Source organism: Isoptericola sp. NPDC058082, from assembly GCF_042885055.1.
Taxonomy (GTDB): Bacteria; Actinomycetota; Actinomycetes; order Actinomycetales; family Cellulomonadaceae; genus Isoptericola.
On the sequence record NZ_JBHVSQ010000010.1, the window covers coordinates 113,088 to 169,287 of the forward strand.

General features: G+C 75.4%; 53 protein-coding genes and 1 tRNA gene (1 of these 54 running past the window's edge). 36 read left to right on the forward strand and 18 right to left on the reverse strand.

Features of this window, described 5'->3' with window-relative positions; all coding sequences use genetic code 11:
* Positions 1-418 carry the 5' portion of a QsdR family transcriptional regulator gene (locus ACFVS0_RS14655; RefSeq protein WP_430551807.1) on the reverse strand. Its footprint begins 302 nt before the window's first position, so 418 of the gene's 720 nt are visible here — the first part of the coding sequence; its start codon is at positions 416-418; its stop codon lies off the left edge, out of view.
* 99 nt (positions 419-517) lie between these two features.
* Between ACFVS0_RS14655 and ACFVS0_RS14660 the strand changes: the two genes are divergently transcribed.
* Positions 518-1,762, forward strand: a complete 1,245-nt coding sequence (locus ACFVS0_RS14660; protein ID WP_430551808.1) for an acyl-CoA dehydrogenase family protein — start codon at positions 518-520, stop codon at positions 1,760-1,762.
* Between the two features lie 65 nt (positions 1,763-1,827).
* Positions 1,828-3,054 (forward strand): acetyl-CoA C-acetyltransferase, encoded by a 1,227-nt coding sequence (locus tag ACFVS0_RS14665; protein ID WP_430588362.1) that lies wholly within the window; start codon positions 1,828-1,830, stop codon positions 3,052-3,054.
* Between the two features lie 3 nt (positions 3,055-3,057).
* Here the strand turns inward: ACFVS0_RS14665 and ACFVS0_RS14670 are convergent, their stop codons facing one another.
* The 5 genes from ACFVS0_RS14670 to ACFVS0_RS14690 form a co-directional block, all read right to left on the reverse strand.
* Positions 3,058-3,543, reverse strand: coding sequence for a pyridoxamine 5'-phosphate oxidase family protein (locus ACFVS0_RS14670; protein ID WP_430563749.1), 486 nt, complete (start codon positions 3,541-3,543; stop codon positions 3,058-3,060).
* 218 nt (positions 3,544-3,761) lie between these two features.
* The gene (locus ACFVS0_RS14675) at positions 3,762-3,962 is read right to left on the reverse strand and encodes a hypothetical protein (protein WP_430588363.1); all 201 of its coding nucleotides are present in this window, start codon (positions 3,960-3,962) and stop codon (positions 3,762-3,764) included.
* A gap of 58 nt (positions 3,963-4,020) precedes the next feature.
* Positions 4,021-4,485, reverse strand: a complete 465-nt coding sequence (locus ACFVS0_RS14680) for a MaoC family dehydratase (RefSeq protein ID WP_430588364.1) — start codon at positions 4,483-4,485, stop codon at positions 4,021-4,023.
* Entirely contained in the window at positions 4,482-5,264 is a 783-nt protein-coding gene (fabG, locus tag ACFVS0_RS14685) for a 3-oxoacyl-ACP reductase FabG (RefSeq protein WP_430588365.1), read from the reverse strand. Before fabG ends, ACFVS0_RS14680 begins: the two co-directional genes overlap by 4 nt.
* A complete protein-coding gene (locus tag ACFVS0_RS14690; RefSeq protein WP_430586561.1) occupies positions 5,261-6,376 on the reverse strand; it encodes an alcohol dehydrogenase catalytic domain-containing protein in 1,116 nt (371 codons plus the stop codon). The genes fabG and ACFVS0_RS14690 overlap by 4 nt, the downstream gene beginning before the upstream one ends.
* A 280-nt stretch (positions 6,377-6,656) precedes the next feature.
* On the opposite strand from ACFVS0_RS14690, the gene ACFVS0_RS14695 reads away from it, so the two are divergent.
* The 4 genes from ACFVS0_RS14695 to ACFVS0_RS14710 are packed head-to-tail and all read left to right on the forward strand — an operon-like array spanning position 6,657 to position 13,665.
* The gene (locus ACFVS0_RS14695; protein WP_430588366.1) at positions 6,657-7,475 is read left to right on the forward strand and encodes a hypothetical protein; all 819 of its coding nucleotides are present in this window, start codon (positions 6,657-6,659) and stop codon (positions 7,473-7,475) included.
* Positions 7,475-9,205 (forward strand): DNA polymerase Y family protein, encoded by a 1,731-nt coding sequence (locus tag ACFVS0_RS14700; protein ID WP_430586559.1) that lies wholly within the window; start codon positions 7,475-7,477, stop codon positions 9,203-9,205. The genes ACFVS0_RS14695 and ACFVS0_RS14700 overlap by 1 nt, the downstream gene beginning before the upstream one ends.
* Positions 9,198-13,010, forward strand: coding sequence for an error-prone DNA polymerase (locus ACFVS0_RS14705; protein ID WP_430588367.1), 3,813 nt, complete (start codon positions 9,198-9,200; stop codon positions 13,008-13,010). The genes ACFVS0_RS14700 and ACFVS0_RS14705 overlap by 8 nt, the downstream gene beginning before the upstream one ends.
* Positions 13,011-13,059: 49 nt before the next feature.
* On the forward strand, positions 13,060-13,665 hold the full coding sequence (locus ACFVS0_RS14710) for a GNAT family N-acetyltransferase (protein WP_430551819.1): 606 nt from the start codon (positions 13,060-13,062) through the stop codon (positions 13,663-13,665).
* 25 nt (positions 13,666-13,690) lie between these two features.
* Here ACFVS0_RS14710 and ACFVS0_RS14715 read toward each other — a convergent pair whose 3' ends face one another.
* The 3 genes from ACFVS0_RS14715 to ACFVS0_RS14725 form a co-directional block, all read right to left on the reverse strand.
* The gene (locus ACFVS0_RS14715) at positions 13,691-14,152 is read right to left on the reverse strand and encodes an ArsR/SmtB family transcription factor (protein WP_430551820.1); all 462 of its coding nucleotides are present in this window, start codon (positions 14,150-14,152) and stop codon (positions 13,691-13,693) included.
* Complete coding sequence (locus tag ACFVS0_RS14720) at positions 14,152-14,799, reverse strand: SRPBCC family protein (RefSeq protein ID WP_430551821.1); 648 nt, start codon at positions 14,797-14,799, stop codon at positions 14,152-14,154. The genes ACFVS0_RS14715 and ACFVS0_RS14720 overlap by 1 nt, the downstream gene beginning before the upstream one ends.
* Before the next feature lie 72 nt (positions 14,800-14,871).
* A complete protein-coding gene (locus ACFVS0_RS14725) occupies positions 14,872-15,270 on the reverse strand; it encodes a hypothetical protein (RefSeq protein ID WP_430588368.1) in 399 nt (132 codons plus the stop codon).
* A 35-nt stretch (positions 15,271-15,305) separates the two neighbouring features.
* Here ACFVS0_RS14725 and ACFVS0_RS14730 point away from each other — a divergent pair, with 35 nt between their 5' ends.
* Positions 15,306-15,965 carry a hypothetical protein gene (locus ACFVS0_RS14730; RefSeq protein WP_430588369.1) on the forward strand — a complete coding sequence of 220 codons (660 nt, stop codon included), beginning with the start codon at positions 15,306-15,308 and terminating at the stop codon, positions 15,963-15,965.
* A 9-nt stretch (positions 15,966-15,974) separates the two neighbouring features.
* Here ACFVS0_RS14730 and ACFVS0_RS14735 read toward each other — a convergent pair whose 3' ends face one another.
* Entirely contained in the window at positions 15,975-16,892 is a 918-nt protein-coding gene (locus tag ACFVS0_RS14735; protein WP_430588370.1) for a serine protein kinase RIO, read from the reverse strand.
* Between the two features lie 218 nt (positions 16,893-17,110).
* Here ACFVS0_RS14735 and ACFVS0_RS14740 point away from each other — a divergent pair, with 218 nt between their 5' ends.
* Positions 17,111-18,073, forward strand: a complete 963-nt coding sequence (locus tag ACFVS0_RS14740; RefSeq protein ID WP_430588371.1) for an MBL fold metallo-hydrolase — start codon at positions 17,111-17,113, stop codon at positions 18,071-18,073.
* A 14-nt stretch (positions 18,074-18,087) separates the two neighbouring features.
* Here the strand turns inward: ACFVS0_RS14740 and ACFVS0_RS14745 are convergent, their stop codons facing one another.
* The gene (locus ACFVS0_RS14745; protein ID WP_430588372.1) at positions 18,088-18,972 is read right to left on the reverse strand and encodes a metal-dependent hydrolase; all 885 of its coding nucleotides are present in this window, start codon (positions 18,970-18,972) and stop codon (positions 18,088-18,090) included.
* Between the two features lie 160 nt (positions 18,973-19,132).
* Here ACFVS0_RS14745 and ACFVS0_RS14750 point away from each other — a divergent pair.
* Positions 19,133-19,217: transfer RNA gene (locus tag ACFVS0_RS14750), tRNA-Leu, on the forward strand.
* A 70-nt stretch (positions 19,218-19,287) separates the two neighbouring features.
* Here the strand turns inward: ACFVS0_RS14750 and ACFVS0_RS14755 are convergent.
* Positions 19,288-20,133, reverse strand: a complete 846-nt coding sequence (locus ACFVS0_RS14755) for a hypothetical protein (RefSeq protein ID WP_430588373.1) — start codon at positions 20,131-20,133, stop codon at positions 19,288-19,290.
* A 180-nt stretch (positions 20,134-20,313) separates the two neighbouring features.
* On the opposite strand from ACFVS0_RS14755, the gene ACFVS0_RS14760 reads away from it, so the two are divergent.
* The 6 genes from ACFVS0_RS14760 to ACFVS0_RS14785 all read left to right on the forward strand — a co-directional run bounded on the left by ACFVS0_RS14760 (position 20,314) and on the right by ACFVS0_RS14785 (position 27,362).
* Positions 20,314-21,498 (forward strand): AI-2E family transporter, encoded by a 1,185-nt coding sequence (locus ACFVS0_RS14760; RefSeq protein WP_430563737.1) that lies wholly within the window; start codon positions 20,314-20,316, stop codon positions 21,496-21,498.
* A 38-nt stretch (positions 21,499-21,536) separates the two neighbouring features.
* Positions 21,537-22,139, forward strand: a complete 603-nt coding sequence (locus ACFVS0_RS14765) for a GNAT family N-acetyltransferase (protein ID WP_430551829.1) — start codon at positions 21,537-21,539, stop codon at positions 22,137-22,139.
* A gap of 103 nt (positions 22,140-22,242) precedes the next feature.
* Positions 22,243-23,631 (forward strand): flavin-containing monooxygenase, encoded by a 1,389-nt coding sequence (locus ACFVS0_RS14770; RefSeq protein ID WP_430588374.1) that lies wholly within the window; start codon positions 22,243-22,245, stop codon positions 23,629-23,631.
* Positions 23,628-24,551, forward strand: a complete 924-nt coding sequence (locus tag ACFVS0_RS14775; RefSeq protein WP_430586549.1) for a bile acid:sodium symporter family protein — start codon at positions 23,628-23,630, stop codon at positions 24,549-24,551. The genes ACFVS0_RS14770 and ACFVS0_RS14775 overlap by 4 nt, the downstream gene beginning before the upstream one ends.
* A complete protein-coding gene (locus ACFVS0_RS14780; protein WP_430588375.1) occupies positions 24,548-25,525 on the forward strand; it encodes an NAD-dependent epimerase/dehydratase family protein in 978 nt (325 codons plus the stop codon). Before ACFVS0_RS14775 ends, ACFVS0_RS14780 begins: the two co-directional genes overlap by 4 nt.
* A 205-nt stretch (positions 25,526-25,730) precedes the next feature.
* On the forward strand, positions 25,731-27,362 hold the full coding sequence (locus ACFVS0_RS14785; protein WP_430588376.1) for an ABC-F family ATP-binding cassette domain-containing protein: 1,632 nt from the start codon (positions 25,731-25,733) through the stop codon (positions 27,360-27,362).
* A gap of 38 nt (positions 27,363-27,400) precedes the next feature.
* Here the strand turns inward: ACFVS0_RS14785 and ACFVS0_RS14790 are convergent, their stop codons facing one another.
* On the reverse strand, positions 27,401-28,699 hold the full coding sequence (locus tag ACFVS0_RS14790) for a lytic polysaccharide monooxygenase (RefSeq protein ID WP_430588377.1): 1,299 nt from the start codon (positions 28,697-28,699) through the stop codon (positions 27,401-27,403).
* 112 nt (positions 28,700-28,811) lie between these two features.
* Here ACFVS0_RS14790 and ACFVS0_RS14795 point away from each other — a divergent pair, with 112 nt between their 5' ends.
* A complete protein-coding gene (locus tag ACFVS0_RS14795; protein WP_430588378.1) occupies positions 28,812-30,179 on the forward strand; it encodes a M20/M25/M40 family metallo-hydrolase in 1,368 nt (455 codons plus the stop codon).
* A gap of 25 nt (positions 30,180-30,204) precedes the next feature.
* On the opposite strand, the gene ACFVS0_RS14800 is transcribed toward ACFVS0_RS14795, so the two are convergent.
* Together ACFVS0_RS14800 and ACFVS0_RS14805 are read right to left on the reverse strand one after the other, a co-directional pair.
* Positions 30,205-31,026, reverse strand: a complete 822-nt coding sequence (locus tag ACFVS0_RS14800; RefSeq protein WP_430588379.1) for a fructosamine kinase family protein — start codon at positions 31,024-31,026, stop codon at positions 30,205-30,207.
* Positions 31,027-31,047: 21 nt separating this feature from the next.
* Positions 31,048-31,299: a DUF5703 family protein gene (locus ACFVS0_RS14805; protein WP_430551837.1), complete on the reverse strand. Its 252-nt coding sequence runs from the start codon at positions 31,297-31,299 to the stop codon at positions 31,048-31,050.
* Between the two features lie 75 nt (positions 31,300-31,374).
* On the opposite strand from ACFVS0_RS14805, the gene ACFVS0_RS14810 reads away from it, so the two are divergent.
* Positions 31,375-31,734, forward strand: a complete 360-nt coding sequence (locus ACFVS0_RS14810; protein WP_430551838.1) for a primosomal protein — start codon at positions 31,375-31,377, stop codon at positions 31,732-31,734.
* On the opposite strand, the gene ACFVS0_RS14815 is transcribed toward ACFVS0_RS14810, so the two are convergent.
* Positions 31,716-32,681 carry an aldo/keto reductase gene (locus tag ACFVS0_RS14815; RefSeq protein ID WP_430551839.1) on the reverse strand — a complete coding sequence of 322 codons (966 nt, stop codon included), beginning with the start codon at positions 32,679-32,681 and terminating at the stop codon, positions 31,716-31,718. The two genes, ACFVS0_RS14810 and ACFVS0_RS14815, sit on opposite strands and share 19 nt — an antisense overlap.
* A gap of 51 nt (positions 32,682-32,732) precedes the next feature.
* Here ACFVS0_RS14815 and ACFVS0_RS14820 point away from each other — a divergent pair, with 51 nt between their 5' ends.
* Together ACFVS0_RS14820 and mshC are read left to right on the forward strand one after the other, a co-directional pair.
* The gene (locus tag ACFVS0_RS14820) at positions 32,733-33,605 is read left to right on the forward strand and encodes an undecaprenyl-diphosphate phosphatase (protein WP_430551840.1); all 873 of its coding nucleotides are present in this window, start codon (positions 32,733-32,735) and stop codon (positions 33,603-33,605) included.
* A gap of 93 nt (positions 33,606-33,698) precedes the next feature.
* The gene (gene mshC / locus ACFVS0_RS14825) at positions 33,699-34,982 is read left to right on the forward strand and encodes a cysteine--1-D-myo-inosityl 2-amino-2-deoxy-alpha-D-glucopyranoside ligase (RefSeq protein ID WP_430588380.1); all 1,284 of its coding nucleotides are present in this window, start codon (positions 33,699-33,701) and stop codon (positions 34,980-34,982) included.
* 28 nt (positions 34,983-35,010) lie between these two features.
* On the opposite strand, the gene ACFVS0_RS14830 is transcribed toward mshC, so the two are convergent.
* The gene (locus tag ACFVS0_RS14830; protein ID WP_430551842.1) at positions 35,011-35,907 is read right to left on the reverse strand and encodes a PAC2 family protein; all 897 of its coding nucleotides are present in this window, start codon (positions 35,905-35,907) and stop codon (positions 35,011-35,013) included.
* 105 nt (positions 35,908-36,012) lie between these two features.
* On the opposite strand from ACFVS0_RS14830, the gene ACFVS0_RS14835 reads away from it, so the two are divergent.
* Positions 36,013-36,726, forward strand: coding sequence for an HAD family hydrolase (locus tag ACFVS0_RS14835; protein WP_430588381.1), 714 nt, complete (start codon positions 36,013-36,015; stop codon positions 36,724-36,726).
* On the opposite strand, the gene ACFVS0_RS14840 is transcribed toward ACFVS0_RS14835, so the two are convergent.
* On the reverse strand, positions 36,716-37,597 hold the full coding sequence (locus ACFVS0_RS14840; protein WP_430588382.1) for a RecB family exonuclease: 882 nt from the start codon (positions 37,595-37,597) through the stop codon (positions 36,716-36,718). The two genes, ACFVS0_RS14835 and ACFVS0_RS14840, sit on opposite strands and share 11 nt — an antisense overlap.
* Before the next feature lie 65 nt (positions 37,598-37,662).
* Here ACFVS0_RS14840 and ACFVS0_RS14845 point away from each other — a divergent pair, with 65 nt between their 5' ends.
* From ACFVS0_RS14845 to ACFVS0_RS14920, 16 genes are all read left to right on the forward strand, one after another.
* Positions 37,663-38,784, forward strand: coding sequence for a site-2 protease family protein (locus tag ACFVS0_RS14845; RefSeq protein ID WP_430588383.1), 1,122 nt, complete (start codon positions 37,663-37,665; stop codon positions 38,782-38,784).
* A 109-nt stretch (positions 38,785-38,893) separates the two neighbouring features.
* Positions 38,894-39,853, forward strand: coding sequence for a tRNA (adenine-N1)-methyltransferase (locus ACFVS0_RS14850; protein ID WP_430551867.1), 960 nt, complete (start codon positions 38,894-38,896; stop codon positions 39,851-39,853).
* Positions 39,854-40,032: 179 nt separating this feature from the next.
* Positions 40,033-41,700 carry a proteasome ATPase gene (gene arc, locus ACFVS0_RS14855; protein WP_430551846.1) on the forward strand — a complete coding sequence of 556 codons (1,668 nt, stop codon included), beginning with the start codon at positions 40,033-40,035 and terminating at the stop codon, positions 41,698-41,700.
* 125 nt (positions 41,701-41,825) lie between these two features.
* Entirely contained in the window at positions 41,826-43,559 is a 1,734-nt protein-coding gene (dop, locus tag ACFVS0_RS14860; protein ID WP_430563759.1) for a depupylase/deamidase Dop, read from the forward strand.
* A gap of 228 nt (positions 43,560-43,787) precedes the next feature.
* Positions 43,788-43,985 carry a ubiquitin-like protein Pup gene (locus ACFVS0_RS14865; RefSeq protein ID WP_430551847.1) on the forward strand — a complete coding sequence of 66 codons (198 nt, stop codon included), beginning with the start codon at positions 43,788-43,790 and terminating at the stop codon, positions 43,983-43,985.
* A gap of 6 nt (positions 43,986-43,991) precedes the next feature.
* On the forward strand, positions 43,992-44,897 hold the full coding sequence (prcB, locus tag ACFVS0_RS14870) for a proteasome subunit beta (RefSeq protein ID WP_430588384.1): 906 nt from the start codon (positions 43,992-43,994) through the stop codon (positions 44,895-44,897).
* The gene (gene prcA, locus ACFVS0_RS14875) at positions 44,894-45,616 is read left to right on the forward strand and encodes a proteasome subunit alpha (RefSeq protein WP_430551849.1); all 723 of its coding nucleotides are present in this window, start codon (positions 44,894-44,896) and stop codon (positions 45,614-45,616) included. Before prcB ends, prcA begins: the two co-directional genes overlap by 4 nt.
* Before the next feature lie 71 nt (positions 45,617-45,687).
* Entirely contained in the window at positions 45,688-47,049 is a 1,362-nt protein-coding gene (gene pafA / locus ACFVS0_RS14880) for a Pup--protein ligase (protein ID WP_430551850.1), read from the forward strand.
* Between the two features lie 220 nt (positions 47,050-47,269).
* Positions 47,270-48,253, forward strand: a complete 984-nt coding sequence (locus tag ACFVS0_RS14885; protein ID WP_430588385.1) for an FKBP-type peptidyl-prolyl cis-trans isomerase — start codon at positions 47,270-47,272, stop codon at positions 48,251-48,253.
* 46 nt (positions 48,254-48,299) lie between these two features.
* Complete coding sequence (gene hisF / locus ACFVS0_RS14890) at positions 48,300-49,073, forward strand: imidazole glycerol phosphate synthase subunit HisF (RefSeq protein ID WP_430551852.1); 774 nt, start codon at positions 48,300-48,302, stop codon at positions 49,071-49,073.
* A gap of 106 nt (positions 49,074-49,179) precedes the next feature.
* Positions 49,180-51,036: an ABC transporter ATP-binding protein gene (locus tag ACFVS0_RS14895; protein ID WP_430588391.1), complete on the forward strand. Its 1,857-nt coding sequence runs from the start codon at positions 49,180-49,182 to the stop codon at positions 51,034-51,036.
* Positions 51,033-52,832 (forward strand): ABC transporter ATP-binding protein, encoded by a 1,800-nt coding sequence (locus ACFVS0_RS14900; protein ID WP_430588386.1) that lies wholly within the window; start codon positions 51,033-51,035, stop codon positions 52,830-52,832. The genes ACFVS0_RS14895 and ACFVS0_RS14900 overlap by 4 nt, the downstream gene beginning before the upstream one ends.
* Before the next feature lie 72 nt (positions 52,833-52,904).
* The gene (hisI, locus tag ACFVS0_RS14905) at positions 52,905-53,309 is read left to right on the forward strand and encodes a phosphoribosyl-AMP cyclohydrolase (RefSeq protein WP_430551870.1); all 405 of its coding nucleotides are present in this window, start codon (positions 52,905-52,907) and stop codon (positions 53,307-53,309) included.
* Positions 53,310-53,448: 139 nt separating this feature from the next.
* Positions 53,449-55,002: an anthranilate synthase component I gene (locus ACFVS0_RS14910; RefSeq protein ID WP_430563757.1), complete on the forward strand. Its 1,554-nt coding sequence runs from the start codon at positions 53,449-53,451 to the stop codon at positions 55,000-55,002.
* Positions 55,003-55,004: 2 nt separating this feature from the next.
* Positions 55,005-55,754 (forward strand): Trp biosynthesis-associated membrane protein, encoded by a 750-nt coding sequence (locus ACFVS0_RS14915; RefSeq protein ID WP_430588387.1) that lies wholly within the window; start codon positions 55,005-55,007, stop codon positions 55,752-55,754.
* A 41-nt stretch (positions 55,755-55,795) separates the two neighbouring features.
* Complete coding sequence (locus tag ACFVS0_RS14920; RefSeq protein ID WP_430551855.1) at positions 55,796-56,074, forward strand: HGxxPAAW family protein; 279 nt, start codon at positions 55,796-55,798, stop codon at positions 56,072-56,074.
* Positions 56,075-56,200: the final 126 nt, after the last annotated feature.

Below are 56,200 nucleotides of genomic sequence, written 5' to 3' on the forward strand. Positions count from 1 at the left end.
GGAAGTAGGGGGCGGCGATGAGGTCGCCCGCGAAGTGCGTGAGGAGATCGGCGACCCGCTCCGCCCCGCGCTCGGACGCCGTCGCGCGGTCGGCCTGGACCAGCGTCGGGACGGCGAGGGACCACAGCACCTCGGTGAGCAGCGCGTCGCGGTTGCCGACCCACCGGAACACGGACGTCCGGTCGACGCCGAGGCTCGTGGACAGGGGGCCCATGTCGAGGCGCCGGCCCGCGACGAACGTCTCGCGCGCGAGGTCGAACGCGCGCCGTGCGTCGGCGTGGGCGCCGGGCGCCAGGCGCAGGGACAGCGGCGTGGGCGCGGCCTCGAGGCCGACGGTCGCGATCGGCGCGCCGTCGTGCCCGTCGTCGTGCCCGTCGTCGTGAATGGCGGTCGGGGTGCTCGTGGCGCTGTCCGGCATGACCGCAGCCTAGTGTCGAGGCCCGGGGTTCGTGCAACATCTTGGAAAATGATGCACGGGGGTGCACACTGGTCGCGTTCGACGACGATCGGAGCAACGATGACGTTCACCTCCCCGGTCCCCACGACCGCCGGCACGACCACCGGCACCCCCACCGGCCCGACCACCGGCCCCGCGGTGCTCGACGCCGACTTCTACGGCTTCCAGGACCTGCTCACCCCCCGGGAGCAGGAGGCGGTCCTCGCCGTGCGCGAGTTCATGGAGCGCGAGGTGCGACCCCTCGCGGACGACTACTGGGAGCGCGCGGAGTGCCCCGTCCACCTCTTCAAGCCCTTCGCCGAGCTGGGCACGGTGGGGGCGGCGTGGCCCGAGTGCGCGCCGTTCGAGAGCTCGGCCGTGTTCCGCGGCTGGATCGGCATGGAGCTCGCCCGGGTGGACTCCTCGTTCTGCACCTTCATCGGCGTGTCCTCCGGGCTCGCGATGAGCGCGATCGGCCTCGGCGGCTCGCCCGAGCAGCGCGCGCAGTGGCTGCCCCCGATGGCGAGCGGCGACGTCATCGGCGCCTTCGGCCTCACCGAGCCGCTCTCCGGCTCCGACACGGCCAAGGGGCTGCGCACCACCGCCACCCGCCACGGCGACACCTGGACGCTGCACGGCGCCAAGCGCTGGATCGGCAACGCGACCTTCGCCGACGTCGTCGTGGTCTGGGCCAAGGACACCGCCGACGACCAGGTCAAGGGCTTCCTCGTCCGGAAGGGGACGCCGGGCTTCACCGCCACCAAGATCGAGCGCAAGCAGTCGCTGCGCATCGTGCAGAACGCGGACATCGTGCTCGACGGCGTGGAGGTCGCCGAGGCCGACCGGCTGCAGCGCATCGACCGCTTCCGCGACGTCGCGCAGGTGCTGCGCGTGACCCGCGACGGCGTGTCCTGGCAGGCGCTCGGCACCATGGTCGGCGCCTACGAGGCGGCCGTGGCCTACACGAGGCAGCGCGAGCAGTTCGGCCACCCGATCGCCAGCTACCAGCTGATCCAGGACAAGCTCGCCACGGCGTACGCGAACGTCACCGCGAGCTTCGCCATGTGCGTGCGCGTGGCCCAGCTGCAGGACGCCGGGACCCAGCGCGACGCGCACGCCGCGATGGCCAAGTCCTTCGTCACCACCCGCATGCGCGAGACCGTCGCGCTGTGCCGCGAGGCCTGCGGCGGCAACGGCATCACCCTCGACACCGGCGTGGCGCGGTACTTCGCCGACGCGGAGGCCGTGTACACGTTCGAGGGCACCCGGGACATGAACAACCTCATCGTCGGCCGCGAGATCACCGGCCACGCGGCGTTCGTCTGAGCGGCCCGCCCGCTCCCTCGCACCACCGAGCCGCACCGACCGCACCGACCCCAAGGAGACACGACATGACCGAGGCGTACATCGTCGCCACCGCGCGCTCGCCGATCGGCCGCGCGCACAAGGGCTCGCTCAAGGACGTCCGCGCCGACGACCTCGCCGCGCGGATGGTGGCCGCGGCCGTCGAGCAGGTGCCGGGGCTCGACCCGGCGCGCATCGACGACCTGCTGCTGGGCTGCGGGCTGCCCGGCGGCCGGCAGGGGATGAACATGGCCCGCGTCGTGGCCGTGCTGAACGGCTGGGACTCCGTGCCCGGCACCACCGTGACCCGCTACTGCTCCTCCAGCCTGCAGACCACGCGCATGGCGTTCCACGCCATCAGGGCGGGGGAGGGCGACGTCTTCGTGTCCGCCGGCGTCGAGTCCGTGAGCGGCATGGCCGTCGGGTCGAGCGACGAGATCCCCGGCGTCGACCTCACCAACCCCCGCTTCGCCGACGCGCTGGAGCGCACGGCGAAGCGCGCCGTCGGCGGCGCCGGGACCTGGACCGACCCGCGCGCCGACGGGGCCCTGCCGGACGCGTACGTCGCGATGGGGCAGACGGCGGAGAACGTCGCGGACCTGCGCGGCATCTCGCGCCGCGACCAGGACGAGTTCGCGGCGCGCAGCCAGCAGCGCGCCGAGGCGGCGAACGCCGACGGCTTCTGGGCGCGGGACATCACGCCCGTCACGCTCGACGACGGCACGGTGGTGTCCGCGGACGACGGCCCGCGCCCCGGCACGACGGTCGAGAGGCTCGCGACCCTCGACCCGGTGTTCCGCCCCGACGGCACGGTCACCGCGGGCAACGCGTGCCCGCTCAACGACGGCGCCGCGGCCGTCGTCGTGGTCTCCGGCCGCGTCGTCGACGAGCTCGGCCTGACGCCGCTGGCGCGCATCGTGTCGACCGGTGTCACGGGCCTGTCGCCCGAGATCATGGGCCTGGGGCCGGTCGGGGCGAGCCGCCAGGCGCTCGCCCGCGCGGGCCTCGGGATCGACGACATGGACCTCGTCGAGATCAACGAGGCGTTCGCCGCGCAGGTCATCGCGTCGGCCCTCGAGCTGGGCATCGAGGACGAGCGGCTCAACGTCCACGGCGGGGCCATCGCCGTCGGGCACCCGTTCGGCATGACCGGCGCCCGCATCACCTCGACGCTCATCAACGGGCTCGAGGTGTCGGGCGGCCGCTACGGGCTGGAGACCATGTGCGTCGGCGGCGGGCAGGGCATGGCGATGGTGCTGGAGCGGGTCGGGTAGCGCTCAGAGCCACTCGCCGTCGCGCATGAGGGTGCGGCCGGCCAGCTCGTCCACCTCGCGCCAGGCCTGGACGCGCCGCGGGAGCAGCACGAGGTAGACGTCGTGCTCGCCGCCCGGGCGCGGGTCCCAGTCCGCCTGCGCGGCGTAGCCCTCGGCGAGCTCCGGCGGCGCCTCCGCGACCCGGACCGAGCGCTCGAGGACGGCGTCGATCATGACGACGTCGCGCGTCGCCCCGAGCGAGAGGCGCACGGTGCCGGTGGCGAGCAGGTTGCGGCCCGTCCGCGACGTCGCCTCGAGCGCGAGGACGACCCGGTCGTCGACCCACGCCAGCGAGAGCGGGACCAGGTAGGGCACGGGCGTGCCGTCGGGGGACACCGAGGCGGTGGCGACCCACACGTCCCGCGCCGGGGTGCGGAGGATCGCCAGGGTGTCGGCCCGGCGCTGGTCGCGCGGGCGGGGACCGGGGGCGACCTGCGGGTTCGTCGTCATGGCAGCATCCTGCCCGACCGGTGCCCGTTCATGGCGTGGTGGACGTGCACGAGGATCAGTGACAGGCGCTCGTTCCCGTCCGTGCAGCGGGTGCAGCCGGTTGGCCGATCCATGCGTGCCCTCGGGCTGGCACACGGAGTCCAGGAGGCCGAGGTCGCGCACGAGCCGGGCGTTGCGGTCGACGACGGCGAGGGCGTCGGTCAGGGTGACGTACCTCGTCACGCGAGTCGTTCCAGAGCCTCGCCCCAGGAGTCCATGGCGTCGGTGATGTAGGCCTGGATGTTCTCGTCGCCCGCCTCGTCGAGAAGCCGTTCGAGCGCCTCGCCCTGGGTCATGTGCTGCGCCTCCGCGCGCGCCTCGAGTCGGTCGCGCACCGCGGTCGGCACCTTGATCGTCGTCATCTCCACCGGCGTGGTCATACCGTGAGGATGACCCCGCGCGTCCTGCCCGACCGCTCTGGCCGGGCAGGACAGGTGCTCACACCTCGGGGACGTACAGCGCCAGCGTCTGCGCGACGAGCGCCGGCTTGTCGACCCCCTCGATCTCGACGGTGACGGTCGAGGCCAGCCGCACGCCCTGGGCGACGGTCTCGGCGCCGGTGAGCTCCGTCGTCGCGCGGACGCGCGAGCCGACGGGCACGGGATGCAGGAAGCGCACCTTGTCCAGGCCGTAGTTCATCGCCATCGCGACGCCGCCCACCTCGACCAGCGACGACACCAGCCGGGGCAGCAGCGACAGGGTGAGGAACCCGTGCGCGATCGTCGTGCCGAACGGGCCGTCGGCGGCGCGCCACGGGTCGACGTGGATCCACTGGAGGTCCTCGGTGGCGTCCGCGAACGCGTCGATGCGCTCCTGCGCGATCGTGAACCACTCGCCCGTGGCCCGCTGCCCGACGGCGTCGGCCAGCGCGGCGGGGGAGGAGACCTGGATGGCCGCGGTCACGCCTTCGGCCCGCCGGCGACGTAGAGCACCTGGCCCGAGACGAACGACGCCTCCTCGGAGCAGAAGAACGCCACGGCGGCGGCGATGTCCTCCGGCCGGCCCACGCGGCCGACCGGCACGTCCTTGGCCGCCGCGGCGTGGAACTCCTCGGGCGTCATGCCGATGCGCTCGGCGGTCTCGGCGATCATGTCGGTGGCGATGACGCCGGGCGCCACGGCGTTGGCGGTGACGCCGAACTTGCCCAGCTCGATCGCGAGCGTCTTGGTGAACCCCTGCATGCCCGCCTTGGCGGCGGAGTAGTTCGCCTGGCCGCGGTTGCCGAGCGCGGACGTGCTGGACAGGTTGACGACGCGGCCCCAGCCCGCGGCGACCATGTGCGCCTGCACGGCCCGCGTCGCGACGAACGCGCCGCGCAGGTGCACGCGCAGCACGGCGTCCCAGTCGTCCTCGGACATCTTGAACAGCAGGTTGTCGCGCAGGATCCCGGCGTTGTTCACCAGGATCGTCGGCGCGCCGAGCTCGTCCGTCACGCGGGCGACGGCAGCCTCGACCGCCGGGGCGTCGGCCACGTCCACGCCGAGGCCGATCGCGCGCCCGCCGCCGGCGACGATGTCGGCGGCCGTCGCGGCGGCCTGCTCCTCCAGGAGGTCGAGGACGGCGACGGCGTGGCCGTCGGCGGCCAGGCGGCGGGCGGTCGCGGCCCCGATGCCGCGGGCGGCCCCGGTGACGACGGCGACGCGCGGGGTGGCGCGCGAGGTGGAGTCGGCGGTGGCGGTCATGCGGTGATCCTCTCGTCGAAGGTGATGAGCTGGCGCAGCTCGGCGCCGGCGGCGAGCCGGTCCAGGGCGGCCGGCAGGTCCTCGAGCCCGATGCGGGCCGAGACGAGTGATTCGAGCGGCAGGCGGCCCGCCCGCCAGAGGTCGACGTACCGCGGGACGTCGCGGCTCGGCACGGACGACCCGAGGTAGGAGCCCACGACCGTGCGGGCCTCGGCCGTCAGGGTCAGCGGCGCGACGGACGCGCGGGCGTCGGGGCCGGGCAGCCCGGCCGTCACGGTGGTGCCGCCGGGCGCGGTGAGCGCCAGCGCGGTCTCGAACGCGCGCGCCGACCCAGCGGCCTCGACGACGACGGGCGCCCGTGCGCCGTCGTCGAGAGCCATGGCAGGCGTGGCGGCCGCAGCGCCGAAGCCGCGCGCCAGCTCGAGCTTGGCGGGCACCGGGTCGACGCCGAGCACCTCGTGCCCCAGGGCGAGCGCGACGAGCAGCGCGGCCATCCCCACCCCGCCGAGCCCGACGACGGCCACGCGGTCGCCGGGAGCCGGGCGGCCGGCGTTGATCACGGCGCCGCCGCCGGTGAGGACCGCGCAGCCCAGCAGGGCGGCGACGTCGGCGGGCACGTCGTCGTCCACCGGGACCACGGAGGTGCGGTGCACGACGGTGTGGGTGGCGAAGGCGCTGACGCCCAGGTGGTGGTGGACGGGGGCGGAGCCGCGGCGCAGCCGCACCGCGCCGCCCACCAGGGTGCCGGCGGCGTTGGCGGCACTGCCGACCGTGCAGGGCAGCCGGCCGTCGGTGGCGCAGGCGGCGCAGCTCCCGCACCGCGGCAGGAACGTCAGGACGACGCGGCGGCCCGGGGCGACGTCCTCGACGCCCTCGCCGACCGCCTCCACGATCCCGGCGGCCTCGTGGCCGAGGAGCATGGGGACGGGGCGCTCGCGGCTGCCGTCCACGACGCTCAGGTCGGAGTGGCACAGCCCCGCGGCCTCGATGCGGACCAGGAGCTCGCCCGGCCCGGGCGGGTCGAGGTCGAGCGTGCTGGTGCGCAGCGCTCCGGAGGAGGCGTACGGCGGGGGTGCTCCGGTGCGGTCCAGCACGGCGCCCACGATCTGCACGGTCGACCTCCTCGTCGATGAGGGCCCCAGTCTGCTCCCGGGAGCCCGTCCACCCGACATACCGACTACGCGGTATGTCGGGAGCAGCGTACACGAGCGGGGAGTCCGTGCGGCCGACCTGCGCGGTTGACAGCGGCCGCCGCCGCGACGTCTACTGGCAGTGTTCGAACAGATGTTCGAACATGGTGATCGCGGTCGTGCCGTCGTCGGGCGGTCGTTGCTGGTCGTCGCTGGTCGTGGTCCGCCGGGCGTCGCCCGGCGCAGCTCGGGGGGAGGTCGCGTGACGGTCGTCGCCCCGCCGCGTACCGCGGCCCAGCCGCTGTCCGACCGCCCGGTCGACCGGGCCGCCGTCGCGCGGGCCGCGCTGCGGGCGGCGGAGCAGCGCACCTCTCCCCGCGCCGCCCCCCGCACCGGCGAGCGCCTCGGCGGCGGCCGCGCGACGGTGCCGGGCGGCCGCCTGCTGCCGGTGCACCCGGGGTTGTCGGCCCTCCTGCCCGACGGCGGGCTGGCCGCGGGCACGGTGCTCGCCGTCCGCGGCTCGACGACGCTCCTGCTCGCGCTGCTGGCGGAGGCGTCGCGGTCCGGGGCGTGGGTCGCGCTCGTCGGGGCGCCGGGCGTCGGGATGCTGGCCGCCGCGGACGCCGGGGTCGCGCTCGGGCGGACCGTGCTCGTCCCCGCCCCGGGCCCGGACGCGCCGGCGGCCCTCGCCGCGCTGCTCGACGGGATGGACGTGGTGGTCGTCGGCCCGGGCGCCGCCCTGCTCGACTCCGACCGGCGCCGCCTGGCAGCGCGCGCCCGGGAGCGGGGCGCGGTGCTGGTGGCGCAGGCGTCGTGGCCCGGCGCGCACGTCACCCTCGACGCGCGGGGCGGCACCTGGTCCGGCGTCGACCACGGGGCGGGCTGGCTGCGCCGCCGCACCCTGCGCGTGCGGCGCACCGGTCGCGGGGCCGCCGCCCGGCCCGTCGAGGTCGAGGTGGACGTGCCGCTGCGGGTGGAGCGCGTGGTCGGCGGCCCCGACGCGGTGGGCACGGCACCGGGCGCCGGCGTGCTCGCCGGTGCGCACGACCCCGCAGCGCCGGCTCGGCTGCGGGTGGCGTGATGGCGGGCGGGAAGGCCTCGTCCGGGGCGGCCCCGGCCGGGGCGACCTCGCGGACGGCCGTGCTGTGGGTCCCGGACTGGCCGGTGGTGGCGGCGCTGGCGGGCGCCGGCCTGGACGCGCACGTCCCCGCGGCGGTGCTCGGCGCCCGGTCGGGCGGCGGGGCGGGTGCGGGGCACACCGTCGTGGCCGTCTCCGCCGTCGCCCGCGCCCAGGGGGTGCGGCGCGGGATGCGGCGTCGGCAGGCGCAGGAGCGGTGCCCCGAGGTGGCGCTGCTGGCGGCCGACGACGCCCGCGACGCGCGGGAGTTCGAGCCGGTGGCGCTCGCGGCCGAGACGGTGGTGGCGGGCCTGGAGGTGGCCCGCCCGGGGCTGCTCCTGCTGCCGGCGGGCGGGGCGGCGCGCTACCACGGCTCCGAGCTCGCGCTGGCGCAGGCCCTGGTGGGCGCCGTCGCCGCGCGCACCGGGCACGAGAGCCAGGTGGGCGTCGCCGACGGGCTGCTCGCGGCGGTGCTCGCCGCCCGCGAGGACGCCGTCGTGCCCCCGGGAGGGTCCGCGGCGTTCCTCTCGGACCGCCCGGTGGGGGAGCTGGTGCACGCCGTCTGCGACCCGGCCGGGGTGGCCGCCGTCCGGGAGGCGGCCGGGCTGTGGTGGCGGCTCGGCCTGCGCACCCTCGGCGACCTGGCGGCCCTGCCCGCCGCGAGCGTGCAGGCGCGGTTCGGCGACCTCGGCGCCTGGGCGCAGCGGCTGGCCCGCGGCGACGACCTGCGCCCGCCGGCGCGACGTCGCATCGAGGAGGACCTGGCCGTCGCGGAGGAGCTCGACCCGCCCGCGCTGCGGGTCGACGTCGCGACCTTCGCCGCGCGCCGCCTGGCCACCGCGCTGCACGACCTGCTCGCCGTGCGCGGGCTGGCCTGCGGGCGGCTGCGGATCACCGCGCGCACGGCGGGCGTCGACCTCGGCGGGGACGACGTCGGCGGGGCCGTGGGCGGGGACGGCGAGGGCGCCGTGCTGGAGCGCGTGTGGCGCACGGACGACGCCGCGGCCGGCGGGATGAGCGCGGCGCGGATCACGGACCGCGTGCGGTGGCAGCTCGAGGGCTGGTTGACCGCGGCGTCCACCCGGCGCGGGGGTGAGGCCGACCCGATCGTCGCGCCGATCGCGCACCTGGCGCTGGCGGCGGAGGACGTCGTCCCGGCGACCACCCACCAGCCGGGCCTGTGGGGCGCGGACGCGGGCGAGGGGGAACGTGCCCGGCGGGCGCTCGGGCGGGTGCAGGGCCTGCTCGGCGGGCACGCCGTGCTCACGGTGGAGCTGCAGGGCGGCCGCGGGCCCCGCGACCGGGTGCGGCTCGTGCCCTTCGGCACGGAGGGGGGCGCGGGTCGCGACCCCGGGCTGCCCTGGCCGGGCGCCCTGCCCAGCCCCGCGCCCGCCGGGCTGCCGGACGACCCGGTGCCCGCTCGGGTGCTCGACGCCGCGGGGCACGACGTCGTCGTGGACGCCCGGCTCGCGATGAGCGGCGAGCCCGCCGCCGTCGCGTGCGGGGACACGGGCGGGAGCAGGGGGCCGGTCGCGGTGACGGGATGGGCGGGTCCCTGGCCGCTCGCCGAGCGCTGGTGGTCCGGGGGCGGGGGCGCGCGCCGCGTCTACCTGCAGGCGGTGCTCGACGACGGGCGGGCGCTGCTGCTGGCGCAGACCGGCGGCGTGTGGCAGGTGGAGGCGTTCTATGACTGAGGCGGAGGTGCAGCGGAGGGTGGGGGCCGAGGGACGAGGTGCGCGCCAGGAGCGGAACCGCAGTCTCGGTCATCAGAGGGCGACGACTGAGCGGACGACCGGCGGGTACGCCGAGCTGCACGCCCACTCGGCGTTCAGCTTCCTCGACGGCGCGTCCCACCCGGAGGAGCTGGCGGCCGAGGGCGCGCGCCTCGGGCTGGAGGCGCTGGCCCTGACCGACCACGACGGGCTGTACGGGGTGGTGCGCTTCGCGGAGGCCGCGCGGAAGGTGGGGCTGCCCACGGTCTTCGGGGCCGAGCTGCACCTGCCGGCTCCCGCGACCCCCGGCGCGGCGCCGGGCACCGCCGGGAGCCGGCCGGTGCTCGACCCGCCCACCGGCGTCCCCGACCCGCGCGCCACCCACCTGCTGGTGCTGGCGCGCGGCGACCAGGGCTACCGCAACCTGTCCCGCGCGATCGCGACCGCCCACCTGGAGGCGGGGGTCAAGGGCAAGGCCCGGTACGACCTCGAGGGCCTCGGGGCCGAGGCCAGCGGCGAGTGGCTCGTGCTCACCGGGTGCCGCAAGGGGGCCGTCCGACGCGCGCTCACCGCCCCCGCGGGCGGCGTCGACGCGGCGCGGCGCGAGCTCGACCTGCTGGTCGCCACGTTCGGCCGCGACAACGTGGCCGTCGAGCTGACCGCGACCGGGGACCCGCGGGACGCCGACCTGCACGACGCGCTCGTCGGCCTGGCCCACGACGCGCGCCTGCCGGTCGTCGCGACCGCGAACGCGCACTACGCCCGCCCGCGCGACGCCGACCTGGCGGGCGCGCTCGCCGCCGTGCGGGCGCGCTCCTCGCTGGACGGCCTGGACGGCTGGCTGCCCGGTGCCCCGGTCGCACACCTGCGCTCGGCCGCCGAGATGCGGGCGCTGCACCGGCGCCACCCGCGGGCCGTCTCCACGGCGGCGGGGCTCGCGGCGGAGTGCGCCTTCGACCTGCGCCTGGTGGCGCCGGACCTGCCCCCCTACCCGGTGCCGGACGGGCACGACGAGGCCAGCTGGCTGCGCGAGCTGGTGCGGCGGGGCGCCACCGACCGGTACGGGCCGCGCCCCGCCCCCGGCGTCCCCGGTGACGAGCGCGCCTGGGCGCAGATCGACCACGAGCTGCGCGTCATCGAGGAGCTGACCTTCCCCGGGTACTTCCTCGTCGTCTACGACCTCGTGGAGTTCTGCCGCCGGGAGGGCATCCTGTGCCAGGGGCGCGGGAGCGCCGCCAACTCGGCGGTCTGCTACGCGCTCGGCATCACCGCGGTCGACGCCGTGAAGCACGGCCTGCTGTTCGAGCGCTTCCTCGCGCCCGAGCGCGACGGCCCGCCGGACATCGACATCGACATCGAGTCCGGGCGCCGCGAGGAGGTCATCCAGCACGTCTACGCGACGTTCGGGCGCACGCACGCGGCGCAGGTCGCGAACGTCATCTCCTACCGGCCGCGATCGGCCGTGCGCGACGCGGCCCGCGCGCTCGGCTACGACGTCGGGCAGCAGGACGCCTGGAGCAAGTCCATCGAGCGCTGGGGGTCGCTGCGCGGGCCGGACCCGGCCAGCCCGGCGGCCGACGCCGCGGCCGGGGCCGCGCGGGCGGCGGCGGGCGCACCGGAGAACCGGACGGCGGCCAAGGACGCGCGCGTGGCCGCGCTGTGGGGGCCGGCGGAGACGCTCCCGGACGGACAGCTCGGACAGGGAGGACAGGGAGGACAGGGCGGGGGCCGCGCCGACCGCCCGCACGCGGGTCACCAGCCGGGGCGCGGCCGCCGCGACTGGTCGCCGACGCTCGGCCAGCTCGGCCACCGGCAGGGCCCCCGGCCCGACGGCGACGAGGGCCGCCGGCGGGTCGTGGACCCGCTCGCGACGGACGAGGGCGAGGTGCGCCGCGCCGACGACGCCCACGACGTCGTGCCCGCGCAGCGCCCCCCGTCGGCGCAGGAGGAGGGGCAGATCCCCGGCCCGGTGCTCGACCTGGCCGAGCGCATGCTGCGCCTGCCGCGCCACCTGGGCATCCACTCCGGCGGGATGGTCATGTGCGACCGCCCGGTGATCGAGGTCTGCCCCGTGGAGTGGGCGCGGATGGAGGGGCGCACGGTGCTGCAGTGGGACAAGGAGGACTGCGCGGACGCCGGGCTGGTGAAGTTCGACCTGCTGGGTCTGGGGATGCTCACCGCCATCCGGTACGCGTTCGACTCGATCGAGGCGCACACCGGCGAGCGGCTCACGCTGCACGGCCTGCCCGACGACGACCCGGCGGTCTACGACCTGCTGTGCGCCGCCGACACGGTCGGGGTGTTCCAGGTGGAGTCGCGCGCCCAGATGGCCACCCTGCCGCGCCTGCAGCCGCGGACGTTCTACGACATCGTCATCGAGGTCGCGCTCATCCGGCCCGGTCCCATCCAGGGCGGCTCCGTGCACCCGTACATCGAGCGGGCGCGGGGCAGGGAGAAGGTGACGTACCTGCACCCGCTGCTGGAGAGCTCCCTCGGCAAGACCAAGGGGGTGCCGCTGTTCCAGGAGCAGCTCATGCAGATGGCGATCGACGTGGCCGGCTTCACCCCTGCCGAGTCCGACCGGCTGCGCCGGGCGATGGGCTCCAAGCGGTCGGTCGAGCGGATGGAGGCCCTGCGCGGGCGCCTCATGGAGGGGATGCGGGCGAAGGGGGTGGACGACCCGGCCGTGCGCGAGGAGATCTACGACAAGCTCAAGGCGTTCGCCGACTTCGGGTTCCCCGAGTCGCACGCCTACTCGTTCGCCTACCTCGTGTACGCGAGCTCCTGGCTCAAGGTGCACCATCCCGCCGCGTTCTACGCCGGCCTCCTGGCCGCGCAGCCCATGGGGTTCTACTCGCCGCAGTCGCTGGCCGCCGACGCGCGCCGGCACGGGGTGCAGGTGCTGCGGCCGGACGTCAACGCCTCCCGCGCGCTGGCCTGCGTGGAGCGTTCGGCGGAAGGCGGGGACGACGGCTCCGCCCGCGAGAATGATTCGGTCGCTTCGCTCCCTCGGCTCTCGCGGGCGGAACCGCCGTCCCCGCCTTCCGAGCATGACGATTTCGGGCCGGCGCCCGACCCGGCGCTGGCCGTCCGGCTGGGGTTGTCGGCGGTGCGGAGCATCGGGGACGACCTGGCCGAGCAGATGGTCGCGGAGCGGGAGGAGCGGGGCCCGTTCCGCGACCTGCGCGACCTGGCCCGCCGGGTCGGGCTCAGCACCGCCCAGCTGGAGGCGCTCGCGACCGCCGGGGCCACGGAGGGCCTCGGCGCCGGACGTCGGGAGGCGCTGTGGGCGGCCGGGGCGCTCGGCCAGGAGGGGCCGGGCACGTTGCCGGGAGTGTCCGTGGGGGTCGACGCCCCGACGCTGCCGGGCATGACCCCGGTCGAGACGGACGTCGCCGACGCCTGGGCCACGGGCATCACGCCCGGCTCGACGTCGCCGCTGGAGCACGTGCGCGACGGGCTGGAGCGGGCGGGGGTGCTCACCGTCGCCGGGGTGTGCGCCACGGAGCCCGGCCGGCGGGTGGCGGTGGGCGGCGTCGTGACGCACCGGCAGCGCCCGGGCACGGCGGGCGGCGTGACGTTCCTGTCGCTCGAGGACGAGACGGGGCTGCTCAACGTCATCTGCACGGCGGGGCTGTGGCGCCGCTTCCGGACCGTGGCGCGCGGCGCCCCCGCGATGGTGGTCCGGGGCCGGGTGGAGAGTGCCGACGGGGCGGTCAACCTGCTCGCGGAGCACCTCGCGCCGCTGCGGCTGCCCGTGGCGACCCGGTCGCGGGACTTCCGGTGACCACACGCCCCGCGGGCGGCGGGCCGGTCCGGTGCCTAGCCTGGCGGGCATGATCTCCGGGCTCCGGGTCGCTCCGGCCGGGGCAGACCGGTTCGACGACGTGGTGACGATGCTCAACCCGCGCGGCCGGCCGCAGGCGTGCTGGTGCCTGCACTGGCGCCAGCCGCGCGGGCTGCCCGCCGACGGGCGTCGCGACCACCTGCGCGACCTGACCGGCCGGACCCCGGCACCCGGGCTCCTCGCGCTCCTCCCCGACCCGGGACGTGGCGACGAGACGGTCGTGGGATGGGTGGGCCTCGCGCCGGTGTCCGCGTCGTCGTCGCTCCAGCACAGCCGGGTGCTGCCTCGCGTCGACCCCGCCGAGTGGCCGACGACGTGGGCCGTGATGTGCTTCGTCGTCCGGCCCGGGTACCGCCGCCGCGGCGTCGCCCGAGCCCTCCTGGCCGCGTCCGTGGACTACGCCCGCGACCACGGGGCGCACGCCGTCCAGGGGTTCCCGGTGGAGCCCGAGCCGGGGCGCCGCGTCCCGGTCGGCGCGGCGTTCGTGGGCACGGTGGGCCTGTTCGAGTCCGTGGGCTTCGACCGGGTCGGCGACACGTCCGCGACGAGCGGCCGCCTGCCGCGGTGGGTCATGCGCCGGGAGCTGCTCCCTTGACCGACCGGGTCGTGGACGGCCCGGCTCAGCCCGTCCTGTCCGCGGCGTCCTCCTCGCGGGGGCTCGTGGCGCGGCGTCGGGCCCGCCGGCCGCGGGCGACCTCGGTCTCGAGGGCGTCGAGCGGCTGGGCGAACGGGTCGCCGAAGCGCGCCAGCCACAGGCGCACGACGTCGAGCCCGGCGTCGTCGACGGCGTAGAGACGGCGCGCGCCCTCGGCCCGGACGGTGACGAGACGCGCGTCCCGCAGCACCCGCAGGTGCTGCGAGACGGCCGGCTGCGAGATGCGGGTCTCCGCGCGCAGGGCGTCGACGAGCGCGCCCGCGGGTCGCTCGCCGCCGGCGAGCAGCTCGAGCAGGCGCCGCCGCACGGGGTCGCCCAGAGCCTCGAACGGACCCCGCGGCAGGGCTTCGACGGGGCCGCGCGGCGCGGGCCGTGCGACCCCCAGGGCCTCGGGGGCTGCCCCCGCCGACGCCGCGGCGCGCGGCATCAGGCCTCCGGCACCGTGGTGTAGAAGGCGACCGTGCGCTCGGCCGCCGCGCGGGCGGCGTCCGGGTCGTCCCCGTCGGCGATCGCGGCGTCGGCCCAGCCCGCGGCGGCGAGCCGGGAGAACGCGACGCCCTCGGGCGAGAGCGACCAGGCCTCCGCGGCCTTCGGGTCGATCGCGCCGGTCGGGTCCGCGACGTGCAGCCCCAGCCCGACGAGGCCGAGGTCCCAGCCGACGCCGGTGGCGCCCGGGCCGTACTGGTCCCAGAGCTCCTGGGGGACGACGGCCTCGTGCACGAGCTCGAGGACGGTGCTGTCGCCGTCGTCCGTCAGGGCGACGGTCAGCCACGAGACGGAGCCGCCGAACTCCCAGGTGACGGCGAAGCTCGCGGGGGCGTCGCAGCGCTCGACGATGCCTCCGGCATTCCCCTCGAGCTGGTAGCGCCCGCCGACGGTCAGGTCGCCGCTGACGGGCAGGAACCAGCGGGGGATGCGTGCGGCGGAGGTGACGGCGTCCCACAGGTCGTCACGGTCCGTGGCGTAGGCGCGGCGGGCGACGGCGATCTTCGTGGGCGTGCCGTCCCGCTCGCCGGTGCGGATCTCCCGCGCCACGAGCCCCGCGGTGGCGACCGGGTCGATGGTGATGGTCATGGCGACTCCTTGATATAAGCGGACGCTTATATATAACCACGTGCCGACGCCCGGGGGAAGAGGCGGACGGCGTCAGTCCAGGGGAGCGACGACGCAGATCTCGAAGGTCCCGCGTCCGCGCCGCAGGAGGTAGCGGCACCTCTCGTCGGCGATCTCGGCGGCGAGCTCGTCCCGGTACGACCAGCGGACCTCGATCCACAGCAGGGCCCAGCCGACCTCCTCGACGGCCACGAGCTCGGGCAGCGCCGCGACGGCCTCGCGTGCCCGCGGGGCGGCCGGGCGCTGCCTCCACAGGCCGAGCACGTCCTCGGGGGCCGTGAGGACGGTCGAGCCCTCCTGGTCGACGAGGAGGGCGGGCAGGTCGTAGCGGTCGGTGACCGCCTCGAGGTCCTCCGCGCCGAGGACCAGGCCCAGGTCCGCGAGGAAGGAGGCGAGCGCCTCGCCGTCGTACGAGCCCGTCGGATCCGCCATCCGATCACGGTAGCCCCGTGGCATGATCGGCGCCCATGAGCCGCCGTCACGCGCGAGCCCTGGCGCCCGCCGTCGTCGCCCTGCTGGCCGTGGGCCTGTCCGCGAGCGGGTGCGCCGACCCGGCCGGGGGTTCCGGGCCGTCGTCGTCCGGCGTCTGGGACGCCCCCGCGACCGGCGAGCAGGTCGCCGAGGCGGCCGAGCTCTGGGGTGCCGCCCCGCAGTACGTGCTGACGACGGCGGCTGACGGGTTCGAGGCGGTGCCGTCCGCCGCCGGGGTCTTCGGCGCCGACGGCTTCTCCGTCCAGTTCGGCGGCCGGGCCGGGCACACGTTCATGTTCTCGGCCGTCGAGGGAGCGATGACCGCGGACGACTGCGCGACCGTCGCGGTCATGGACGTCGGCGGGGGCGAGGTCGGCGGGCCCGTGACGTGCGTCGAGGAGGACGGGGCGCTCCGCAGGACGGCCGGGGACGCGGAGGAGTACGCCGTCGTGCGCGACGGCGTACTCGTGCGGGTCTCCGGGAGCTCCGCCGACCACGAGGCGCTGCGCGAGGCGGCCGGGAACGTCCACGTGCCGACGAGCGGCGAGCTCGCCGCGCTCGTCGAGGTCACGCCCGTGGATCCCGGCACCGTGGAGCGCGGCGACCTGCCGCCCTGCGACGGCGCTCCGGACAACTCCGTCGACGCGGGCGGCTGACGGGCGCCGTCACCAGGCCTGGGCGAAGACATCGGCGAACAGCACGTCCGGGTCCGCGTCGAGGCCGCGGGACGCGAACCACGTGCACACGTTCCGGCAGTCGCGGTGCAGCAGCTCCGCGCCGAACGGGTTCGCCACGAGGTCCACGACCTGGGGCAGGTCGATGATCACGAGGCGGCCGCCGTCGTCCGGCGTGCCGTCCTCGCCGGTGCCGTCGACCAGGATGTTGTACGGCGACAGGTCGCCGTGCGCCCACCCGAGCCGTGCGATGACGCCCATCCCGTGCCGCAGCTGTTCGAACCAGTCGGCGAGGAGCGACGGGTCGGGGCGGGTGCGGGCGAGGCGCGGCGCGGCCTCGACCGTGCCGTCCGCCGACTCGCGGCCGACGAACTCGAGCAGCAGCTCGGTGCCGTCGATCTGCACGGGGTAGGGCACGGGGGCGCCGGCGTCCCACAGGCGGGACAGGGCGAGGAACTCGGCGTCCGCCCACTGGGTCGCGGCGACGGCCTTGCCCCACGAGGACTTGCGGTCCTCGATGGCGCGCTGGTCGCGGGTGCGGCGCACGCGCCGCCCGTCGGTGTACTCGCCGTCCCGGTGGAACTGGCGGTGGTCGCGACCGCGGTACCGCTTGGCGGCCAGCAGGCTGCGACGGGTCGGGTCGTCGGGCACGGCGCGCTCGACGAGGAAGACGTCCGCCTCCTTGCCGGTCTTGAGCACGCCGAGCTCGGTGTCGAGCGCGGCGTCGGCGGTGACGACCCAGTCGGGACGGGGCTCGGGGCCGCGTTGGCCCTTGGTGACGGCGGTCCAGGTGGACCACCGCTGGTCGGGGCCGGGCTCCACGGGGAGCTCGACGCCGAGGTCTGCCTCGAAGGAACCGGGGGATGAGGCGGGGGAGAAGGGGAAGGTCGAGGGGGTGTGCTGGTGCACGCGAGACTCCTGCTCAGGTCGAGGAGCTCGGGCGCGGCCCCTCAGGATCGGGTGGTGTCCGCCCGCCGGAGAGCCTCCGGGAGGGCGCGCGAGACGACGTCGTCCATCGGTCTGCCCTCCTTCACGTGCGGGCCCGCGCCGATCGCGTGCCGCCTGCGGGGAGCATGGCAGGGGCCGCCCGCGGCGGTCCACGTCTTTTTCGTCCGTAGGGTGCGGGGATGGGGTTCGTACCGGTCGTGGAGGGTGTCCCGGGCGTCGAGGACGTCCTGGTCCGCACCGCCCGGCGGCTGCGCACCACGACCACCTTGGTGCTCGCTCCCGGGGGCGGCGCCGTCGACGACGGTCGCGCGGCGCTCCTGGTCGACCCGGCGTGGGAGGCCGACGAGCTCGTGGCGGTCGCCGACGAGACGAGCGCCCGGGGCGGCCGGCTCGTCGCCGGGTACTCGACGCACGCCCACCACGACCACCTCCTGTGGCACCCGCGTCTCGGCCCCGAGGTGCCGCGCTGGGCGACGGCGCCAGCGGCGCTGGTCGCTCGGCGGGAGCGTCCACGGCTGCTGACGGAGGCGCGCGCCGACGCCGGGAGGTACGGGGGAGCCGGGCACCCGGCCGAGGTGCTCGACCTCCTGGGGCGCGTCGCGCCCGTCCCGGCGGGCGAGCGTGGCGTCCCCGACCCGGACGGCGTCCTGCCGCCCACCGAGCTCGTGGTCCACGACGGCCATGCCCCCGGGCACGGCGCGCTCTGGCTGCCCCGCAGCCGCGTGCTGGTGGCGGGGGACGTGCTGAGCGACGTCGAGCTCCCGCTGCCGCTCGACGAGATCGCGGGCGGCGGCACTGTGGCGAGCACGGAGGCGAACACGGAGGCGGGCTCGGTGGCGGGCTCGGTGGCGGGCTCGGAGGTGAGCAGGGAGGCGAGCAGGGAGGCGAGCAGGGAGGGCAGCGCGGTGCGCGACGTCGAGCGCTACCTCGCCGGGCTGGACCGGCTCGCGCCGTACGCGGCCCGGTGCGCCGTCGTCGTACCGGGGCACGGGACGCCGACGGCGGACGCGGTGGCCCGCCTCGACGCCGACCTTCGCTACCTCGACGCGGTGCTGGCGGGCCACGCCGTCGACGACCCGCGACTGGTGCTGCCGGGGGCCGCGGAGGAGGACCGCAGGCTGCGTGCCGCGCTGGCGCGCTGACGCGGGCGTGCCGGTCAGCCGCCGAAGGTGCCGGCCCAGGCGGCCGTGACCTGCTCCCAGACCGGCTGGGTGTCGAAACCCATCTGTCCCAGGACGGCCCAGGCCACGCCGGCGACCGCGTAGAGGCTGACCGGCGTCATGACGAGCCACTCCCGCCACGACCCGGCGTCGCCGAGGATCGGCAGCGAGAGGTTGCCGCCGTCGCGCCACACGTCGTCGAAGGGCAGCACCCGGTAGCGCCGGACCCAGTAGGGGGAGCGGAACTTCAGCGGCCACAGGAGGGGGACGCCCGCGGTGGTGACGAGGTCGCCGAGCACGTGCACCGTGCAGCCGAGCGCGACGGCGAGCGGCATCCAGTTCCACTCCTCGGGAGCGAAGACGGCCACGCACGCGGCGAGGAGCAGCGACAGCGTCCAGGTCCACCAGCGCTTGCCGCCGGTGACCTTCCAGGCGCGCAGCGCGAACGCGATGAGCAGGACGGCCATGACGCCGGGGCCGACCAGGACCTCGCCGAACGTCTCCGTGCTGATCGAGACCATGCCCATCACCCACGCGATCGCGGTGAAGACGGCGACGCCGAGGATGGAGTGGGTGCCGTTGCGGTGCCCGCCGGACACGGTCGCGACGAGCTTGGTGACGCCCTCGGAGACAGGGGGGAGCGAGTGCGCGATGGTGCCGCTGTGGTGATCGGCGTCGGGCAGCAGCGCGGCGCCCGCGCAGACCAGCGCGCCGGTCATCACCCCGACCTCGGAGACCGGGTGCCAGCCGAACGCGAACGGCGCCGTCGACGTGACGGCGACCCAGGCGGCCGCTCCCGACGCGGCGTGGTGCCCACCCATCATGACCTGCGGCGCTCCCGTCCACGGCTGCCGGTTCGCCGCCGTCGTCCCGTTCCTCACCCTTGACCGGTTGGTCCGGGCCGGGCAGGACGCTACACGTCGGCACCGACGCGCGAGCCTGTGACCAGGGACGGGCATCGCGGTTTGCGAGAGGCCGCCCCCGCCGTGCTATGTTTTTCCCCGCACCGAGACGGCGCCGAGGCGCTGTCGAGGTCCACTCGTCCGGGTGGCGGAATGGCAGACGCGCTAGCTTGAGGTGCTAGTGCCCTTTATCGGGCGTGGGGGTTCAAGTCCCCCTCCGGACACTCGTTGAGACAGCGACGAACCAGCCCCCGGGGTCCACAACCCGGGGGCTTTTTCGTGCCCGGGCACCGCTCATCTCACCGTCCCGACCCGTGTGGTCCCGACCCGTGTGGCGTACGCCGCGAGAGCCGCACGGGTCTTGGTCTCCTGGGGCGCACCGAGGTCGACGCCCTGGCTCGCGAGGAACACCTTCGTCTCCGCCGCAGCCTGGAACGCCGCGGCCGGCGCCGCCTTGGCCGACAGCTCGAGGATGCGGTCGCCGTCGGGCAGGAACCACAGCTCGGCGGTCATGGGCCGGGGCAGCCCCGCGGGCGCGAACCGGGCCTTGAGCAGGGTGACGGGGCCCAGCACGCGCAGGTCGTCGAACCCGACGCCGACCGGGAGGCGCGGCTCGAGCAGCGAGAGCTGCGTCCGGTCGAGCAGGCCGGGCAGGCGACCGACGTCGTCCAGCAGGGCGCGGACGTCGTCGTCGGGGAGCCGGCGCGTGGACGAGCACGAGCAGGTGAACCCGGCCGGCGACGCGTCCACCTCGACCTTGAAGCCGTCGGCCCGCCGCGCGCGGCCGGGGACGTCCGCCGGCAGCATCGGCCGCACCTTCGCGGTGATGTCGCCGGCCTTGCGCTGCGTGCGCCGGGCGCGGACGACGAGCCCGGCGGCGGACAGGTCGAGCGCGGGCGTGTCGAGGAACGCGACCTGGCGGATCGTCGCGTCGAGCGCGTCGATCCCGAGCCGGTCCAGCACGCGGCGATGGTCCGCACCGGGCACGGTCAGCTTCAGCTCGACCGCGTCGACGTCGGGCAGGACGGCGAGGACGGCTGCGAGCGTCTCGGCGTCGTACGCGGGCACCGGCGCGGACGTCGGCGCCGACGGCGCCGACGGGTCGAGGATGCTGTGAGGCTGCGGGGACGTCCCGGTCATGGTGGGCTCCTCCTGTCGCCGGGCGACGTGCGTCCATGGTCCGGCGACGGCGGCGCTCGCGCACCGGGCCACCGGTCGGGCGGGAGAAATTCACCCGGGCGGGCGGCACGCGTCGTCCTCCCACGACGGGCGGGCGCCGTGCGGCAGACTGGGCGGACGATCGGCGAGAGGAGCGCACGGGTGGCGAAGCGCACGAGCGAGAACGTCCCGGCCTGGCTGCGGACGTCGGCCGGCTGGTCGTGGCGGCTCATCGCCCTGACCGCGGCGGTCGCGCTCGTGTTCTGGGCGACGGTGCAGGTGCAGCTCGTCTTCGTGGCGGTCTTCCTCGGGCTCGTGTTCGCGTCGGTGCTCAACCCCGTCGCGGACTTCTACGCCAAGGTCATGCCGCGCCCGCTGGCCACCGCGCTCGCGATCCTCAGCGCGTTCCTCGTGCTCGGCGGCCTCCTCACGTACGTCGTCGCCTCCGTGGCCGGGCAGTGGGAGAATCTCGCCGGCCAGTTCGACACCGGCGTGCAGCAGATCCTCCAGTACGTGGAGAGCGGGCCGTTCGGGCTGTCCGTGACCGGCGACCAGATCAACGAGTGGATCGACCAGGGCCGGCAGTGGGTCGCCGACAACGCCGACTCGCTGGTCAGCCAGGCGGCGCAGAGCGCGGGCTCGGTCTTCGAGGGCTTCGCCATCTTCGCCCTGTCGATCTTCTGCACGGTCTTCTTCGTCGCGTCGGGCGGCAAGATGTGGCGCTGGTTCCTGGGCCAGATCCCGGAGGAGCACCGCACCCGGTGGCAGGCCGCCGCGGGAGCCGGCTGGTACAGCTTCTCCGGCTACGCGCGCGGCACCGTGATCATCGCCTTCGTCGACGGCGTCCTGGCGTTCATCCTGCTGACGATTCTCGGGGTGCCGCTCGCGGCCCCCCTGGCCGTGCTGGTCTTCATCGGTGCGTTCATCCCGCTGATCGGCGCGCCGCTGGCGATGATCATCGCGGCCGTCGTCGCGCTCGCGGCCAACGGGTTCGTCACGGCGCTCATCGTCACGATCGGCATCGCGCTCATCGGGCAGCTCGAGGGGCACGTGCTGCAGCCGCTCATCATGGGCAAGCAGGTGGCCCTGCACCCGCTGGTCATCGGCCTCGGGGTCACCGCCGGCACCGTGCTGGCCGGGATCCTCGGCGCGATCATCGCGGTCCCGCTCATGGCGGTCGCGTGGACCGTGTTCTCGACGCTGCGGGGCGACCGGCCGCACCCCGAGCTCGACGAGCCGCCCGGGCCGGGCGACAGGCCGCTCGCCGTGGCCCCGATCCTCGCGCCGCCGGACGCCGCCGCGGCAGGCGGGGCCACCGAGGGATCCGAGGAGACCCCGGACAAATAGCGATGAAGCCGTCGGGCCCGGCGTGCCACGATGCCCCGATGGAGCCGTTCGTCCTCGCTACCGACCGCGTCCGCCTGTCCGTCCCGACCTCCGCCGACGTCGACCGCATCGCCGACATCTGCGCGGACCCCGCGATCGCGCGGTGGACCACGGTGCCGTCGCCGTACACGCGCGACGACGCGGTCGGGTTCGTCGACAGGTTCGTCGCCGACGGCTGGGCCGAGGAGAAGGACTTCACCTGGGCGGTCCGCGCGCCAGGGGCTTCGGACACCCCCGTGCTGGCGATGGTCGGGATCTCGCGGGAGGGCGCGCCGGGCGTGCAGCCCGCGGGCGAGCTGGGCTTCTGGTGCGCCCCGGACGCCAGGGGCCGGGGGCTGATCACCGATGCGGCACGGCTCGTGGTCGACTGGGCCGTCGACCCGGAGGGCCTCGGCCTCGGTGTCGTGCGCTGGCGCGCGAACGTGGGCAACTGGGCGTCACGTCGTGTCGCCTGGAAGCTCGGCTTCCGCTACGAGGGGCTGCTCCGTCGTTTCGGCGCGCAGCGGGGCGTGCTGCAGGATTCCTGGGTGGCGTCGTACGTCCCGGGCGACCCGCGCGAGCCGAACGAGCCGTGGCCCGCGGAGGCCTCGTCGGCCGCCTGACCGGTCGGCTTTGGGCGCGCTCGTCCCCGGACCGTATGCTCCCTGCGCGCAAGGGCGCGGATCGAGGCACGCACGGCGCGCGCCGGGAGCATGGAGGCTGGCGATGGGGCTGGAACGACGGGTCGCGGTGATCGGGGCGGGGCCGTCGGGCCTGGCCGCCGCACGGGCGCTGGACCGCGCCGGGCTCGCCTTCGACGGGTACGAGGCCCACACGGACGTCGGCGGGCTGTGGGACATCGACAACCCGCGCTCGACCGTCTACGAGTCCGCGCACCTCATCTCCTCGCGCACCACGACGCAGTTCGACGAGCTGCCGATGGACTCCGCGGCCGACTACCCGAGCCACCGCGAGCTGCTGCGCTACTTCCGCGCCTACGCGGACGAGTTCGGGCTGCGGGAGCGCTTCCGCTTCGGCACGCGCGTGACCGCGGTGGTGCCGGCCGACGGCGACGACACCGGCCGCAGCGGCTGGGTGGTGCGGTCCGAGCCCGCCGGCCCGGCGCCGGACCCGACGGCCGGAGCCGTCGAGCGCACGTACTCGCACGTCGTCGTCGCGAACGGCACGCTCGCCGAGCCGAACGTGCCGACCCTCCCCGGGGAGTTCGCCGGCGAGGTGCTGCACTCGAGCGCGTACAAGAGCGCGGACGTGCTCGAGGGCCGGCGGGTCCTCGTCGTCGGGGGCGGCAACTCCGGCTGCGACATCGCCGTGGACGCCGTCCACCGCGCCGCGTCGGTCGACCTGTCGGTGCGGCGTGGCTACTGGTTCGTGCCGCGCTACCTGCTGGGCCGACCGACCGACACGCTCAACCAGGGCCGGCCGCTGCCCGCCCGGATCAAGCAGGCCGTCGACTCCCGTCTCCTGCGACTCCTCAACGGGGACCCGCGCCGCTTCGGCTTCCCCGAGCCGGACCACAGGATCTACGAGTCGCACCCCGTGGTGAACTCCCTCGTGCTGCAGCACGCCGGGCAGGGCGACTTGCGCGTGCGGGCCGACGTCGACCGGTGCGAGGGCCGGACGGTGCACTTCGCCGACGGCAGCAGCGACGACTACGACCTCGTGCTGCTCGCCACCGGCTACCGGCTCGACTACCCGTTCCTGGACCCGCGCCACCTGGCCTGGTCCGGCCCCGGCTCGGGCACGGCGCCGCGGCTGTTCTGCAACATCGTGCCGCCGTCGGGCAACGGGCTGTTCGTCGTCGGGATGCTCGAGGCGTCCGGCATCGGTTGGCAGGGCCGCGCCGAGCAGGCCGAGCTGGTGGCGCGCTACCTCGCGGCCGAGGCGGCCGGCACCGGCGGCGACACCGCCGCCCGCGCGCGGGCCGTGCGCTTCCGACGGCGCCTGACCGAGCCGTGGCCGGACCTGACCGGCGGCTACCGCTACCTCGGGCTGGAGCGGATGAGCTACTACGTGAACAAGGACGCCTACCGGCGCACGGTGCGGCGGCTCGCGGCCGAGCTGGCCCCCGCGCCGTCCGGGGAGGGCACGGCGTGAACATCGACGACGTCGCCGTCCGCTTCGCGCCCGGGTCGATGGTCGCCCTCGACCTCGTGCTCGGCCTCATCATGCTCGGCATCGCGCTCGACACGTCGCCCGCGGACTTCCGGGCGCTGCGCCGCGCGCCGCGGGCGGCCGTGCTGGCGCTGGTCGCGCAGCTCGTCGCGCTCCCCGCCGTGACCTTCGGGCTCACGCTGCTGCTCGACGTGCAGGCGTCGGTCGCGCTCGGCATGATCCTCGTCGCGTGCTGCCCGCCCGGGAACGTGTCCCAGGTGCTGACGCACCGCTCGGGCGGCAACGTGGCGCTGTCGGTCTCGCTCACCGCCGTCGGGAACGCGATCTACATCGTCGCGATGCCGCTCAACCTCGCCCTGTGGGGGTCGCTGCACCCGACGGCGGGCGCGATCCTCACCGACGTGCGCCTGGACGCGGGACAGATGCTGCTCGAGATCCTCCTGGTCATCGGGGTGCCGTTCGCCGTCGGGATGCTCGTGCGCACGCGCTGGCCCGCGCTCGCCGCGCGGGTGCACCGCCCGGTGCGCTGGGTGAGCCTCGTGGCGCTCGTCGGCTTCATCGTCGCGGCGCTCGCGGGCAACTTCGCGGTCTTCGTCGCCTCCATCGGCGTGGTCCTGCTGGCCGTGTTCCTGCACGACGCCGCCGCCCTGGGCCTGGGGTACCTCGCCGGGAGGGCGGGCCGCCTCGGGGCGCGGGAGGTCAAGGCGGTCACGTTCGAGGTCGGCATCCGCAACGCGGGTCTCGGGCTCGGCCTCGTGTTCACGTTCTTCGGCGGGCTGGGCGGCATGGCCGTCGTCGCCGGCTGGTGGGGCGTCTGGGACATCGTGGCCGGGCTGGCGCTGGCGACCGTCTGGGCGCGCCGGACCCGGGCCCGCGCGGCCCGCACGGAGGTGGCGGCATGAGGCGCGTCCTGGTCACCGGCGGCGCCGGGTTCCTCGGGTCGCACGCGGTGGCGGCCCTCGCGGCGCACGACGACGTCGCGCACGTCGTCGCCGGCGACCTGCGCGAGGCCCGGGTGCCCGACGGCGCCGCGTGGGAGCGGCTCGACGTCACGGACCTCGCCTCGGTGGGCCGGGTGATCGACGCGCACGACGTCGACACGGTGGTGCACCTCGCGGCCGTCGTGAACCCGGGCACCCTCGACGCCGCGACCGAGCGGGCCGTCGACGTCGACGGCACCCGGAACGTCCTCGACGCCTGCGTGGCGGCCGGGGTCCACCGGGTGGTGATCTCGTCCTCGGGAGCGGCCTACGGCTACCACGCGGACAACCGGGTGCCGCTGACCGAGGCCGACCCGGTGCGCGGCAACGAGGAGTTCACGTACTCGCGCCACAAGCGCGAGGTCGAGGAGATGCTCGCGCGGTACCGCGCCGACCACCCGGGCCTGGGCCAGGTGGTGCTGCGCATCGGGACGATCCTCGGCCCCGGCGTCGACAACCAGATCACGGCCCTGTGGGAGACGCGCAGGCTGCTGCGGGTGCGCGGCGCGGAGAGCCCGTTCGTCTTCGCGTGGGTCGACGACGTCACCGGCGCGGTGGTCGCCGGCGCGACCGGGGCGACCACGGGCACGTTCAACGTGTGCGGCGACGGCGCGATGACCGTGGCCGACATCGCGGCGCGCCTCGGCCGGCCCACGCTGGACGTCCCGGCGTGGGCGCTCGCCGCCGCGCTGCGTGTCGGGCACGCCCTGCGCCTCACGGTGCACGGGCCGGAGCGCGTCGGGTTCCTGCGCTACCGGCCGGTGCTCGACAACTCCCGGCTCAAGGCCGAGCTGTACGAGCCTCGGCTGACGTCGCGCGAGGCGTTCGACACCTGGGTGCGCGGCCGGGGCACGCCGGAGCCGGAAACAGGTGGCCCCCGTGCGGAGGTCGGGTAGCATCGACGCCGTCCCCGCGGCCTCCGCCGCGTGTGAGAGGGGACGGCTCCAGGACGAGAGGCGCACCACAGCGATGACGGGCATCCGGACGACCGCCTAGCGCGTCGACCCCGAGGCTCCCCGCCGCCAGCACGCTCGAGTGCCGGCCGGAGGAGCGGCGTCGACGCACCCGCCGTCCGCCGTTCCCGCACCGCTGGAGTCCTCCGTGCCCGCTACCCATCCCTCCGTCGTCCTGCAGGACGTCACCTTCTCCTGGCCCGACGGGGCCACCCCGATCGCCGGCGTGTCCGGCGCCTTCTCCCGCGGCCGCACCGGCCTCGTCGGTCTCAACGGCGCGGGGAAGTCCACCCTGCTGCGCCTCGTCGCCGGGCGCCTGCGACCGACGTCCGGGTCGATCAACGTGTCCGGCGTCGCGGACTACCTGCCGCAGCGCCTCACCCTCGACACGGACGCCACGGTCGCGGACCTGCTCGGCGTGCGCGACGTCGTCGACGCGGTGCGCGCCATCACCGCCGGCGAGGTGCCCGAGGACCGCCTCGGCGCGCTCTTCGACGTCGTCGGCGACGGCTGGGACGTCGAGGAGCGCGCCCACGCCGAGCTCGCCGGCACGGGGCTGCCGTCCGGCGACGGCGTGCTCGACCGCCCGGTCGGCACCCTCTCGGGCGGCGAGGCGATGCTCGTCGCCGTCACCGGTGTGCGGCTGCGCGGCGCGGACGTCGCGCTCCTGGACGAGCCGACCAACAACCTCGACGGCGCCGCCCGCGAACGGCTGCACGAGATCGTGCGCACGTGGCGCGGCGCGCTCGTCGTCGTCTCGCACGACCGGGAGCTGCTCGAGCTGGTCGACGAGACCGCGGAGCTGCGCACCGGCTCCCTCACCACCTACGGCGGCACGTACGCGCAGTACGAGGAGCACCTGGCGGCGCAGCAGGAGGCGGCGCGGGCCGCCCTGCGCGACGCCGAGCAGGTCCTGCGCCGCGAGAAGCGGGAGCGGATCAAGGCCGAGGAGCGCATCGCCCACTCCGAGCGCCGGGGCCGCAAGGACGTCGTGGAGCGCCGCTACGTCAAGGCGGCGATCAACGACCGGCGCAACTCCGCGGAGAAGTCGCAGGCAGCCCGCCGCGGCCAGGCCGCCGGGAAGGAGTCCGACGCCCGGGCCGCGGTCGAGGCCGCGGAGCTCTCCGTGCGCGCCGACGACCGCATCGTCGTCGACCTGCCCGACCCGGACGTGCCCGCGGGCCGGCGCCTCGCCGTCCTGCGCGGCACGGACGGACGCGAGGTCGTGCTCGCCGGGCCGGAGCGCGTGGCGCTGACCGGCCCCAACGGCGTCGGCAAGACGACGCTGCTGGAGCGGCTCGTCGGGGTCGCGCCCGGGGGCACCGACGTCGGCACGGGGGCGGTCGCCGACGCGCTCACCGACCGGGTCGGCTACCTGCCGCAGCGGCTCGACGTGCTCGACGACGACCAGACGGTGCTCGACGCCGTGCGGACCGGCGCGCCGGACGTCGCGCCCGGGGAGCTGCGCAACCGGCTGGCGCGGTTCCTCGTGCGCGGCGACCAGGTGGGCCGCCCGGTCGCGACGCTGTCGGGCGGCGAGCGGTTCCGCGTCACCCTCGCGCGGCTGCTGCTGGCCGACCCGCCCGCCCAGCTGCTGGTCCTCGACGAGCCCACGAACAACCTCGACATCGCCAGCACGGACCAGCTGGTGCAGGCGCTCGCCGCGTACCGGGGCGCGCTGCTGGTGGTGAGCCACGACCGGGCGTTCCTCGACCGGCTCGACCTCGACGCCGAGCTGGTGCTGGCCGCGGACGGGACGCTCGCCGAGCGGCGGTCGTAGCCGCCCGGCGAGCGTCCGTCAGCCGTCCGTCCGGCCGGTCAGGAGCAGGGGAGGGCTCCGTTGTCTGGCGCCTGGCCGGCCCCGACGAAGCCGACCGTCACGCTCTGGCCCGCGCCGACGTGCGCGGTCCACGCCACCGGGGTGACGACGCCGCCCGCCAGCTCGCCGCCCCACATGTTCGTGGAGGTGATGCCGGCGGCGTCGACCTCCCACGTCGCCAGGTCGGCGTCGCCGGCGGTGACGACGATCTGGCCCTGGTAGCCGCCGGACCACGAGCTCGTCGTGGTGTAGGCCGCGGTGCACGCGCCGTCGGTCGTCCCGCCGTCGTCGGTCGTCGTGGTGAAGGAGGCCGTCGGCGTGGGGTCGGACACCGCCCCGGTGTTGTCGTTGCGGGCCCGCACCGTGACCTCGTAGGTCGAGCCGGGGTCCAGCCCGGTGAGGTCGACCATGGGTGACTCGTCGGTCGCCGCGAGGACCTCGCCGGTCGCGGCGTCGAGCACGTCGTACCCCGTCACGCAGCCGGTCCGGGAGACACCCCACATGAGGTGCGCCCGGGTGGCCCGCACGTCGTGGGCCATGACCTCGCCGGGGACTCCCGGGGCCTCGTCCGGGCAGGCGGGCGGGTCCACGGGCCCGGTGTCGTCGCCGATGCCGGTGACCTCCCCGTCGCCGCCGTCGAACTCCACGTCCGAGCAGCTGTAGAAGTTCTCGCTGCTGTCCGAGCGCACCCAGTGCGTGAAGACGACGTGGCTCCCGGTGCGGTCGGCGGGCAGGGTGACGTCCCAGTAGTAGTAGTTGTCGCCTCCCGGGCCGCCGGTGTCCGGCGGGTCCGTCACGGAGTCGACCAGCTCGAGGTCCGCCCACCCGAGCGGCTGGGTCGGGTCGAAGCCCTCCCTCGTCACGTAGACGTCGAACCGGCCCGGGTGCTCGGCCCAGTTGTTGTGCTGGAACTCGTACGTGGCGCCCGCGGTGAGGTGCGTCGTCGGCCAGTCGGTGCGCGGCGCGTTGAACGCGGAGAAGTCGTACGGTCCCCGGTCGCCGCCGGAGCAGATGGTGCCGTCGGGGATGTACCCCTCGGTGCGGCCGGCGCCGTTCGAGTCCAGGTTGCCGAACCAGTTGTAGTAGGCGTTCGGTCCGCTCTCGGCGAGCGCGTCGGCGCACGCGGGGTTGCTCGGGGCGAGCTGTCCGTTCGGGGTCTGGGCGTCCACCCAGCACAGGTACTGCCGGGAACCGGGGAACACCTCCGCCCCGTGGGCGGCGGCGGGCTGGCCGACGACGGCGACGACGCCGACGGCGGCGAGCACGGCTGCCGCGAGGGATGCCGCGAGTCTTCGCATGATGGTCCTCCTCCTCGAGGTCCGTGGGTGCGTGGGCACGACGGTGGTCCACGGTGCGGACGGCGTCACCGCGGCTAAACGTTTCGCGCACGGGCGCCGGTACGGTGTCGGGGTGACGTCCCAGCCCCTCGCCCCGCGCCCGAGCACGCCTCCCACGACGCCCCCGACCGCGCACCCCTCCGCCGAGCAGGAGGTGGTGGGCATCTGTCGTGACCTGCTGCGGATCGACACCTCCAACTACGGCAACGGCGAGGGGCCGGGGGAGCGGCGGGCGGCGGAGCTCGTCGCCGGGCTGCTCACCGAGGTGGGGCTCGAGGTGGAGCTGTTCGAGTCGGAGCCCGGCCGCACGTCGGTCGTGACGCGGCTCGAGGGCACGGACCCGAGCCGGCCCGCGCTGGTGCTGCACGGGCACACGGACGTGGTGCCGGCCGCGGCCGACGACTGGTCCGTCGACCCGTTCGGCGGCGAGGAGATCGACGGGCTCCTGTGGGGCCGCGGCGCGGTGGACATGAAGGACATGGACGCGATGATCCTGTCCGTCGTGCGGCAGATGGTCCGGGAGGGCCGCCGCCCGGCGCGCGACGTCGTCGTCGCCTTCTTCGCCGACGAGGAGGCCGGCGGCGTGCGCGGCGCGCAGTGGGCCGTGCGGCACCGGCCCGAGCTCTTCGAGGGCGCCACCGAGGCGATCAGCGAGGTGGGCGGCTTCTCCGTCGAGGTCGGCGGGCGGCGCGCCTACCTGCTGCAGACGGCGGAGAAGGGCCTCGCCTGGCTCCGGCTCGTGGCCGACGGCCGGGCCGGCCACGGCTCCCAGGTGAACGCCGAGAACGCCGTGACCGAGCTCGCCGCGGCGGTCGCGCGGATCGGGCAGCACCCGTGGCCGTACACGCTGACCCCGACGGTGGAGAAGCTGCTGCGCGGGGTCTCCGACCTCACGGGGCTGCGGTTCGACGGCGAGGACCCCGCCGCCGTGGACGCGCTCGTCGCGGCGCTGGGCCCGGCCGCGAAGTTCGTGGGCGCCACGGTGCGGCACACGTCCAACCCCACGCAGCTGGACGCGGGCTACAAGGCGAACGTCATCCCCGGGCGGGCCGAGGCCACCGTCGACGTGCGCCTCCTGCCCGGCCACGAGGAGGAGGGGATGGCGACGCTGCGCGAGCTCGCCGGTCCCGCCGTGCGCGTCGAGCCGATCCACCAGGACACCGCGCTCGAGGTGCCGTTCTCCGGCGACCTCGTGGACTCGATGGTCGCCTCCCTCCTCGCCGAGGACCCGGGGGCCGCGGTGCTGCCGTACACGCTCTCGGGCGGCACCGACAACAAGTCGCTGTCGCGGCTCGGCATCACCGGGTACGGCTTCGCCCCGCTGCGCCTGCCCGCCGACCTCGACTTCTCCGGGATGTTCCACGGCGTCGACGAGCGGGTGCCGGTCGACTCGCTGCGCTTCGGCACGCGCGTGCTGGACCGCCTGCTGCGCGACTGCTGAGCGGCGTCGCCGTCGGACGTCCCCGTCAACCGCCCAGCCGGGCGAGCAGGTGGCGCGTCTGCTCGACGTACCCGCCGCCGAAGAGCACGGCGTGCACCGCGAGCGGGTACAGCTGGTGCAGCGGGACCCGCTCGCGCCACCCGGGGGCGAGGGGCCACGCGGCCTCGTAGCCCGCGAGGACCGCGTCGAGGTGCGGCGCCCCGAAGAGCGCCAGCATGGCGAGGTCGGCCTCCCGGTGCCCGCCGTGGGCGGCCGGGTCGATGAGCACCGCCTCGGCGGAGCCTCCCGGGCCCTGCGACCACAGCACGTTCCCGGACCAGAGGTCGCCGTGCACGCGGGCCGGCGCCTCTCGCGCCGCGGGGCCCGCGAGGACGCCGAGCCGACCGCACACCCGCTCGACGGCGGCCGCGTCCTGCGCGGTGAGCACGCCTCGCTCCCGGCCCTGCGCGACGACGGGCCGGAGCCGGGCGTGCGCGTAGAAGGCGGGCCAGTCGCCCCAGGTCCCCGCCACCAGGGGCAGGGGGTCGTCGAGCGGACCGAAGTACCCGCGCCCCGCGCCGGGCGGAAGGACGCCGAACCCGGCGGCGCCCGCTCGGTGCAGCACGGCGAGGCGACGGCCCAGGTCGCGCGCGGCGTCGGGCGTGGGGCGCGCCGGGTCGACGCGCTCCAGGTCGAGGTGCTCCGCTCCGTGCTCCAGCACGCGGGCGACCCGCGGGCCGCCCGGCACGGTGAGCCAGCGGAGCCCGGCCGCCTCGGTGGCGAAGAACCCCGGCGGCGCGTGCGCCCGCGACTTGCGGAAGGCGTCGGCCATACGTCCTGCCCTGCGTCCTGACCTGCGTCGTGGCATGCGTGCTGACGTGCCGACCGGTCAGAAGGTGGCGCTGACCTTGATGATCTTGCGACGCAGCCACACCCGGCGCTCGCCGCCGATGTAGAGGCGGGTGCGCGCCAGCTCCCACCGGCCGTACTCGGCCTCCTCGGTGAGCATCTTGCGCGCGTCCGGGACGCTGGTGCCCCGGTCGATGGTCAGCACGCGGTACTCGTACTGTCCGTGCTTGCGCCAGGCGGACGGCGCGCCGGGGCGCGCGTCTGCCTGCGACGTCGACGGGATCGAAGCCATCCGCTGTTCCTCCCGAAGTGCTGGCGGGCGGTTTTCGTCTGCCCATTGTGCCCCGTGGGGCGCTACGGTCAGAGCATGACCGCAGACCCGCGTGCCGCGCTGGACCGCTTCGTCGCCGCGCTGGAGGCCCACTACCACGCGGTGTCGACCCGCCGGGGCGACGACGATCCTGCGGTCGACGACGCCTACGAGGTCCTGGCCGACGCGTTCGAGGTCTACGAGGACTCGCTGGCCCAGGTCTACTCCGAGGTCACGCCCTTCTTCCTCGACGACGGGGACGACGACGGGGACGACGACGAGGACGATGACGACGACGAGGGGGACGACGACCTCGACGCCGAGCTCGACACGGACCTCGAGGGTCCCGACCTGGCGGGGTCGCCCGCCGACCGCCCGGCCGACGCCCCGGGGCAGGCCTACCAGCGCTCGGGGTAGCCGATCTCCGGGGCGGAGACGTCGTCGAGCGCGGCGTGGACCTCGCCCGGCAGGTCGAGGTCGGTGGCGGCGAGCGACGCCCGCAGCTGGGCCGGCGTCCGCGCCCCGACAATCGCGCTCGCGACCGTGTCGCGGGCCAGCAGCCAGGCGAGAGCGACCTCGAGCGGCGCACGCCCGAGCCCGTCGGCCGCGGTGGCGACGGCCTCGACGACGGACGACGCGGCCGCGTCCAGGTAGGGGTCGACGAACGCGGCGAGGTGCGCCGACGCCGCGCGGGAGTCCGCCGGGATCGCCCGCCGGTACTTGCCGGTGAGCACGCCGCGCCCCAAGGGTGACCAGGCCAGCAGCCCGAGCCCGAGGGCGTCGGCGGCGGGGGCCACGTCACGCTCCGCGCCGCGCTGCAGCAGGGAGTACTCCAGCTCGAGCGCGCTGAGCCCGGTGCCGTCCGCCTCCAGCAGGGTCGCGGCCCGGGCGGACGCCCAGCCGGGGTGGTTCGAGAGCCCGACGTAGCGGGCCCTGCCGGAGGCCACCGCGAGCCGCAGCGCCGACACCGTCTCGGCGAGCGGCGTGGCCGGGTCGGGGCAGGCGACCAGGAACAGGTCGACGTGGTCGGTGCCCAGCCGGGCGAGGGACGCGTCGAGGTCGGCGAGCAGGCCCGCCCGGGAGGCGTCGACGCGGGCGCCCGAGCGGCCCGCCCGCACGCCCCCCTTGGTGCACAGCACCACCTCGTCGCGCGAGACCTTGCCGTCCAGCAGCGAGCCGATGACGCGCTCCGCGTCCCCGTCGCCGTACGTCGCGGCGGTGTCGACGAGCGTCCCGCCCCCGTCGACGAAGTCGCGCAGCTGCTCCGCCGCGTCCAGGTCGTCGGTGTCCCGGCCCCAGGTCATCGTCCCCAGGCCGAGCTCGGACACGCGCAGGCCCGTACGGCCCACCTGACGACGCTCCATGGCGGGCCACGCTACCGGGAAACCCTGCAGGTCCGGGTAGTGTGACCGCCCGTGAATGCCTGGGAAGCGATCCTGCTCGGCCTGGTCCAGGGCCTGACCGAGTTCCTGCCGATCTCCTCGAGCGCGCACCTGCGCATCGTGGGGGAGCTGCTCGGCGGGACCGACCCCGGGGCCGCGTTCACCGCGATCACCCAGATCGGCACGGAGGCCGCCGTGCTGCTCTACTACCGCCGCACCATCCGGGACATCTGCGTCGCCTGGTGGAAGTCCCTCGTGGGCACGCACGGCAGCGACTGGCGCTCGCGGATGGGCGCCCACGACGACCAGGCCCGCATGGCCTGGTACATCGCCCTCGGCTCGATCCCGATCGGTGTGCTCGGCCTGCTCTTCCAGGACCAGATCGAGACCTACCTGCGCAACCTCTGGATCACCGTCACGACCCTGGTCGTCTTCGGCCTGCTGCTCGGGTGGGCGGACAAGATCGGCCGCCGCACCCGTCGGCTCGACGAGCTCAACCCGAAGCGCGCGATCGGGTTCGGATTCGCCCAGGCGCTCGCGCTCATCCCGGGCGTGTCGCGCTCCGGGGGCACGATCACCGCGGGGCTGCTCATGGGGTTCACCCGCAAGGCCGCCGCGGACTACTCGTTCCTGCTGGCCATCCCCGCGGTGCTGATGTCGGGCTTCTACCAGCTCGCCAAGTCCGTGGGCGAGGACCCGGCCCCCGGGTCGCCGGGCGCGGGCGCGACCCTGGTCGCCACGCTCGTCGCGTTCGTCGTCGGCTACGTCGTCATCATCGGGTTCCTCAAGCTGATCACCACGCACTCGTTCATGCCGTTCGTCTGGTACCGCCTCGGCCTCGCCGCCGTGGTCGTGGTCCTGCTCCTGACCGGCGTGCTGACCGCGAACGGGGGCATCGTCGTCTGACCAGGTGTTCCGGCAGATGATCCGACCGGCGATCTGAGCGGGCGATCTGAGCGGGCGATCTGACCAGGCAACGAGGCCCGGTAGCCTGAGCGCGTGCGTTCCTGGCCCACTCCGCAGATCCCTGAGCTCCCCGAACCGGCCGACGGCCGCCGCACCCCCGTCCGGGTGCACGACAGCAGCACCGGGCGGCTCGTGGACCCGGCCCCGGGGGGCACCGCCCGCTACTACGTCTGCGGGATCACCCCGTACGACGCGACCCACCTCGGGCACGCGAACACCTACCTGGCGTTCGACCTGCTGCACCGGGCGTGGCTCGACGCCGGCAAGGACGTGACCTTCGTCTCGAACGTCACCGACGTCGACGACCCGCTGCTGGAGCGTGCGGACGCCACCGGGGTCGACTGGCGCGATCTCGCGGCCGACCAGATCGCGCTCTTCCGCGAGGACATGACCGCCCTCGGCATGGTGCCGCCCGCCACCTGGACCGGCGCCGTCGAGTCCGTGCCCGCCGTCGTGGCCGCCGTCGAGCGGCTGCTGGACGAGGGGGCCGCGTACCGGGTGCCGATCGAGCCGGGGGCAGGCGGCGACGACCCGGGCCTGGGAGACGTGTACGCCGACCTCTCCGCCGACCGCGACTTCGGGCAGGTGGCCAGGCTCGACGCGGCGACGATGGAGGCCCTGTTCGCCGAGCGTGGCGGGGACCCGCAGCGCGAGGGCAAGAAGAACGCCCTCGACCCGCTGCTGTGGCGCCGGGAGCGCCCCGGCGAGCCCGCGTGGGACGGCGCGTCCCTCGGCACCGGGCGTCCCGGCTGGCACATCGAGTGCGCGGTCATCGCCCGCGACGGGCTGGGCCTGCCGTTCGACCTGCAGGGCGGGGGAGCCGACCTGCTCTTCCCGCACCACGAGATGTCCACCTCGCACGACCGCCTGCTGGGCGGCGGCGGTGCCGGGGTGCACGTGCACGCCGGGCTCGTCGCCTACGAGGGCGAGAAGATGAGCAAGTCGCGCGGGAACCTCGTGTTCGTCTCCGCGCTGCGACGCGCGGGCGTGGACCCCATGGCGATCCGCCTCGCGCTGCTGGCGCACCACTACCGCACCGAGTGGGAGTGGACCGACGCCGACCTCGAGGCCGGCGTCGCGCGGCTCGAGCGGTGGCGCGCCGCCGTCTCCGGCAACGGCGGACCCGACGCGACCGCGACGCTGGCCGCGCTGCGCGCGGCGCTCGCGGACGACCTCGACGGCCCCGCCGCGCTCGCCGCCGTGGACCGCTGGGCCGACCTGGCGCTCGCGCCCGGCCGCGACACGACCGACGACCACGAGGGCGCGCCCGGCGTCCTGGCGCGCGCGGTGAACGCGCTCCTCGGCGTCCGCCTCTGACCTCGCCGCCCTGACGCCGGGCCCGGCGTCAGGGCTTGTCGGGTCCCTTGTCGCCGCCCTTGTCGGTGCCCTTCTCGCCGCCGACGTCGCGCCGCCGCAGGTAGCGCTCGAACTCCCGCGCGATGGCCTCGCCCGTCGCCTCGGGCAGGTCGGCGGTGTCCTTCGCCTCCTCGAGCTGCTGCACGTACTCGGCGATCTCGGCGTCGTCCGACGCGAGCTCGTCGACGCCGTGCTGCCACGCCTCGGCGTCCTCGGGCAGGTCGCCGAGGGGTACCGGCGCGGCGATGAGCTCCTCGACGCGGGTGAGGATCGCGAGGGTCGCCTTGGGCGACGGGGGGTTGGCCACGTAGTGGGGCACGGCGGCCCACAGCGACACCGCCTGGAACCCGCGCCGGTCGGCCTCGTGCTGCAGCACGCCCACGATGCCGGTCGGGCCCTCGTAGGTGCTGGGCTCGACGTCGAGCACCGCCTGCAGGCCCGAGCTCTCCGTCGTCGCGGTCATGGGGATGGGCCGGGTGTGGGGCACGTCGGCCAGCAGGGCGCCCAGGGTCACGACGGTGCGGACGCCCAGCTCGGCGGCCAGGTCGAGCAGCTCGGCGCAGTACGAGCGCCACCGGAACGACGGCTCGATGCCGTGCACCAGCACCACGGTCCGGTCGGGCAGCTCGGCCACGGAGACCGTCGTGGTCGGCCAGGTGATCGAGCGCTCCCCGTCCGGGCCGGTCTCCATCACGGGCCGGTTCACCTGGAAGTCGTGGTAGTCCTCGGGGTCGAGCTCGCGCACCTGGCGGGCGTCCCACACGTGGGCGAGGTGGGTCAGGGCGGCGGTGGCGGCGCTGCCGGCGTCGTTCCATCCCTCGAACGCGGCGATCATCACGGTCTGCCGCGCGGCGTGGCGCCCGGTGGTCTCCGGCTCGGTCGTCATCCGTCCAGCGTATACAGCGCCGGCCCGGCCACGGGCAGGCCCGGGTGTCCGGTCTCACGCGTCCCGACGGGCGGACCGGCGGCGCCCGGTCCGTACGATGGACGGGTGCCCGAGACCCTCGCCCCCGCCCCGCAGACCGCCACCCCGACCCTGCCCGCGGCCGTCCTGTGGGACATGGACGGCACCCTCGTGGACACCGAGCCGTACTGGATCCGCGCCGAGCAGGAGCTGGTCGCGGAGCACGGCGGCACGTGGACGCACGAGCAGGCGCTGCAGCTCGTCGGTAACGCGCTGACCGTCTCCGCGACGATCCTGCGCGACCAGGGAGGGGTCGACCTGCCGGTCGACGCGATCGTCGACCGCCTGCTCGGTCAGGTCGTCGAGCAGGTGCGCGAGGAAGTGCCGTGGCGGCCGGGCGCGCTGGAGCTCCTCACCACGCTCGCCGAGGCGGGCGTGCCGTGCGCGCTGGTGACGATGAGCTACTCGACGCTCGCCGAGGAGGTCGTCTCGCGCGGGCCCGGCGGCGCGTTCGCGACGCTCGTCACGGGCGACCAGGTGACCCGCGGCAAGCCCGACCCCGAGCCCTACCTCCTCGCCGCGGAGCGGCTCGGCGTCGACACCGCCGCCTGCGTCGCCATCGAGGACTCGCCCACCGGCATCGCCTCGGCGCGCGCCGCCGGGATCGCGACGCTGGGCGTCGAGGCCGTCGTGCCGGTGCCGCACCTCGACGGGCTCAGCCGCGCCGCGTCGCTCGAGAAGGTCGACCTGGCGACCCTCGCACGCATCGGCGCCGGTGAGGTCGTGGACCTCACGTCCTGACCGGGTCCACCCCGAGCCGCTCGCGCAGCACGTCGGCGGGAATCACGGGCGGCGTGCCGCCGAACTCGGGGCAGAGCGACTGGTGTGCGCACCATCCGCACAGGCGGCTGCGGCGCGGCCGCCAGTCCCCGCTGCGCGCGGCGTCCTGGATCGCCGACCACAGCGCACGCACCTTGGTCTCCGTGACCTCGAGCTCCCGCTCGGCCGGCTCGGCGCGCAGCACCTGGCCGTCGCCGAGGTAGAGCAGCTGCAGCATGCGCGGCACCTCGCCGCGCTCGCGCCAGAGGACCAGGCCGTAGAACCGCATCTGGAACAGGGCGGCGCCCTCGAAGCCCGGCCCGGGCGCCCGGCCCGTCTTGTAGTCGACCACGCGCAGCGCGCCGCCGGGCGCGACGTCGAGCCGGTCGACGATCCCGCGCAGCACCGGCCCGTCGTCGAGCGACGTCTCGACGCGCAGCTCCCGGGACTCGGGCTCCAGCCGGTTGGGGTCCTCCAGCGTGAAGTACGTGCCGACGAGCCGCCGCGCCCGGCCGAGCCACTCCGACGGCGTGGTGCCGGCCGCGTCGCCGCCCTCGTCGAACAGCGTCGCGTACCGCGGCTCCGCCTCGACGAGGCGCTCCCACTCGACGGGCAGCAGGGCGGCCGCCGCCTCCGGCGTGCGCTCGCCGCGCGGCGCGTCGTAGAGCCGCTCGAGCACGGCGTGCACCAGCGTGCCCCGCGCGGCGGCCGACGCCGGGGGCTCGGGCAGCCGGTCGACCACGCGGAACCGGAACAGCAGGGGGCAGCGCATGAAGTCGGCCGCGCGCGACGGCGACAGCGCCGGGGCCCGTGACGCCGTCGGCGACGGGTCGGGCGCGGCGGTCGTCGTCATGCGCGCCACCCTACGGGCGAGCGCCGACAGGCCGTAGGGCGGCCGGCGCCGGATAGCCTGACCGGGTGACCTCTCGCTCCCGGGGATGGGTGGTCGGCCGCATCGCGGGCGCGCCCGTCCTCGTCACCCCGTCGTGGTTCCTCGGCGCCGTCGTCCTGACCCTCGTGTTCGCGCCCTCGGTACGGACGTGGTTCGCGCCCCAGCTGGGCACGACGGCGGTGCTCGTCGTCGCGGCCGCCTTCGTGCTCCTGCTCTTCGGGTCCGTGTTCCTGCACGAGGTGGCCCACGCCCTCGTCGCTCGGTCGCGCGGGCACCGCGTCACCGAGATCGCGTTGACCCTCTGGGGCGGTCACACCGCCTACACGGGGTCGGGCGGGCGCCCGCTCGACGGTGCCCTCGTGGCCGTCGTCGGCCCGCTGACCAACCTCGTGCTCGCGGCCGCGTTCTGGGTCGTGTACCTCCTGCAACCGGTGTCGTCCGTCGCGACGGCCCTGCTCCTGGCCGGGGCGTTCTCGAACGCGTTCGTCGGGTTCTTCAACCTGCTGCCCGGGCTGCCGCTGGACGGCGGGCAGATCCTCGAGTCCGCCGTCTGGGGCGCGACGGGCTCGCGCTCGCGGGGCACGCTCGTCGCGGGCTGGGTGGGGCGCGCGGTCGCGGTCGGCGTGCTGGCGGTGGCGCTGCTGTGGCCGCTGCTCGAGGGGCGCAGGCCGTCCTGGGTGACGGTCGCGTGGGCGGCGCTCATCGGCGCGTTCCTGTGGTCCGGGGCGGGCGAGGCCATCAAGGGCGCGCAGACCAGGGCCCGGGTCGCGGGGCTGTCCGCGCGGGGCCTCGCCGTACCCGCCGTCGTGCTCCCGGTCACCGCCACGGTCGCCGGGGTCTCCGACGCGGCCGCGCGGCAGCCGGGCGCGGTCGTGGCCGTCGTCGGGCCGGCCGGGGAGCCCGTGGGCTGGGTGGATCCGGGCGCCGTCGCGAGCGTGCCCGCCGACCAGGCCGCCGCCACGCCGGTGGAGGCCGTCGTCGTGCCGTTCCCGCCCGGCTCGGCGGTGGGTCCCGAGCTCGAGGGCGACGAGCTGCTCGACCGCCTCGCCCACGGGTCGTCGGGCGCGCGGGTGGTGCCGGTCGTGGACGACGGCCGTCTCACGGGGGTGCTCGACGTGGCGCGGGTCGCGGCCGCGCTCCGTCGATGAGGTGCCGGCGGGCGGGCCGGTAGACTCGCCCGTCGTGACCGACGCCGACGCCACCGCGCCCGAGAACCGCCCGACCGTCGACCCGACCGGCAGCGCCACGGGTGCGGACCTGCGCCGGGGCCCGCTGCGCGAGGGGGACCGGGTGCAGCTCACGGACCCCAAGGGGCGGCTGCACACCATCACGCTCAAGCCCGGCGGCACGTTCCACACGCACAAGGGCTACTTCCGCCACGAGGACCTCATCGGCCGGCCCGAGGGGTGGGTCGTGACCAACACGGCGGGGATCGAGTACCTCGCCCTGCGGCCCCTGCTGAGCGACTACGTGCTGTCCATGCCGCGCGGCGCCGCCGTCGTGTACCCCAAGGACGCCGGCCAGATCGTGCAGATGGCCGACATCTTCCCCGGTGCGCGCGTCGTCGAGGCGGGTGTCGGCTCCGGGGCGCTGACGATGTCGCTGCTGCGCGCCGTGGGCGACGCCGGCGAGCTGCACTCCATCGAGCGCCGCGAGGACTTCGCGGCGATCGCGCGCGGCAACGTCGAGTCGTTCTTCGGCGGCGAGCACCCGGCGTGGCGGCTGTCGGTCGGCGACCTCGCGGACGTGCTGCCCACCGTGGCGGAGCCGGGCAGCGTCGACCGCGTCGTGCTCGACATGCTCGCGCCCTGGGAGAACGTCGACCCCGTGGCGCGCGCGCTCGCGCCGGGCGGCGTGCTCGTCTGCTACGTCGCGACCGCCACGCAGCTGTCCCGCACGGCCGAGGACCTGCGCGCCGACGGCCGGTTCGCCGAGCCGCAGGCCTGGGAGTCGATGGTGCGCGGCTGGCACCTCGAGGGCCTCGCGGTCCGCCCGCAGCACCGGATGATCGGGCACACCGGCTTCCTCATCACGGCGCGGCGGCTCGCCGACGGCGTCGCGCCGCCCGAGCGCACCCGCCGCCCGGCCAAGGGCTCCTACCCCGCCCCGGACGCCGAGTGGTCGGAGGAGGAGCTGGGCGAGCGCGCCGTGTCGGACAAGAAGATCCGTCGTGTGCGGCGCGACCTGGGGGTCGCCCCGGACGACGCGCAGGGCTGAGGTCGTTCGGGAGGCCGCGGAGCCGCGGCAGGTCACCGGAAGGTCTCGGTCGTGTGAACCTCGCGACCGCTCCGTGAAATGAACCCCCGGACACCCGTGTTGATGTCTAGGGTGCTGTACTCCGGGGGCACCTTCCCGTCCGGGGAGGCGGCCACCCGGGCCGCACGAGAGGGGATGCGATGTCCGACAACCCTGTCCGCCCGGAGCCTCGACCGGAGCAGCCGGCGCTGCCCACCGGACCGAGCCACGACGCACAGCTCGCCCTCCTCGCCGCCAAGAACGAGCGGCTCGCCGAGGCGCTCCGCGCCGCCCGCGACCAGATCGTGGAGCTCAAGGGCCAGATCGACGAGCTCGCCAAGCCCCCGGGGACGTACGCGACGTTCCTCGCCGCGCACGACGACGGCTCGGTCGACATCTCGTCGGCAGGCCGCAAGATGCACGTGCAGGCGAGCCCGGGGCTCGACGTCGCCGAGCTGCGGCCCGGCCAGGAGGTCAAGCTCAACGAGGCCATGACGGTGGTCGAGGTCGGCGGCTACGAGCGGACCGGTGAGCTGGTCACCGTCAAGGAGGTCCTCGACGCCGAGCGGGTGCTCGTCGTCGGCCGCGCCGACGAGGAGCGGGTCGTGCGGCTCGCCGGGTCGGTCGTGGACGCCGAGCTGCGGGTGGGCGACGCGCTCACGGTCGACCTGCGCAGCGGGTTCGTCTACGAGGTGGTGCCGAAGTCGGAGGTCGAGGAGCTCGTCCTCGAGGAGGTGCCCGACATCGCCTACGAGGACATCGGCGGGCTGGGGCCGCAGATCGAGCAGATCCGCGACGCCGTCGAGCTGCCGTTCTCCCACCCCGACCTCTTCCGCGAGCACGGGCTGCGGCCGCCCAAGGGCGTGCTGCTGTACGGGCCGCCCGGGTGCGGCAAGACGCTCATCGCCAAGGCGGTGGCCAGCTCGCTCGCCGGGATGGTCGCCAGCGCGCAGGGCGGCGACCCCACGGCCAAGAGCTACTTCCTCAACGTCAAGGGCCCGGAGCTGCTCAACAAGTACGTGGGCGAGACCGAGCGGCACATCCGCCTGATCTTCGCGCGCGCCCGGGAGAAGGCGACGCAGGGGGCGCCCGTCGTGGTGTTCTTCGACGAGATGGAGTCGCTGTTCCGCACCCGCGGCACCGGCCTCTCGTCGGACGTCGAGACCACGATCGTGCCGCAGCTGCTCGCCGAGATCGACGGCGTCGAGCGGCTCGACAACGTCATCGTCATCGGCGCCTCGAACCGCGAGGACATGATCGACCCCGCGATCCTCCGGCCGGGCCGGCTGGACGTGAAGATCAAGATCGAGCGGCCGGACGCCGAGGGTGCCACCGAGATCTTCGGCAAGTACCTCACGCCCCAGCTGCCCATCCACCCCGACGACCTGGCCGAGCACGGCGGCAGCCACACCGAGGCCGTCGCGGCGATGATCAACAGCGTGGTGGAGCGGATGTACTCCGAGGACGAGGAGAACCAGTTCCTCGAGGTGACCTACGCGTCGGGCGACAAGGAGACCCTGTACTTCAAGGACTTCAACTCCGGCGCGATGATCCAGAACGTCGTGGACCGGGCCAAGAAGTCGGCGATCAAGGACTTCCTGGCCACGGGTCAGCGGGGCATCCGGGTCGAGCACCTCCTGTCGGCGTGCGTCGACGAGTTCAAGGAGAACGAGGACCTGCCGAACACCACCAACCCCGACGACTGGGCGCGCATCAGCGGCAAGAAGGGCGAGCGCATCGTCTTCATCCGCACGATCGTCCAGAAGAAGGGCGGCGACGGCACGCCGCGCACCATCGACACGGTGACCAGCACGGGGCAGTACCTGTAGTCCCCGCGCCGCCACGAGATCGAGGTGCCCGTCACGAGGCCGACCCACCGTGGGTCGACTTCGAGACGGGTACCTCGATCTCGTTCGTGGCCACCTAGGGTGGTGGCGTGAGCGTTCGTCGCGTGATGGGGATCGAGACCGAGTACGGCGTGCTGGCACCGGGGCGGCCCATGGCCAACCCGATGCTCATGAGCTCGCAGGTGGTCATGACGTACCGCGCCCTGGTGGCGCGGGCGGGCGCCCGCCCGCCGGCCCGGTGGGACTACGACGACGAGGACCCGCTGCAGGACGCCCGGGGATTCCACCTCCAGCGCGCGTCGGCGCACCCGTCGCTCCTCACCGACGACCCGTCGCGCCCCGCGCCCTCCGGCCCGACGACGGGCAGCACGCCGGCGTCGGCCCAGGTGGCCTCCGCGGCCGGCACCCCGGGCGGCACGGCGCGCGGGCGCGCGGCGCGGGCCGCGCGGCAGGAGCCGGAGGAGGTCGAGCGGCCGTCCGTGGAGGACTACGACGACCCGAGCGCCGCGAACTGCATCCTTACCAACGGCGCGCGTCTCTACGTGGACCACGCGCACCCCGAGTACTCGTCGCCCGAGGTCACGGGGCCGCGCGACGGCGTCCTGTGGGACGTCGCGGGGGAGCGGGTCATGCTCGCGGCGGTGCGGTCGCTCGCGGAGGTGCCGGGTGGCGAGGTGGTGCTCTACAAGAACAACGTGGACGGCAAGGGCGCCAGCTACGGCACGCACGAGAACTTCCTGGTGGACCGGGCGCTGCCGTTCGGCACGCTCGTCGAGCTGCTGACGCCGTTCCTCGTCACGCGGCAGGTGTTCGCCGGGTCGGGCCGGGTCGGGCTCGGCCCGACGGGCTCGGAGGCGGGCTTCCAGCTCTCCCAGCGCGCCGACTACATCGAGGCGGAGGTGGGGCTGGAGACCACGCTGCGCCGCCCGATCGTCAACACCCGCGACGAGCCGCACGCGGACCGCACGCGGTGGCGGCGCCTGCACCTCATCATCGGCGACGCGAACCTCTTCGAGGTCGCGACGTTCCTCAAGCTGGGCACCACCTCGCTGGTGCTGTGGGTGCTCGAGCACCTCGACGAGCTGGCCGAGGCCGGCGTGCCCGCCCGCGAGGAGCTCGCCGCGCTGCGGCTCGCGGACCCGGTCGCCGACGTGCAGCGGGTGTCGCGCGACCTCGCCCTCACCGCGCGGCTCGACCTCGCCGACGGCCGCCGGCTCACGGCGCTGGAGATCCAGGAGGCGTACGCGGACGTCGTCGCCCGGTCGGTCGCGGCGCTCGGGGGTCCGGGTGACGGCTCGGTCGACGTGCCCGGGGAGACGCCGGGCGACGACGAGACCGCGCAGGTGCTGGACCGCTGGCGGTCGGTGCTGCAGCGGCTGGGCACGGACCCGGCGACCTGCGCTCGCGAGGTCGAGTGGGTGGCGAAGCGACGGCTCCTGGAGCGGATGCGGTCGCGGGACGGGCTCGGCTGGGACCACCCCCGGCTGCACGCGATGGACCTGCAGTGGACGGACGTGCGGCCCGAGCGCGGCGTCTACCACCGGCTCGTCGCGTCCGGCGCCGTCGAGCGGCTCGTGGACGACGAGCGGGTGGCGGACGCGGTGCACCACGCACCGGCGGACACGCGGGCGTGGTTCCGCGGCGAGGTGATGGCCCGGTACGCCGACCAGGTCTCGGCCGCGAGCTGGGACTCGGTGATCTTCGACGTCCCGGGGGCCGCCGCCCTGCAGCGGGTGCCCATGCTCGACCCGTCGCGGGGCACGCGGGCCCACATCGGCGCCCTCCTCGACGCCAGCCCCGACGCGGCGGCGCTGCTCAAGGGGTTGCGCGGCGAGGGATGAGCGCGGGCCGACCGTCCGCTCACCCGCGCTGACCGGGCGCTGACCGGCGCTGACCGGCGACGACGTCCCCCGGACCGTGCGTGGACCGTGCGCGGGTGGAGTCGTTCAGCCCTCGGCGCAACCGGCGTGGACGTCGCCGCGCGGTGTCGGCCGCAGCGCATAGGCTGGCGTCGCGAGACTCTCCCGGAGCTCCTCACGGGGGCTCCGCAGCAGCGAAGGAGGCGGACCATGGCCGGTCAGGAACGGATCAACCCGCAGCACGAGGACCGCACGCCCGACGACGACGCGGACGCCCCCGCCCCGGTCGCCCCTGCGGCGTCCGAGCGCGACGCCGAGGTGGACGCCCTGCTGGAGGAGATCGACGAGGTCCTCGAGACGAACGCCGAGTCGTTCGTCCGCGGCTTCGTGCAGAAGGGCGGTCAGTGAGCGCCCATGACCCACGCTGACACCTCGGGACGGCTGCCGGACGCGTTCCTGCGCCCCGGCTCGTCCTCGTTCGTGGACTTCCTCGCCGGCCACGCGCCCGACCTGCTGCCGGGGCGTCGCGACGTCGGCGGCGCGGGTGCGCCCGCGGACGGCCTCGCGCCGCACGCCACCACGATCGTCGCGCTGAGCTTCGGCACGGACGACGGCGGCCGCGGCGTGATCATGGCGGGCGACCGCCGCGCCACGGCGGGCAACCTCATCGCCAGCCGGGAGATGGAGAAGGTCTTCGCCGCCGACGCCTACTCGGTGGTCGGCATCGCGGGGTCCGCCGGCGTGGCGATCGAGCTCGTGCGCCTCTTCCAGCTCGAGCTGGAGCACTACGAGAAGATCGAGGGCTCCCTGCTGTCGCTCGACGGCAAGGCCAACCGCCTGTCCACGATGATCCGCGGCAACCTGCCTCTCGCCCTGCAGGGGCTCGCGGTGGTGCCGCTGTTCGCGGGCTACGACCTCGACCGCGGGTACGGGCGGCTGTTCAGCTACGACGTCACCGGCGGACGGTACGAGGAGCACGACCACCACACGGTCGGCTCGGGCTCCGTGTTCGCGCGCGGGGCGCTGAAGAAGCTGTGGCGGCCCGGGCTCGACGCCGACGCCGCGGTCGGCGTCGCGGTCGAGGCGCTCTACGACGCGGCCGACGACGACAGCGCGACCGGGGGCCCCGACCCCGTGCGCCAGATCTGGCCCGTGGTGACGGTCGTGACCGCCGACGGCGTGCGCCGGGTGGCGGACGACGAGCTCGCCACGACGGTCGCGCGGATCGTCGACGAGCGCGGGGCCGCCCACCGGGCCGCCCACGGCGACCGCCCCGCCGGCGGTCCCCGGACCGGGAACCAGGGGGGTGCGCACGCATGACGATGCCGTTCTACGTCTCGCCCGAGCAGCTGATGAAGGACCGGGCGGACTTCGCCCGCAAGGGCATCGCCCGCGGTCGGTCCGTCGTCGTGCTCGCCTACTCCGGCGGGATCGCGTTCGCCACGGAGAACCCGTCGCGCGCGCTGCACAAGATCTCGGAGATCTACGACCGCATCGCGTTCGCCGCGGTGGGCAAGTACAACGAGTTCGAGAACCTGCGGGTCGCCGGCGTGCGCTACGCGGACCTGCGCGGGTACTCGTACGACCGCACCGACGTCACCGCGCGGGGGCTCGCCAACGCGTACGCGCAGACGCTCGGCACCGTGTTCACCACCGAGTCCAAGCCGCTCGAGGTCGAGCTGGTCGTGGCGGAGGTCGGGGACACCCCGGCCGCCGACCAGATCTACCGGTTGTCCTACGACGGCTCGGTCGCGGACGAGCACGGGCACGTCGTCATGGGCGGCCAGGCCGAGCAGCTGGGCGCGCGGGTCGCGGAGGCCTGGCACGAGGGGATGACGCTCCCGCAGGTGCTCACGCTCGCCGTGCGCACCCTCGGGGCGGTGGGGTCGGACGGGTCCGTCGCCGCCGAGGGGGAGGAGCGCGAGATCGCGCCCGCCGGCCTCGAGGTGGCGGTGCTGGAGCGCGCGGGCCGGCGGCGCGCGTTCCGTCGGCTGCAGGGCGCGACGCTGGCCGGGCTGCTCGAGCAGCAGGGTGAGTGAGACGGGCGCCTGAGACGGGCGAGCAGGTCGGGCAGCACGTCCGGCAACAGGGCCGAGCGAGGGGAGACGTCGTGGACCGCAGGATCTTCGGTCTGGAGACCGAGTACGGGGTGACGTGCGCGGCGGACGACGGGCGCGGCCTGTCCGCGGACGAGGTGGCCCGCTACCTGTTCCGCAAGGTCGTGGCGTGGGGGCGGAGCTCGAACGTCTTCCTGCGCAACGGCTCGCGCCTCTACCTCGACGTCGGGTCGCACCCCGAGTACGCGACGGCGGAGTGCGACGACGTGCATCAGCTCGTCGCGTACGACCGGGGCGGCGAGCGCATCCTCGAGGGGCTGGTCGCCGACGCGCAGCAGAGGCTCGAGCACGAGGGCCTGTCCGGCAAGGTGCACCTGTTCAAGAACAACACCGACTCCGCCGGCAACTCCTACGGCTGCCACGAGAACTACCTCGTGCGCCGGCAGGGCGACTTCTCGCGCCTGTCCGAGGTGCTGGTGCCGTTCCTCATCACCCGCCAGGTGCTCACGGGCGCCGGGAAGGTCCTCGCCACCCCGCGCGGCGCCGTCTACTGCCTGTCCCAGCGCGCCGACCACATCTGGGAGGCCGTCTCCAGCGCCACCACCCGCTCCCGGCCGATCATCAACACGCGCGACGAGCCGCACGCCGACGCGGAGAGCTACCGGCGCCTGCACGTCATCGTCGGCGACTCGTCGATGGCCGAGCCGACCACGATGCTCAAGGTCGGCGCCACCGACCTCGTGCTGCGCCTGGTCGAGGCGGGCGTGCCGATGCGCGACCTCACCCTCGAGAACCCCATCCGCGCGATCCGCGAGATCAGCCACGACCGCACCGGGCTGCACCCCGTCCAGCTCGCCAACGGGCGCACCGCCACCGCCGTCGACATCCAGTGGGAGTACTTCCACCGCGTGCGTGAGCACGTCGACGCGCACTCCGGTGCCACCCCCGTCGTCAAGCAGGTCCTCGACCTGTGGGAGCGCGGGCTGCGCGCTCTCGAGTCGGGCGACCTGACGCTCGTGGACCGCGAGCTGGACTGGGTCATCAAGCTCAAGCTCATCGAGCGGTACCAGGCCAAGCACGACCTGCCGCTGGACGACCCGCGCATCGCCCGGCTCGACCTCGCCTACCACGACATCTCCCGCACCGAGGGGCTGTACAACCTGCTCGCCGCGCGCGGCATGGTGGAGCGCGTGGTCACCGACCTCGAGGTGTTCGAGTCGACGGCGGTGCCGCCGCCCACCACCCGCGCCAAGCTGCGGGGGGACTTCGTGCGTGCCGCGCAGGAGGCGCGCCGGGACTACACCGTGGACTGGGTGCACCTGAAGCTCAACGACCAGGCGCAGCGCACCGTGCTGTGCAAGGACCCGTTCAAGAGCGTCGACGAGCGCGTGGACCGGTTGATCGAGTCGATGTAGTTCGGGCGCGGGGCGCGGCAGTTTCTCCGCGCGGACGCGGTCACGGGCGCCAGGGCGCGCTCCACTTCGGGAGGGATACGTCCGCGCGACGATTCCGCCAGGGCACGACGGCGTGGGTGGCGCAGGTGGGCTGCTCGGCGGGCGTGACCCGACAGGTGCCGGGCGGGAGACCGCATGGACCGTCGCCCCGAGAAGCCGCCGACCATGGCAGGATGACGCGGTGCTCCGCCGTCTGTCCCTGTTGATCTTGCTGCTGCTCGGCGGTGCGCTCGTGCTCGGCGGGTGCGGCTCGTCGGTGCTGGAGGACCTGGGCAAGCGGCCGTCGTCCGCGCCGTCGGCGGCGCCCGTGCAGGTGTCGGGAGCGGTGGGGGAACCGCCCGCCCTCGACTACGAGCAGCCCTACGACGTGGTGCAGGCCGGGGCGCGGACGGTGTGGCCCGGGTCCGGCGATCCCGTCGTGGACGGGGAGCCCGTGCTGCTGAACATGTATGCCGAGGACGGCCGTGACGGCACCGTGATCTCGAGCACGTACATCGACGCGCCGGGGTGGTACACGATGTCGGCGGAGTCGCTCGGCTCCAACCTCTACGACACGCTGCGGGGCCAGAAGGTGGGGGCGCGGATGCTCCTGCTGGAGGAGGACGGCGGGGTGCCCGTGATCCTCGTCGTCGACGTGCTGCCCACGCACGCGGCGGGCGCCGAGGTGACCGCGGCGAAGGGGCTCCCCACCGTCGAGCGCCGCGACGACGGCACCCCGAGGGTGACCGTGCCGACGAAGGCCGACCCGCCCTCCGACCTGCAGGTGCAGCCGTTGGTGCGGGGCACGGGACCGCAGGTGCAGGTGGGGCAGGTCGTCACGATGCGGTTCACCGCGGTGCGGTGGAGCGACGGGCGGCAGTTCGACACCACGTGGAGCGCCGGGACGCGGCCGCAGTCCGCGACGGTCGGCATCGGCCAGCTCGTCGACGGCCTCGACCAGGGGCTGATCGAGCAGACCGTGGGCTCGCAGGTGCTGCTCGTGGTGCCCCCGGGCCTCGGCTACGGTGGCACCAGCAGCGACCTCGCCGACGAGACCCTGGTCTACGTCGTGGACATCCTGGACGCGCACTTCCAGGTGACCGAGGACGAGTCGACCGGCCAGGGCAAGGGCGACGACGGCGGCGACCCGGAGAAGGACGCACCGGAGGAGCCGCCCGGCGACTAGCCGGCGAGAGCAGCGACGACAGCAGCAAAGGAAGGGTGAGTCCCGCATGTCCGTGGCCGTCCGCGTGATCCCGTGCCTCGACGTCGACGACGGACGGGTCGTCAAGGGCGTCAACTTCACGAACCTGCGTGACGCGGGTGACCCCGTGGAGCTGGCCTCCCGGTACGACCGTGAGGGCGCCGACGAGGTGACGTTCCTCGACGTGTCCGCCTCGTCGGGCGACCGCGCCACCATGGTCGACGTGGTGCGCCGCACCGCCGACCAGGTGTTCGTGCCGCTCACGGTGGGCGGCGGCGTCCGGTCCACGGACGACGTCGACCGGCTGCTGCGCGCCGGGGCCGACAAGGTCGGCGTCAACACCGCCGCCATCGCCCGGCCCGAGCTGGTGGCGGAGATCGCCGCGCGCTTCGGGCGCCAGGTGCTCACCCTGTCCGTGGACGCCCGCCGCGTCACCGGGGAGACCGTCACCGCCTCGGGCTACGAGGTCACGACCCACGGCGGCCGCCGCGGCACCGGGATCGACGCCGTCGAGTGGGCCGCGCGCGCCGCGCACCTCGGCGCGGGCGAGATCCTGCTGAACTCCATGGACGCCGACGGCACCACCTCCGGCTTCGACCTCGACATGCTCGCCGCGGTGCGGGAGAGGGTCGACGTGCCGCTCGTGGCGTCGGGAGGCGCCGGGGTGCCGGAACACTTCGTCGCCGCGGCCCGGGCGGGCGCCGACGCCGTGCTCGCCGCGAGCGTCTTCCACTTCGGCACGCTGTCGATCGGTCAGGTCAAGGCGGCGCTCGCCGAGGCGGGCATCGAGGTGCGGAGGTGAGCACGGGGTCGGTCGGACGACACCCTCGCGGACGACGAGCGGAGCCGTGACGACCGCTCTCACCGGGTCGAGGCTCCGCCGCTCGGCGACGCTCGTCTGGCGCGGCATGCGCTCCGAGCCGCGGCTGTACGTGCTGGCCGTGGGCGCGTCCGCCGTGTTCGGCGCCGCCACGGTCGCGGTGAGCCGGGCCGTCGGCTGGGCCACCGACGCGGTCGTCGTCCCGGCGATCGCGGGCGACCCGGACGCGCGCTCGCGCGTCTGGGTCGCGGGGCTCGTGCTCGCCGCGGTGGCGCTCACGCTCGCCCTCGGCGTCGCCGGGCGGCGCATCTGGGCCGGCTACGGTTTCGCGGCGATCCAGGCGCACCACCGGCGCGGGCTGTCCCACCAGTACCTGCGCCTGCCGGTCTCCTGGCACCGCGCGCACCCGGCCGGCCGGCTGCTGTCCGCGGCGAGCGCCGACGTCGAGGCCGCCACCGGTGTCTTCAACCCCCTGCCCTTCGCGCTCGGTGTCGTGGTGATGATCGGCGTCGCGGCGGGGACGCTGCTCGCGGTGGACGTGTGGCTGGCGGTCGCGGCCCTCCTGGTCGTGCCGGCCGCGATCGCCGCGAACGTCGTCTTCCAGCGCCACATGACGCCCGCCGTCACGCGCGCGCAGCAGCTGCGGGCCGAGGTGGCCGACGTCGCGCACGAGTCGTTCGAGGGCGCCCTGCTCGTGACGTCGCTGGGCACCGCCGACCGCGAGGAGCGCCGGTTCGCCGAGCGCACCGACGCGCTGCGTGCCGCGAACGTCCGCGTCGGCACCGTGCGGGCCGTCTTCGACCCGGTCATCGAGCTGCTGCCCTCCCTGGGCACGCTGGCCGTGCTGGGCGTGGGCACCTGGCGGGCGTCGACCGGGGCGGTCGACGCGGGCGACGTCGTGACGGCCGCCTACCTCCTGACGGTCATGGCCGTGCCGGTGCGCGCGTTCGGCTGGGTGCTCGGCGAGCTGCCGCGCGCCCTCGTCGGGTACGACCGGATCGCGGGCATCCTCGACGCCCCGTCGACGCTGCTGCCGGGCACGCGGGCGCTCCCGCGCGCGGCGGGCGGCCTGGCGGTCCGTCTCGAGGGCGTCGGGGTGGTGGTGCCGGCGGCCGGCACCACGGTCACCCTGCTCGACGCCGTCGACCTCGACGTCGCGCCCGGGACCACCGTGGCCGTGGTGGGCAGCACCGGCGCGGGCAAGACGACCCTCGTGTCGCTGCTCGCGCGACTCAGCGACCCGAGCCGCGGCCGGGTGCTGCTGGACGGCGCGGACGTGCGCGACCTCGCCGCGGGCGAGGTGCCCGCGCAGGTCGCGCTCGTGACGCAGCAGACGTTCGTCTTCGAGGACACGGTGCGCGCCAACGTGACCCTCGCCGACCCCGGCGACGACGGCGTGCCGGACGACGCCGAGGTCTGGGAGGCGTTGCGCGTCGCGCGCGTCGACGACGTCGTGCGCGCGCTGCCCGGCGGGCTCGACGCGCCCCTGGGCGAGCGCGGCGCCAACCTGTCCGGCGGGCAGCGCCAGCGACTCGCCGTCGCCCGGGCGCTGGTCCGCCGCCCCCGGCTGCTCGTGCTCGACGACGCCACCTCGGCCGTCGACCCGCGCGTCGAGGCGGAGATCCTCGGGTCCCTCGCGTCGGCGCGCGGCGACGGCCGGGGAGAGGCACGGGGCACGACCGTCGTGATGGTCGCCTACCGCATGTCGTCGGTCGCCCTCGCGGACGTCGTCGTGCACCTCGAGGGCGGCCGTGTCGTCGACGTCGGGCCGCACGCGGACCTGCTGGCGCGCGACCCCGGGTACCGCGCGCTCGCCACGGCGTACGAGCGGGAGACGGAGCGTCGGGCGCGCGAGCTCGCCGACGAGGCGGCCGCGGGGGAGCGGCTGCCGGAGGCCGAGCCGGAGCCCGGGACGGACGTCGAGGAGCGGGAGGGGACACGGTGAGCGCGACACGCATCGCCGCCGCCAGCGAGCTGGGCGTCCTCGCCACGCTCCGGCGGGGCGTGCAGATCTCGCCGCAGATCGTGGACGGCCTGTGGCTCACGCTCGCGCTCGCCGTGCTGGCGGCCGCGGGCCGGGTCGTCGTGCCGGTCGCGGTGCAGCGCACGATCGACGACGGCATCCTCGCCGGCGGCGGGCCCGACGCGGGCCGGGTGGCGCTGCTGACCGGGCTCGCGGCGGGCGCCGTCGTCGTGGCGGGGCTGTGCACCGCCGTCGTCAACGTGCGTCTCTTCCGCCGTACCGAGGCGGGGCTCGCCGCGCTGCGGGTGCAGGCGTTCCGGCACGTGCACGACCTGTCCACCCTGGCGCAGGGCACCGAGCGCCGCGGCGCGCTCGTGTCCCGCGTGACCTCCGACGTCGACACGATCTCGCTGTTCGTGCAGTGGGGCGGCATCCAGCTGCTCGTCTCGACCTTGCAGGTGCTCGTGGCCACCGCCCTCATGGCCGTGTACTCGTGGCAGCTCACGCTGGTGGTCTGGGCGTGCTTCGTGCCGCTGTTCCTGGTGCTGCGGCGCGCGCAGGGCACGGTGAACCGCGCTTACGCGGCGGTGCGGCAGGCGGTCGGCGCGATGCTCGGCGCGATCTCCGAGGCCGTGGTGGGCGCCGAGACGGTGCGGGCGTACGGCGTGGCCGCGCGGACCGGGCGCCGGGTCGACGCGGCCGTCGAGAGGACTCGCGCCACGCAGGCCCGCGCCCAGCTCCTCGTCTCGTCGGTGTTCTCGAGCGGCGTGCTCGTCGCCAACCTGGTGCTCGCCGTGGTCGTCGTGGTGGGCACGCTGCTCGGCGTCGGCGGCGGCCTGACCGCGGGCCAGGTCGTCGCGTTCCTGTTCCTCGTGCAGCTCTTCACCGGTCCGGTGCAGCAGGCCACCGAGATCCTCAACGAGCTGCAGAACGCCGTCGCGGGCTGGCGGCGCGTGCTCGCCGTGCTGGAGACGCCCCTCGACGTGGCGGACGCCGACGACGCGACGGCGAGCCCCCGGGGCCCGGCCACGGTGACGCTGCGCGGGGTGCGGTTCGCCTATCCGGACGGGCCCGAGGTGCTGCACGGGGTGGACCTCGAGCTGCCCGCACGCCGCAAGGTCGCCGTCGTCGGGCGCACGGGATCGGGCAAGACCACGGTCGCCAAGCTGGTCGCCCGCCTCATGGACCCGACGGCCGGGGCGGTGCTGCTCGACGGCGTCGACCTGCGCCGCCTCACGCTCGCCTCGCTGCGCGAGCGGGTCGTCCTCGTGCCGCAGGAGGGCTTCCTCTTCGACGGCACGGTGGAGCAGAACGTCGCCTACGGGCTGCGCCCCGAGCCGCCGTCCGACCCGCGCGAGACCAGGGCCCGCGTCGCGGGGGCCGTGGACGCCCTCGGCCTCACCGACTGGGTGGCGGGGCTGCCGCAGGGCCTGGACACGCCCGTCGGCCAGCGTGGCGAGGCGCTGAGCGCGGGGGAGCGGCAGCTGGTCGCCATCGCGCGCGCCTACCTGGCCGCCCCCGACCTGCTGGTGCTGGACGAGGCCACCTCGGCCGTCGACCCCGCCGCCGAGGTGCGGATCGCGCGGGCGCTGGACTCGCTCACGTCCGGGAGGTCGACCCTCACCATCGCCCACCGGCTCTCGACGGCGGAGGCGAGCGACCTCGTGGTCGTCGTCGACGACGGGCGCGTGGTCGAGGTCGGCGGGCACGCGGAGCTGGCGGCCGCGGGCGGCGTCTACGCGCGGATGCACGCGAGCTGGGTGGCCCAGACCCGCTGACGGGCGTGCCGACGGGGCGGACGGTGCGCCCCGCGCCCCGCCGCGCCGTGGGAAGATGCACAGGTGCCCGATCTGACCGACGCCTCCCTGCCCGGGGCTGCTCTCGACCCCGCGCTCGACCCCGCGATCGCCGACCGGCTCAAGCGGGACGAGCACGGCCTCGTCGCCGCGGTCGTGCAGCAGCACGACACCGGCGAGGTGCTCATGCTCGGCTGGATGGACGACGAGGCCCTGCGCCGCACCCTCACCGAGGGCCGCGTGACGTTCTGGAGCCGGTCGCGCGAGGAGTACTGGCGCAAGGGCGACACGTCCGGGCACGTCCAGCTCGTCCGGTCCGTCGCGCTGGACTGCGACGGCGACGCCCTGCTCGTGCGCGTCCACCAGGTGGGCGCCGCGTGCCACACCGGCTCGCGCACCTGCTTCGAGGCGGGCGGCGACCTGGGGGCCGTCGTCGGCCCCGACGCGCCTGCCGCCTGACCGCGCCCTCGCCACCGGCGGCGCACCACGCGCCGCACCGCCCAAGCCCGACCACCCACGTACAGCCCGACGATCCTCAGGAGGACCGGTGACCACGCCCACCGTCGCGCAGCCCCACCCCGCCCCGCGCACCGCCCCCGTGGCGGGCCCGTCGGAGCAGGACCTGGCGTGGGGCGCGACGTGGCCGGGTCTCGGGACGTTCCGCGAGCTGGCCGCCGACCGCCGGGTGATCCCCGTGGTCCGGCGCGTGCTGGCGGACGACGTCACGCCGGTCGGCCTGTACCGGACGCTCGCCCAGGACCGCCCGGGCACCTTCGTGCTCGAGTCGGCGGAGTCGTCCGGCGGCTGGTCGCGCTGGTCGTTCGTGGGCGTCGACTCGCGCGCCACCCTCACGGCGTCCGACGGGCGCGCCGTGTGGCACGGCGACGTCCCGGCGGGCATCCCGCTCGAGGGCGACGTCGTCGAGGTGCTCGGCGCGGCGCTGGAGGCGCTGCGCACGCCGCCGATCGAGGGACTGCCCCCGCTGACGGGCGGGCTGACCGGCGCGCTCGGCTGGGACGTGGTGCGCCACTGGGAGCCCACGCTGCCCGCGAACGCCCCCGACGAGCTCGGCGTGCCGGAGGTGGCGCTGAGCCTCGCCACGGACCTCGTGGCGGTCGACCACCACACGGGCAGCGCCTGGCTCATCGCCAACGCCATCAACGGCGACGGCACCGACGAGCGGGTCGACGAGGCGCACGCCGACGCCGTCGCCCGCCTCGACGCGATGCAGGCGCGGCTGGCCACGCCGGCCCCGCCGCAGCCGACGGTGCTGCGCGGGCCGGACGAGGTGACCGAGCCCGCCCTGGAGTTCCGCTCCACGCGCGAGGAGTTCGAGGCCGCCGTGCGCACCGGGCAGGAGGCGATCCGCGACGGCGAGGTGTTCCAGGTGGTGCTGTCGCAGCGCCTCGGCCTGGACTGCCCGGCCGCGCCGCTGGACGTGTACCGCGCGCTGCGCACCATCAACCCGAGCCCGTATATGTACTACTTCCGGCTCACCGGCCCCGACGGGCGCGACCTCTCCGTCGTCGGCTCCAGCCCCGAGACCCTGGTGAAGGTGACGGACGGGCACGTCACGACGTACCCGATCGCCGGCTCGCGGCCGCGCGGCGCGACCGTCGAGGAGGACGTGGCGTTCGGCGAGGAGCTCCTCGCCGACCCCAAGGAGCGCGCCGAGCACCTCATGCTCGTCGACCTGTCGCGCAACGACCTGGTCAAGGTCTGCGAGCCGACGTCGGTCGAGGTGGTCGAGTTCATGGCCACCCGCCGGTTCAGCCACATCATGCACCTGTGCTCCACCGTGGTGGGCCGCCTGCGACAGGGCGCGACGGCGCTCGACACCCTGCGCGCGACGTTCCCCGCCGGCACCCTCTCGGGGGCTCCCAAGCCGCGTGCCATCGCCCTGATCGACGAGCTGGAGCCCGCGTCCCGCGGGATCTACGGCGGCACCGTGGGCTACTTCGACTTCGGCGGCAACATGGACATGGCCATCGCGATCCGCACCGCGTGCATCCGCGACGGCAAGGCGTGGGTGCAGGCCGGTGGCGGCATCGTCGCCGACTCGGTGCCGGCTCTCGAGTACGAGGAGTCGCGCAACAAGGCGGCCGCGGCGGTGCGCGCGGTGCAGCTGGCCGCGCGGTTCCGGGCGCTCTGAGCGTGGCACGGACCAGCACGACGGACGGGCAGGCGGACATGGACGACGACAGGGCACGGGCCGCGCACGACGGCACCCAGGACGGCACGCACGAGGGCGACGGCGGTCGCCCGCTGGGCCGCGGGCCGCTGCGCGCGCGGTCGCGGGCGGTGTGGTCGGTGGTGGCGGTCGGCGGGCTCACCCTCGCGACGGCGTCGCCGACCTGGGTGAGCACGACGGTGTCGACGGCCCTCGAGCCGACGGTCGACGTCGCGGTCACGGGCACGACGGCGGCGCCCGCCGTGGGCGCCGCCGCGCTCGTGGTGGTGGCGGGCGGCGTCGCCCTCGCCATCGCGGGCCGCGTGGCGCGCTGGGTCGCGCTGGTCGTCGTCGCGCTCGCGGGCGCCCTGGCCACCGCCTCGGCGGCGGCCGTGCTGCTCGACCCGCTGCCCGCCGCGACGTCGGGCGCGTCGGCGACCGCCGGCGTGACGGACCTCACGTCGCCCGTCTCCGTCGCCGTGTGGCCCTGGCTGACCGCGGTGCTCGGCGCGGCGGCGGTGCTCGTCGCCGCGCTCGCGGCGGCGGGCGCGCCCGCCTGGGGAGCCACCTCCGGGCGGCACGAGCGCGCCGATGCCGCACCCGGCGCGGGCGGCAGCGCCCCGAGCGCCGAGGCGACGCCGTCGGGGGACGACCCCGACGCGCCTGGTCAGCACGACCCCCACGACGCCTGGGACGCGCTCTCCCGGGGAACCGACCCGTCCGCGGACCGCTAGGCTGGACCGCGCACCACGTCACGAAAGGGCATCACATTCCCATGACCGAGAACCGCAACGCCGAGGTCGCCTACCTGCCCCCGGCCGTCCCGCCGACCAACCACGGCCACACGACCGCCGCGTGGACGGCGATGATCGGCATCATGCTGGGCGTGGCCGTCGGCGCCGTCGGGATGCTGCCCCCGGTCCCGGACGCGGTGGTCTGGGTCGGTGCCGTGATCGTGGCCGCCTCGCTCGTGCTCGGCCTCGTGCTGCGCAACATGGGCCTCGGACAGCCGAAGGACGGCGTGACGCCGCGCCGGGCTCCTTCCGGCCACTGAGCTTCCTCCCGGCGGCGGCTCCGCCCGCCCGCCGGCACGAGGACGGCGCGCCCCCGACCCACGGGGGCCCGCCGTCGTCGTCTCACGCTCGGAGACGTGTCCGGGCCGTCCCGCGGACGGGCCTAC

Bases quoted from the DNA above. Each gene is read 5' to 3' on its own strand.
- ACFVS0_RS14660 (WP_430551808.1), top strand. From the start codon at position 518: ATGACGTTCACCTCCCCGGTCCCCACGACCGCCGGCACGACCACCGGC.
- ACFVS0_RS14665 (WP_430588362.1), top strand. From the start codon at position 1,828: ATGACCGAGGCGTACATCGTCGCCACCGCGCGCTCGCCGATCGGCCGC.
- ACFVS0_RS14670 (WP_430563749.1), bottom strand. From the start codon at position 3,543: ATGACGACGAACCCGCAGGTCGCCCCCGGTCCCCGCCCGCGCGACCAG.
- ACFVS0_RS14675 (WP_430588363.1), bottom strand. From the start codon at position 3,962: ATGACCACGCCGGTGGAGATGACGACGATCAAGGTGCCGACCGCGGTG.
- fabG (WP_430588365.1), bottom strand. From the start codon at position 5,264: ATGACCGCCACCGCCGACTCCACCTCGCGCGCCACCCCGCGCGTCGCC.
- ACFVS0_RS14700 (WP_430586559.1), top strand. From the start codon at position 7,475: ATGGCGGGCGGGAAGGCCTCGTCCGGGGCGGCCCCGGCCGGGGCGACC.
- ACFVS0_RS14705 (WP_430588367.1), top strand. From the start codon at position 9,198: ATGACTGAGGCGGAGGTGCAGCGGAGGGTGGGGGCCGAGGGACGAGGT.
- ACFVS0_RS14710 (WP_430551819.1), top strand. From the start codon at position 13,060: ATGATCTCCGGGCTCCGGGTCGCTCCGGCCGGGGCAGACCGGTTCGAC.
- ACFVS0_RS14715 (WP_430551820.1), bottom strand. From the start codon at position 14,152: ATGCCGCGCGCCGCGGCGTCGGCGGGGGCAGCCCCCGAGGCCCTGGGG.
- ACFVS0_RS14720 (WP_430551821.1), bottom strand. From the start codon at position 14,799: ATGACCATCACCATCGACCCGGTCGCCACCGCGGGGCTCGTGGCGCGG.
- ACFVS0_RS14725 (WP_430588368.1), bottom strand. From the start codon at position 15,270: ATGGCGGATCCGACGGGCTCGTACGACGGCGAGGCGCTCGCCTCCTTC.
- ACFVS0_RS14730 (WP_430588369.1), top strand. From the start codon at position 15,306: ATGAGCCGCCGTCACGCGCGAGCCCTGGCGCCCGCCGTCGTCGCCCTG.
- ACFVS0_RS14740 (WP_430588371.1), top strand. From the start codon at position 17,111: ATGGGGTTCGTACCGGTCGTGGAGGGTGTCCCGGGCGTCGAGGACGTC.
- ACFVS0_RS14755 (WP_430588373.1), bottom strand. From the start codon at position 20,133: ATGACCGGGACGTCCCCGCAGCCTCACAGCATCCTCGACCCGTCGGCG.
- ACFVS0_RS14765 (WP_430551829.1), top strand. From the start codon at position 21,537: ATGGAGCCGTTCGTCCTCGCTACCGACCGCGTCCGCCTGTCCGTCCCG.
- ACFVS0_RS14770 (WP_430588374.1), top strand. From the start codon at position 22,243: ATGGGGCTGGAACGACGGGTCGCGGTGATCGGGGCGGGGCCGTCGGGC.
- ACFVS0_RS14780 (WP_430588375.1), top strand. From the start codon at position 24,548: ATGAGGCGCGTCCTGGTCACCGGCGGCGCCGGGTTCCTCGGGTCGCAC.
- ACFVS0_RS14790 (WP_430588377.1), bottom strand. From the start codon at position 28,699: ATGCGAAGACTCGCGGCATCCCTCGCGGCAGCCGTGCTCGCCGCCGTC.
- ACFVS0_RS14800 (WP_430588379.1), bottom strand. From the start codon at position 31,026: ATGCCACGACGCAGGTCAGGACGCAGGGCAGGACGTATGGCCGACGCC.
- ACFVS0_RS14805 (WP_430551837.1), bottom strand. From the start codon at position 31,299: ATGGCTTCGATCCCGTCGACGTCGCAGGCAGACGCGCGCCCCGGCGCG.
- ACFVS0_RS14810 (WP_430551838.1), top strand. From the start codon at position 31,375: ATGACCGCAGACCCGCGTGCCGCGCTGGACCGCTTCGTCGCCGCGCTG.
- ACFVS0_RS14815 (WP_430551839.1), bottom strand. From the start codon at position 32,681: ATGGAGCGTCGTCAGGTGGGCCGTACGGGCCTGCGCGTGTCCGAGCTC.
- ACFVS0_RS14830 (WP_430551842.1), bottom strand. From the start codon at position 35,907: ATGACGACCGAGCCGGAGACCACCGGGCGCCACGCCGCGCGGCAGACC.
- ACFVS0_RS14840 (WP_430588382.1), bottom strand. From the start codon at position 37,597: ATGACGACGACCGCCGCGCCCGACCCGTCGCCGACGGCGTCACGGGCC.
- arc (WP_430551846.1), top strand. From the start codon at position 40,033: ATGTCCGACAACCCTGTCCGCCCGGAGCCTCGACCGGAGCAGCCGGCG.
- dop (WP_430563759.1), top strand. From the start codon at position 41,826: ATGGGGATCGAGACCGAGTACGGCGTGCTGGCACCGGGGCGGCCCATG.
- ACFVS0_RS14865 (WP_430551847.1), top strand. From the start codon at position 43,788: ATGGCCGGTCAGGAACGGATCAACCCGCAGCACGAGGACCGCACGCCC.
- prcB (WP_430588384.1), top strand. From the start codon at position 43,992: ATGACCCACGCTGACACCTCGGGACGGCTGCCGGACGCGTTCCTGCGC.
- prcA (WP_430551849.1), top strand. From the start codon at position 44,894: ATGACGATGCCGTTCTACGTCTCGCCCGAGCAGCTGATGAAGGACCGG.
- hisF (WP_430551852.1), top strand. From the start codon at position 48,300: ATGTCCGTGGCCGTCCGCGTGATCCCGTGCCTCGACGTCGACGACGGA.
- ACFVS0_RS14895 (WP_430588391.1), top strand. From the start codon at position 49,180: ATGCGCTCCGAGCCGCGGCTGTACGTGCTGGCCGTGGGCGCGTCCGCC.
- ACFVS0_RS14920 (WP_430551855.1), top strand. From the start codon at position 55,796: ATGACCGAGAACCGCAACGCCGAGGTCGCCTACCTGCCCCCGGCCGTC.